This window comes from Noviherbaspirillum sp. (assembly GCF_035627455.1).
Lineage (GTDB): Bacteria > Pseudomonadota > Gammaproteobacteria > Burkholderiales > Burkholderiaceae_D > Noviherbaspirillum.
Window position 1 is genome coordinate 1 of sequence record NZ_DASPLS010000016.1, and the last position, 54,359, is coordinate 54,359.

Sequence of the window (54,359 nt, forward strand, 5' to 3'; positions counted from 1 at the left end):
CCACCAAGCGCCCACACTTATCGGCTGTTACTTGTTAAAGAACCTTTCTGCTAAGCATTCTTTTGAACGCTTCGCCGCGAATCGTTTTGTTCGTCAGCAGCAGAGAAACGAGATTATGAAGCACCTTTCGGTTTGCGTCAAGCGTATTTCACATCAACTTGTTCGCTTAACTGCTTCTTTTTGCTCAGCTTTTCAGCTTTGCAAGGCTGCCGTCGAATCGTTTTGTTCGTCAGCAGCAAAGAGATGGGATTATGGAGCGCTTTCCAGATATCGTCAACCACTTCGACTCAAAAATCTGAAAAGCTTTTTACCGCAAAACCACATCACTACCTCCCCGGCGCGCCACGTTTTACAGAGCGGAAACCGCTTTTTTCTGCACCGTTTTGCGACGGGAGGCGAACTATATCAAAGGTTTCGGAAGCTTGGCAAGCGCTTTTCCAAAAAGGCTTTCATGCCCTCTTTTTGATCCTCGGTGGCAAAGGTGCTGTGGAACAACCTGCGCTCATATTGCACGCCTTCGCTCAATGTCGTTTCGTAAGCGCGGTTAATCGATTCCTTAACCATCATCACGATCGGCAAGGACATTCCGGCAATTGTTGCTGCTGCTGAAAGCGCTTCATCGAGCAGTTTGTCGGCAGGCACAATACGGGACACCAATCCTGCCCGCTCGGCTTCCGCCGCATCCATCATGCGCCCCGTCAGGCACATGTCCATAGCCTTGGCCTTGGATACCGCCCTCGGCAGCCGCTGCGTGCCGCCTGCCCCCGGAATCGTGCCCAGCTTGATTTCCGGCTGCCCAAACTTCGCGGTATCGGCGGCAATAATGAAATCGCACATCATAGCCAGTTCGCAACCTCCCCCCAATGCGTAGCCTGCAACAGCAGCGATCACGGGTTTGCGGACGCGCCGGATCTGCTCCCAGTTGCGCGTGATGTACTCGCCTTTGAAAACATCCATGTAGGTATAGCTGGCCATCGCGCCAATATCCGCTCCTGCAGCGAAGGCCTTCTCGCTGCCGGTAATAACAACGCAGCCGATGTTGTCGTCAGAATCGAACGCCAATAATGCTGCCCCGAGTTCATCCATCAGCTTGTCATTAAGCGCGTTGAGCGCCTTCGGGCGGTTCAATTGAATCAGGCCGACCTTTTCGCGGGTTTCAACCACGATGTTTTCATAGTTCATTTATGGGCTCCAGAAGAAAAGGGACCACGCCATTGTACCCCTAGACGGCAGCCTTACCCTCCCTCCCCCGGTACGGCCCACAGGTTCCCGCGGTTTGAGAAACCTCAAGCTTGGGACAAGCCGAAGACGTAGGATGAAAAGCCGCAACATCAAATCGGCGGCCAGGTACACCGGTTGCCTCCCCGCTCAACACCCCGCCACAGAACGACGAAAGGCATTCAATGAAGCAATGGAATCCGGCCACGTCTGGCGCCAGGCGTGACGCTGTGAGCGAACAGTGCGAAGCCAACGGGTTCCCCGTCGCGGCGGACACACGGACGACGCCAGACCAAAGCACCGCAGCCCCTCGCCCGGCAGGGCAGTACGAAACACGCTGTGGCGTTCCCGCCCTCAATCAGCTGCACGACGAGCTGCTTGCGGCTTTAGACGAAACAGCGTCCAGCAACGACCGTGAATTCCCCGCCCACTATGAAGCTCTCGTCGCAAAGGTCGAGCTCGCCTTCCGGGAGGAGGAGCAATGGATGGAAGACGCCGGCCTCGTTGATATGCACACTCATCAGGCGGAACATGCGAGGGTACTGGGCGCGCTGCATCATGTACACGCTCACGTGATGGCAGGCGAGTTCGACGAAGGGCGGCGCGTGGCACGAGAATTGATGCCGCAGTGGCTCTCGCTCCATATCGACACCATGGATGCGAATCTTGCGCGGGCTATCCAACGGAGCACTACACACAAACCGTCGGGAAGCGTTTAGCCCCTGACAGTCCTGGCCGCGTTTATCGTGCGGCGGTCGAAGCGGCGCCGGGCCTCGGCAGGAGCACCCACATCTGCCCGCGCTGCTTCATCTTCCCGGCCTTGTCACCGGCGTCCGCACCAAAGCCCCAGAAAAAATCTGCCCTCACCGGATTCCGGATGGCGCCGCCCGTGTCCTGAGCCATCACCAGCCGCTGCAATGGCGTATCCCTTCCCGGCTGCGTCGTTGCAAGGAAAACCGGGGTACCCAAAGGAATGAACTGCGGATCGACCGCAATCGACCGCTGCGGCGTCAACGGCACGCCAAGCGCTCCCTTAGGCCCTTTTCCAGGGTCGGTCAGCTTTTCCTCTTTAAAGAAAACATAACTGGGATTCGCATTCAGCAGTTCCTGCTGACGCGCCGGGTTGGCCTGGTACCAGGCCTTGATGCTCTGCGCCGACGCCTGGTCGAGCGTCATTTCCCCCTTGTCCACGAGATAGCGTCCGATGGACTTGTAGGGGTGCCCGTTCTGATCAGCATATGCGACCCGGATGGTTTCCCTGGTGTCGGTCAGCTGCACTCTTCCGGAGCCCTGCACTTGCAGGAAAAATGCTTCAACAGGATCGTCTACCCACACCAGCTCCTTGCCCGCGAGCGCGTTCGAATGGCTCATTTCCGCACGAGTCGGATAGGGAACGATCCGGTTTCCAACGAGCTTGCCACGCAGACGCAAACTCTTCAGTTCGGGATAGACAGTCCCGAGATCAACTGTCACCAGATCGTCGGGAGCACGATGAAGCGGCGTCTGGAAAGGCCCGCCCCGCTTGCGGGCGCCGCGCAGCAGAGGCTCGTAGTAACCGGTAACCAGGCCGGTGTCCGAGCCATCCTGATTAAATACCTGGTGCGGAACGAAGAATGCCTCGAAGAAGCCGCGTATCGCTTTGTCACTACCGGGCTCGACACCGCGTGCAATAGTGCACGGCTCCTTCCAGTCGGCTTTCTTCATCAGCGTGTCGCAGGACGCGATGAAGGCGGGCCAGGCTTCGCGCAGGCTGTCTTTCTCCCAGCCGGGGATCGCGCCGAATGTCGTCGCCCGCAATAACTCTTTCGGCGCCTCCGGTTTTGCCGGAGGTATGCTCACCTGGGGCTTTGGCGGCTGGTCCGGTGGAACGGTTGTACAGGCGGCGACGGATACGGCAATTGCGGATGCGAGTAGACTTGAGCGTAGGACTGACATGAAGGATGAAGATTATGTGGCTGTTAATGCTTGAGGCCGGTGTTGCACTTTTCCTGCTGGTGTTTATCGTATGGTGGACCATGCCATCGAACAAGAAGCCGAAGACGCCGCCGCAAGCAAAACCGTTGCCGAAAGACGATGCGAAACCTTAATTCAATGCAAGGTCCGTGGCAATGACAAGATGAATTCCGGAATCGGCGCCACAAATTGCTCACCGTCCTCGGCCACGCAGAAATATGAACCTTTCATCGATCCCTGCGGTGTCGCCAGCGCCGTACCGCTGGTGTATTCGAACTGCTCGCCCGGCTGCAGCAACGGCTGATGGCCGACCACACCGAGGCCGCGGACTTCTTCCACGCGGTTGTTCGCATCGACGATAACCCAGTGGCGTGATATCAACTGCGCGGCAACCTGTCCGGTGTTCCTGATCGTGATCGTGTACGCGAACACATAATTTCCGCGCTCTGGCTCCGACTGTTCGGCCAGGTACTGCGTCTTTACTGACACGCTGAATTCATAGGCAGCCATCGGGTTTCCTTGTGGTTCTTGTCACAGCATTGGGGCGACTCGGCGACTGCACATGAAAATTTGCAAAATTGCAATAGTTGAGCAGTGCACCGAACGGGTAAAATAGCGCTTCCTTTTCATTATTGCCTGTCATGCCTATCTACCGCATCGCTCCCAGCATCCTGTCCGCCGATTTTGCCCGCCTGGGTGAGGAAGTCCGCAATGTCGTGGCCGCCGGCGCCGATATTATCCATTTCGATGTAATGGACAACCATTATGTCCCGAATCTGACCATCGGCCCACTGGTTTGCGAAGCGATCCGCCCGCATGTACAGGTCCCGATCGATGTACACCTGATGGTCAAGCCGGTCGACCGCATCATTCCGGACTTTGCCAAGGCCGGCGCCAACATCATTACCTTCCATCCCGAAGCGTCGGAGCATATCGACCGTTCACTGCAGCTCATCCGCGACAATGGCTGCAAGGCCGGACTGGTGTTCAATCCGGCAACGCCGCTGCATTACCTCGATCATGTGATGGACAAGCTCGACATCATCCTCATCATGTCGGTCAACCCGGGATTCGGCGGCCAGTCGTTCATCCCCGAAGCACTGAAGAAGATCGCAGCGGTGCGCCAGCGCATCGATGCCTCCGGCCGCGACATCATGCTGGAGGTCGATGGCGGCATCAAGATCGAGAATATCGCAGAGGCGGCACGTGCCGGCGCCGACACTTTCGTGGCCGGGTCGGCGATCTTCGGCAAGCCGGATTACAAGGCGGTTATCGATGCGATGCGCGGCCAGCTGGCGCAGGCATGAACGCACCGGAATGCTCGCTGCTGACTGACATCCAGGCAGCGATTGTCGATCTCGACGGCACGATGGTGCATACCGCACCCGATTTCCACGTCGCGATCAATCGCATGCGCGCTGACCTCGGACTTGCGCCGCTGGCTATCGACACCATCACGCACTTCGTCGGCAAGGGCACGGAAAACCTGATGCGGCGGGTGCTCGGCGTCGATTACGGCCCAGCCGACGTGGAGCGTCATTTCCAGGCGGCGCTCGCGTCCTACATGGCGCATTACACCGCGATCAACGGCGACTATTCCAGCGTCTATCCGGGCGTGCGCGAGGGATTGGACGCGCTGCGGTCCAAACGGCTGCGTCTGGCGTGCGTGACCAACAAGCCCATAGCGTTCGCACTGCCGCTGCTGGAGAAAACCGGGCTGCGCACCTACTTCGAAACCGTCTACGGCGGCGACTCCCTGCCGCGCAAGAAACCCGACCCCTATCCGCTGCTGAAGGTGTGCGAGGACTTCGGCCTGCTGCCGCACCAGGTGGTTGCGATCGGGGATTCCTCGAATGATGCGCAGGCGGCGCGGGCGGCCGGATGCCGGGTGCTCAACGTCCCTTACGGCTACAATCATGGGGAATCTATACACGACGTCGATTCCGATGGTATAGTTTCAACGCTGCTTGAAGCAGCGCATCTTGTTTCCACATAATCCATCGACATGTTTCTCGCCAAAAAACGTGACGTGACTGCAGTGGGCCGCTATGAGGCCTGGCTGTGGCGACGCTGGCAATCCTGGGCTGCATGACCCATTGCCGCTGACCGCCTGTATGGTCGGCAACGTTTTTTGACAATCCCCCCGCTATTGGCGTCTCGTTCTACAATAGCGCCCGGAGAGACACATGACCGAACTCGAATTCAAATCGCTGGCCGCGCAAGGCTACAACCGCATTCCGCTGATTGCCGAAGCATTCGCAGACCTCGAAACTCCGCTCACGCTCTATCTGAAACTGGCGCAGACGCAGAACACGGGCAGAAATACCTTCCTGCTCGAATCCGTCGTCGGCGGCGAACGTTTCGGCCGCTACTCGTTTATCGGCTTGCCGGCATCCACGCTCATGCGCAGCTACGGCACGCGGACCGAAGTCGTGAAGAACGGCGACATCGTCGAAACGCACGAAGGCAATCCTCTCGAATTCATCACCCAATTCCAGGCCCGTTTCAAGGCGGCGGTACGTCCCGGCATGCCGCGCTTTTGCGGCGGCCTTGCCGGCTACTTCGGCTACGACACGGTGCGCCATATAGAAAAACGGTTGGCCCACAAGGCGCCCAAGGATGATCTCGGCCTGCCCGAGATCCAGTTGCTGGTGACGGAAGAACTGGCAGTCATCGACAACCTGTCGGGCAAGCTTTACCTGATTGTGTATGCCGACCCGACGCAGCCCGAAGCCTATTCAAGGGCGCGCCAGCGGCTGAAGGATCTTCGCGCAATGCTGCGCCGCGCAGTGGACGTGCCGGTGACCTCGGCGTCGGTGCGTACCGATACCATCCGCGAATTCGACAAGGCGGATTATCTGAAGGCGGTCGACCTGGCGAAGGAATACATCATGGCGGGCGACCTGATGCAGGTGCAGGTCGGCCAGCGCCTCAAGAAGCCATATGTCGACGCGCCGCTATCCCTGTACCGCGCGCTGCGTTCGCTCAACCCGTCGCCGTACATGTATTTCTACAACTTCGGCGACATGCAGATCGTCGGCGCTTCGCCGGAAATCCTGGTGCGCAACGAGCAAACCAGCGAAGGCAAGCGCAAGGTCACTATCCGCCCGCTCGCCGGCACCCGGCCGCGCGGCGCAACACCGGAGAAGGACGCACAGCTGGCGACGGAATTGCTGGCCGACCCCAAGGAAATCGCGGAACACGTGATGCTGATCGATCTCGCCCGCAACGATATCGGCCGCATCGCCGAGACCGGCAGCGTGAAGGTCACCGACAAGCTGGTGATCGAAAAATATTCACATGTGCAGCACATCGTGTCGAATGTCGAAGGCACGCTCAAGCCCGAGCTGTCCAATCTCGACGTACTGAAGGCGACCTTCCCCGCCGGCACCCTTTCCGGTGCGCCGAAAGTGCGGGCGATGGAAATCATCGACGAACTCGAACCGGTCAAGCGCGGCATCTACGGCGGCGCCTGCGGCTACCTGTCGTTCGGCGGCGAGATGGACCTCGCAATCGCAATCCGCACCGGTGTGATCAGGGACGGCATGCTGTATGTGCAGGCTGCGGCGGGCGTTGTCGCCGATTCCGTGCCGGAGATGGAATGGCAGGAAACCGAAAATAAAGCCCGCGCGGTATTACGGGCCGCGGAGCAAGTGCAAGACGGACTGGATGGGGAGTTCTGACATGTTGCTGATGATTGATAACTACGACTCCTTCACCTATAACCTGGTGCAGTATTTCGGCGAGCTCGGTGAAGATGTGCGGACCTTCCGCAACGATGAAATCACGCTGGAGCAGATCGCGGCGCTGAAGCCGGACCGCATCTGCATCTCGCCCGGGCCGTGCACGCCGCACGAAGCGGGCGTATCGGTGCCGTTGCTGCAGGAATTTGCCGGCAAGATTCCGATCCTTGGCGTGTGCCTCGGCCACCAAAGCATCGGTGCCGCGTTCGGCGGCAAGGTGATCCGCGCCAAGCAGGTCATGCACGGCAAGACTTCCGTGATCACGCACACCGGGACCGGTGTATTCAAGGACCTGCCCAGCCCCTACACCATCATCCGCTATCACTCGCTGGCAATCGAACGCGAAACGCTGCCGGCATGCCTGGAAGTGACTGCGTGGACGGAAGACGGCGAGATCATGGGCGTGCGCCACAAGGAGTTCAAGGTGGAAGGCGTTCAGTTCCACCCTGAATCCATTCTGTCCGAGCACGGTCATGCATTGCTGAAGAACTTCCTGACTACCTGATTACGGAGACGCCATGCCGATCACGCCGCAAGAAGCACTGCTACGCTGCATCGAACACCGGGAAATCTTCCACGATGAAATGCTGTCGCTGTTCCGCAAGATCATGGGAGGCGAGATGTCGCCGGTGATGGTCGCGGCGCTGACGATGGGGCTGCGCGTGAAGAAGGAAACCATCGGCGAGATCACCGCGGCGGCGCAGGTGATGCGCGAATTCGCAACCAAGGTGCCGCTGGCCGACACCAGCAACCTGCTTGACATCGTCGGCACCGGCGGCGACGGCGCACATACTTTCAATATCTCGACGGCATCGATGTTCGTCGTGGCCGCGGCCGGCGTGCGCGTGGCCAAGCATGGCGGGCGCAGCGTGTCGTCTTCCTCCGGCAGCGCGGACGTGCTGGAAGCGCTCGGCGCGAACATCAACCTGAAGCCGGAACAGGTGGCGCAATCGATCGAGCAGACCGGCATCGGCTTCATGTTCGCGCCGAACCATCATGCCGCAATGAAGCATGCGGCACCGGTGCGCAAGGAACTCGGCGTGCGCACCATCTTCAACATCCTCGGCCCGCTGACCAATCCGGCCGGCGCGCCCAATATCCTGATGGGCGTGTTCCACCCCGACCTGGTCGGCATCCAGGTGCGGGTGCTGCAGCGGCTCGGTGCCAGGCACGCGATGGTGGTCTGGGGCCGCGACAACATGGATGAAGTGTCGCTCGGGGCGGCGACCATGGTGGGTGAACTGGTCGACGGCGAGATCCGGGAATACGAAATCCATCCTGAAGATTTCGGGCTGCAGATGGTGGCAAGCCGCAACCTGAAAGTCACCGGCGCGGAAGAGTCGAAAGCAAAGATCTACGAAGCACTCGACAACAAGCCGGGGCCGGTGCGCGACATCGTCGTCCTGAATGCCGGTACCGCGCTCTACGCCGGCGGTGCCGTCTCCTCCGTGGGGGAGGGCCTGGCGAAGGCGCGCGAGATGCTGGCTTCCGGCGCCGCCCGTGCCAAGCTGGATCAATTTGTGAAAGCGACCCAGCAGCTGGGCGCTGCGAGCTGACCGATATGTCCGATATCCTGAACAAGATCCTCGACGTCAAGGCCGAGGAAGTGGCCGCGGCGAAAAAATACCGCGACCTCGCAAGCCTGCGCCGTGACGTCGAAAGCGATAGCGATGCGCGCCGAGCACTGCGCGGCTTTGAAGCCGGATTGCGGGCGAAGATCGCCGCCGGCGACCCGGGCGTGATCGCCGAAGTGAAGAAGGCGTCGCCCTCAAAAGGCGTGCTGCGCCCCGATTTCCAGCCTGCCGCGATCGCGGAAAGCTATGCGAAGCACGGCGCTGCCTGTCTGTCGGTGCTGACCGACGTGCAGTTCTTCCAGGGATCGCCGGACTACCTGCAGCAGGCGCGCGCCGCCTGCAAGCTCCCGGTGCTGCGCAAGGACTTCATGATCGATCACTACCAGGTTTACGAAGCGCGCGCGTGGGGAGCGGACTGCATCCTGCTGATCGTCGCGGCGCTCGACCAGGGCCTGATGGCGGAACTGGAAGCCTGCGCGCATGAGCTCGGCATGGGTGTGCTGGTCGAAGTGCACGACGGCGACGAACTGGATGCCGCGCTGAAGCTGAAGACTGCGATGCTGGGTATCAACAATCGGAATCTGCGTACCTTCGACACCGCATTGCAGACGACCATCGGCCTGCTGCCACGCATCCCGCCGGATAAGCTCGTTGTCACCGAGTCCGGCATCCTGAAGCCGGAGGATGTGAAGCTGATGCGCGACAACGACGTGCACGCCTTCCTCGTCGGCGAGGCGTTCATGCGGGCGCCAGACCCGGGCGCGGAACTAGGCCGCCTGTTCGGCGGCTGATTACACCGCCTGCGGTTCGAGCAATGCGTTGCGCAGGCGCGCCGCCGCGGCTGGTTTCGCCTGCGGCGTCAGAGTGACTTGCGGTAGGTCGTCAGCTGCAAGCGCCGCGCTGAACGCCATCAGTTCGTCGCGACGGAATACGTGCAGGACAAGTTCGTCGCCGACCCGGTAACGGGACAGCAAGCCATCAAGATTCGCGGCTGTCACGCGCAGGCCGTTCACCGCAACCAGGATATCCCCGGCTGACACACCTGCAAGGTGCGCCGGTCCGCCTTCGTACACGTTCGCAATCTTGCAGTCATTGCCTTCCTTCGCGGTCCTTACGCCGAGCCCCGGCTTCGCATTCTTGCGCTTGTCCTCCCACTCCACCCCGAAGGGTGCCAGCAGCTTCGCAAGCGGCAGGTCTTCCGTGCCGCGCACGTAACGCTCGAAGAAACGCTTGAGCTTGAGCCCCGTGACTTCATCAAACAGGGCTTCGACCTCCGCTTCCGCCACGCCTTTGCCCGCACCGGCGTAGAACTCCCGGCCGTAACGTTGCCATAGCATGCGCATCACGTCGTCCAGGGACTTCCTGCCCCTGGTTTCCGCGCGTATGGTCAGGTCAAGCGCCAGCCCGACCAGTGATCCCTTGGCGTAGTAGCTGACGATCGCGTTCGGCGAGTTCTCGTCCTGGCGGTAGTACTTGGTCCACGCGTCGAAACTGGATTCGGCGACACTTTGCTTGGTCCGCCCGCTGCCGCGCAACACTCCGTTGATGGTCTTGGCGACCAGCTTGAAATAAGCGGCCTCGTCAATCAGGCCGCTGCGCGCCAGCATCAGGTCGTCGTAGTAGCTGGTGAAGCCCTCGAACAGCCACAGCAATGTCGTGTACCCTTCGCTGCGCAGGTCGTAGGGCGCGAAAACGTCGGGTTTGATGCGTTTGACATTCCAGGTGTGGAAGTATTCGTGGCTGCACAGGCCGAGATAGGTGCGATACCCGTCGCTCATCTCCTTCTGTCCCTTGACCGGCAGGTCATTGCGCGAGCAGATCAGCGCAGTGGATGCGCGATGCTCAAGACCGCCATAGCCGTCGCCTACCGCGAGCGTCATGAATACATACCGCCCCATCGGTGCGCGTTTCGACTTCGGCTCGAACAAAGCGATCTGCGCTTCACATACCTTCTTCAGATCAGCCACCAGCCGAGGCATGTCGAGGTTTGGCACGCGGCCGGTGATCACGACATCGTGCGGCACGCCATGCGCCTTGAAGGTCGCGAGCTCGAACATGCCCATCTCGACCGGCGAATCGATCAGCTCGTCGTAATCGGAAGCGATATACGTACCGAAGCCATAGCGCTTCGCCTTCAGCTCGGGCAAGGCCGTCGCCACGCGCCAGGCCTTGAACTGATCGCCATCGGGACGGCGGATATCGACCACATGCGGCAAGTCCTCCTGCCCCTGCACGGCGAGGAACACACTGGTGCCGTTGAAAAATCCGTGCGTCTGGTCGAGATGCGCGGCGCGCACGGACAGGTCCCATGCATAGACTTCGTAACGGAGCACCAGATTTTTTCCACAGGGCGCCGCCTGCCAGGTGTGCTTGTCGAGTTTCTTCAGCGGCACAGCACTGCCCGCGGACTCCGCGCGGATTCGCACGATGTTGCGCGCAAACTCCCGGATCATGTAGCTGCCCGGAATCCAGGCCGGCAGCGTGAAGACCTGGCCCTCGGGGTCAGGTGCCGGCACCGCGAGCGTGACTTCAAAAAGGTGGGCGACGGGGTCTTTCGGGACGATCGTGTACTGAACAGGGTTTTTCATTCGAATTTTATCCTCGGACGTTGGCCGCGATGACGGACAATGCCAATGCTGCGACCACCGCACAGGTCAACCGCAGCCGCAGTTGCAGGAACCAGGACGGCATGCGGTACCAGGCGAACAGGCGCTTGTCGACCTGATAGGCGCCGATGAAGCCGGCCATCAGCATCGCGAAGCCGAATCCGCCCATCAGCGTCGCCGACCAGGCGATCACCGGCGGCAATACGCTCCAGACAAAGGCCTTGCGCGTTTGTTCCTCGGACAACTCGCCCGACAGCAGCGCGGCACTCCAGTGCACGCCGCCCAGGAAGGACAGGATCGCGATGCCATAGGCGAGCTGCCCGCGCAGGAAATAGGCCAGAGAGTCGATCTGCACCAACCAGCAGGCGAGCATCAGGATCAGGAAGGGGAGCGTGCCGGCGACGCCAATGCGGTAGGCGAGCCGCCTGTTGAGAAAGTGATTGTTCATGCGCGCGAGACGAGTAAGCACAGTGGCGGACAGGCGCATAGTGTATCCGCAATTGGCGCCAAAGCCCGCATGCGGCGCGTACCGGCGGCGCCGCGCGAGCCGCATTCATCAGGCGTTGACGTTGACGACCAGCCTGCCGCGCACCTTGCCCTCGAGGATAAGCGGCGCCTTCGCCACCACCTCGCCCAGCGCGATTTCCTGCGTGATCCTCTCCAGCTTGGCCGGGTCAAGATCATGCGCCAGTCTCTGCCATGCTGCCAGTCTGCGCGCCTTCGGCGCCATCACGCTGTCGACGCCGATCAGCCGCACGCCGCGCAGGATGAAGGGCGCGACCGACGTCGGCAAGTCCATGCCCTGCGCCAGGCCGCAAGCCGCGACCACTCCGCCGTAACGCGTCTGTGCCAGCGCATTGGCGAGGGTATGCGAACCCACTGAGTCCACGACACCTGCCCAGCGTTCCTTCTGCATGGGTTTGCCGGGCGCGGCCAACTCGGCGCGGTCGATCACCTCGGCCGCTCCCAGCGCCTTTAGGTAGTCCGCTTCGGCAAGCTTGCCGGTGGAGGCGACAACGCGGCAGCCCCATGCGGACAGGATCGCCGTGGCGATGCTGCCGACACCGCCGGAAGCACCGGTGACAAGGATCTCGGCGCCGTCCCTGGTCGCGCCTTGCTCTTCCAACGCCATCGCGCACAGCATCGCCGTATAGCCTGCGGTGCCGATCGCCATTGCGCTCCTGGCCGGCATCCCGTCCGGCAGCGGAATCAGCCAGTCGCCTTTCAGCCTGGCGCGCTGGGCGAGACAACCCATGTGCACTTCGCCCACGCCCCAGCCATTCAATATAAAGCGATCACCGGCTTTCCACTCCGGATGAGAGGATGCGATCACTTCCCCGGCGCCGTCAATGCCCGGCACCATCGGCCACTTGCGCACCACGGGTGACTTGCCGGTGATTGCCAGGCCATCCTTGAAATTGATGGTCGAGTAGTCGACGCGCACCGTCACTTCACCGTCGGGAAGCTGAGCGTCGTCGAGCTGCGTCAAGCGCGCATCGGTTGTGCCGTCGTCGTTCTTGTTGAGCAGTATTGCGTTGAACATGGGCGCCTCCGTTGTGATATATCCAACGATTATAGTGCGCGGCCGGCGCACGCATCGGGCGCAAAAAATGGCGCGCCCCTTTCGGGTGCGCGCCATTTTGTTACCAAGCGTCCGGTTATTGCTTGATGGATGCGAGTTTGGATTCGAGCGTCTTCATATCCACGGCGCCGGGAATGCGGGTGCCGTCGGTAAAGAAAATGGTCGGCGTGCCGGTAATCTTGAGACGCTGCCCGAGCTCGAAGATCTTGTCGTTGGGCGCGGTGCAGTTGGCCGGCGCGGCTGCCGCTTCCTTGCCCTTCAACATCCAATCATCCCATGCCTTCACACGGTCGGTGGAGCACCAGATGTTGCGCGACTTGATACTGGAATCCTCGGACAGGATGTTGTACATGAAGGTGTAGACGGTGACGTTGTCCATCTCGTTGAGCGTCTGGCGGAAGCGTTTGCAGTAGCCGCAGTTCGGGTCCTCGAATACCGCGATCACGCGCTTGCCGTTGCCCTTGACCATCTTCAGCGCCGAGTCGAACGGCAGGTCGGCGAACTTGATCTTGTTGATTTCGTCCAAGCGCGCCTTGGTCTGGTCCTGCATGGTCTTGGTATCGATGATGCGGCCGACGAACAGATACTCCGCCTTCGCATCGGTATAGAGAATATCGCCGCCGACCCTGACTTCGTACAGGCCGCCGTATGGTGTTTTGGTCACCGAGTCGATCTTGACGCCGTTTCCGAGCCGCGGCTCGATCGCCTTCTTGATAGCGGCTTCCTGCGAAGTCTGTGCAAATGCGGCGCCGGCGGCGAGCGAGAATGCCGCAGCCGCGGCAAATATGGTGAGTTTGGTCATGGTGTCTGTTTATCCAGCCTGTTATTGCCGCTTTCCCATAGCCTGGGAAATCAGCGCCCGTTTTATGACAGGCAATTTATTGACGAGGTTCAATCCAAGGTTGCGGACGATACGAAGTGGTTCGAAATCCGCCGAAAAAAGCCGCTCCAGGCCATCAGTGGCGAGTTGCATCAGAAGGATATCTTCCTTGCGCATGCGCGCATACCTGCCGAGCACGCGCTCGTCGCCGCAGTCACGGTGCGTCTCGCGCTCGACCACCGCCTTCACCAGCGCGGCAACGTCGGCAAACCCTAGATTCATACCGTGTCCCGCCAGCGGATGCACCACATGTGCGGCGTCGCCGACCAGTGCAACACGCGGCGCGACGATCGAGTGCGGACGCATCAGGCGCAACGGAAACGCCTTGACCAGCTCCGGCTGCACCGGTCGCAGTTGTCCGAATTGCGGGGCCGACAATGCCGCCAGTCGTTCAGCAAGCTGCGCCGGCGATTCGCTCATCAATGTCTGCGCCAAGGCTTCCGGCGCCGACCATACGAGGGACAGGCGCTGGCCCGGCAGTGGCAGCAGCGCCACAATGCCCTCTGTCGACGTAAACCACTGGCAGGCGGTGCCGTGGTGCGGCTTTTCGCACTCGAAGTTGGTCACCACCGCCTGCTGTCCGTACGAGCGGTAATCGATACCAATGTCGCATTGCCCGCGGACCCAGGACTGTGCCCCGTCCGCGCCGACGATCAGGGGCGCCGCGATCGAGTCACCGTTATCGAGGCTGACGCCCGCGCCCTGCAGATCGGCATGCATTCCGGTGGCGCGACCGGTGACGATGCGCAGGTTGGGCGCAAACTTGAGTGCCGCATCCAGTGCCGCGCTCAGGTTGCTGTCTTCCACGATCCACGCCAGCGCACCGGTCCGCGCACCATAGGCATCGAAGCACAACTTGCCGGCCTGCTCGCCGTCGCCCTTCACATCCATCGCATCGACCGGCGCCACCCGGGCCGCGTCCAGCGCCTGCCAAACCTTGAGCGAGGACAGCAAGTCATGCGCCACATGGTTCAGCGCATACACCCGCACGTCCCAGCCGCCTGGCAGCAAGGTTTCGCCGCCCCGGCTTTCCGGCGGCACAAGCAAGGTCACGGACAAGCCCGCCTGGGCAAAGCCAAGCGCGGCGGCCTTGCCGACCGCACCGTTGCCGATTACGCAAATATTGCTTTGAAATTGCATGAAACAGGTCCCTGACAGAGACAATTCGCAAGAGGTTCTGGAGCCATTATAGCCGCTGCCGTACATTGCGATTACAGAAACGCTTGCATATTCCAATAACTTTGCTATACTTGCCCGCCTTGGCCTGGTAGCTCAGTTGGTAGAGCAGAGGATTGAAAATCCTTGTGTCGGTGGTTCGATTCCGCCCCGGGCCACCAAGAAAAAAATCAAGGGCTTAGCTTCGGCTAAGCCCTTTTCATTTCCGCATCTCACGCATCTCCATTCTTGCCTATTTCCCCGAGGAACTTAGTTCCCGACGACACGTCATACCATGACCACGTCAAAAGTATCGAACGGGAATACAAGATGGATTGTCAATATTGCCGCGCGCCACGCCAGAACGCGGCGGCCAAGTGCACCCGTTGCGGCAAACAGGTTTTGCCCGCGTCGGGCCAATCCGGAAGGAAGGCAAGGCGGCACCGGCAAGACAGTCAAGCGAAGTCGGCAAATTCCGGAAGCGCAACGGCAACCGGGACGTTGACTTCGGGTGATGCGGATAGCGCCCGGCAGGAACGGCACCTTCCGGTTCCCGTTCTCCATGACGGACCCGCAGCCGATCGGCGGGACGCGCAACGCGAGAGCACGACGGCAATCGCGCTTATCCCGCAAACCCTGCCGGCACACTGGGTTCCGCCCCCTTCCTCTTGCAACTCCCTGGAAAACGAACAGATTGCCGCCACTCCGAAGCGCACTCCTGGTTGGCGTCATTGGCTCGCAGGCAGCACGGTCGCTGCAATCCTGGCACTTGGCATCACCGGTCTCTGGCGCGGCGGCGATGACAACACCTCTTCCGCAAAGGTGACAGCGCCGCCTGGGCAGGAACTGACCGTGGGCAGCCTCGCGACCAATGCCCAGACCAAGGCACCCGAAGCCGGCGTAGATGCTGGCACCGCGCCCCCGGCGACACCTCGAAAACAGACAACATCCGCCGGCTCGAAGCCGCAGAAGGCCGCGCAGCCGCGCCGCGATGTACCGGCAAGCAAAGCCAGCGCGCAGGCGACCAAGAGAAAGCCGGCTGAAACGGTCGCAAAGGCGCAGGCAAAACCGGCGCAGCCAGTGCAGACCGCGGCGCCCTCAACGGAGGGCATGACCCTTGCCGCCAACACCGTCGCACCACAGACCCGCTATGGCCAGTGCCTGGAGCTGAGTTCCTTCCTCAGTCGGGAACGCTGCAAGTGGCAGGTCTGCAACGGCAAGTGGGGGCAGGAAGGCTGCCCCTCCTACGAGACGAAAGAATATATCAACTAGCGCGGCGCCAGCCTCATGCCACACCAGGCCTGACTTCAGTCAGGCCTTTTTCATTTGCGGTTGACCTGCGCCAAACAGGGTAATATCGCGCGCATGCGAATTGCCATCCTGGACAACGACAAGGACCAAGCAGCCGCGATACGCGGTGCGCTGGCTGCGGCCGGCTATCGCTGCGAGCTCGCGCGAAACCGGGAGGCGCTGCTGCACCAGCTCCAACACGGCGAGGCCGACCTGGTGGTGCTGGATTGCGCGTCGACCGACGGGCAGCTCGCGCAGCTGGTCGAGGCCTGCACCGCTGCCGCGGCGCCTGTGCTGCTGGTCGCTGCGCGTGCCGAGGAGGACGATATCGTGGCCGGCATGATCGCCGGTGCGAGCGACTGTGTTGTCAAGCCCGTGCGGCGCGGCGAACTGGCGACCCGGGTACGCGCACTGCAAAGACGTTTCCTGCCCGCGCCGCCTGCCGATGCAGGACTCCATGTCGGGCCTTACAGGTTCGACATCGGGACGGCGCGCGTCAGCAAGTCCGGCAAAACCATGGATCTCACGCGCAAGGAATTCGAGCTCGCCTTGCTGTTCTTCCGGCATCTCGGCCGCCCGCTTTCGCGCGCCTACATCCGCGAATCGGTATGGCCGAACGAATCCGAGTTCCCGTCCCGCACGATGGACACGCATGTTTCCCGCGTACGCAGCAAACTTGGCCTGCGTGCGGAGAACGGTTTTCGCCTGACACCGGTCTATAGCTTCGGATATCAGCTGGAGCAGCTCCGCTGATTCCGTCCTGCTGCGCAAATTGCAATGCAAAGCAGGAGTTGCCTTTCCGCCAACAACCACTCCGGCTCTTTGTGCTAAGGCGCAACAGGCTATAATACTGAGTCAGGATATCCGTAAAGCTTAATCCGAATGCAGCTTCTCGCCGTCGGTCTCAACCACACCACCGCGCCGGTCTCCCTGCGGGAAAAGGTGGCCTTCCCCGCTGATACGATCGGCCAGGCAGTCGCGTCCGCGCGCGCCTGGTTTGGCCGCGCCACCGCCTCCGGGTCGTCCGACGAAGCCGCCATTCTTTCCACCTGCAACCGTACCGAACTGTACGCCGCCAGCGCCATTCCAGGCGGCGTCGATGCGGCGATCGATACCACCGCGCGCTTCCTGGCCGAATATCACAAGCTGCCCTATTCCGAACTGCGCCCCTACCTGTACACGCTGCCGCAGGATAACGCGGTGCGCCATGCGTTCCGCGTCGCCTCCGGACTGGACTCGATGGTGCTGGGCGAAGCGCAGATCCTCGGACAGATGAAGGATGCGGTACGTCGCGCGGAAGCTGCGGGCGGACTGGGCACCTACCTGCACCAGATGTTCCAGCGCACCTTCGCGGTTGCGAAGGAAGTGCGAACCACGACCGAGATCGGCGCGCACAGCGTGTCGATGGCGGCTGCCGCGGTGCGGCTGTCGCAGCGGATTTTCGACCGCATCTCAGAGCAGAATGTGCTGTTCATCGGCGCGGGTGAAATGATCGAACTCTGCGCCACGCACTTTGCCGCACAAAGTCCGAAGTCGCTCACCGTCGCCAACCGCACCATGGAACGCGGCGAGGCGCTGGCGCACAAGTTCAACGGCAAGGCGATCCGCCTGGCCGACCTGCCGGACCAGCTTGCGCAGTACGACATCGTGGTGTCGAGCACCGCCTCCTCGCTGCCGATCATCGGCCTGGGGATGGTCGAACGCGCGATCAAGGCGCGCCGCCACAAGCCGATGTTCATGGTCGATCTGGCGGTGCCGCGCGATATTGAATCCGAAGTCGGCCGTCTTGACGATGTCTTCCTGTATACCGTCGACGACCTTGGAACCGCAGTCCAGACCGGCATCGAAAACCGCCAGGCTGCGGTGGCGCAGGCCGAGGCGATCATCGAAACGCGTGTGCAATCCTTCATGCACTGGATCGAGAGCCGTGCGGTGGTGCCGCTGATCCGCGACCTGCACGAAACCAGCGAACAGGTGCGCCTGGCCGAGCTCGAACGCGCCCGGAAGCTGCTTGCCAAGGGCGAGGATATCGACACCGTGCTGGAAGCGCTGTCGAAGGGTCTCACCGCGAAATTCCTGCACGGCCCGCAGCAAGCACTGCACAATGCGCAGGGCGACGAGCGCGCCCGCCTGGCGGCGCTCCTGCCGCAGCTCTTCCGCACCAAGCGCTAGCGGCGCTTGCCGTCGCGCGGGGCCGTTTCCGGTCCCGCATGTCGCGCCGTTCTATCCATGGCGGCGCCGCCCACGAATCCTCACCGAACACTTTCCATGAAACCTTCAATGCTTGCCAAGCTCGACCAGCTTTCCGAACGCCTGGAAGAGTTGAACTCCCTGCTGATGCAGGAAGGCGCTGCTTCCAATATGGATCAGTACCGCAAGTTGACCCGAGAGCATGCGGAGCTCGACCCGCTGGTGGCGCTGTACAGGGAATACAAGCAGGCCGGCGATGACATCGCGACCGCGCAGGAGATGCTTGCGGATCCAGACATGAAGGAACTGGCGCAGGAGGAAATTGCCGCGGCGAAGGCGCGGATCGAGCAGCTGGAGGCCGACTTGCAGAAGATGCTGCTGCCGAAGGACCCCAACGACGAGCGCAATATCTATCTTGAAATCCGTGCCGGCACCGGCGGCGACGAGGCGGCGCTGTTCGCCGGCGACCTGCTGCGCATGTACACCCGTTATGCGGAGCGCAACCGCTGGCAGGTCGAGATGGTGTCGGAGTCGCCCTCGGAGATCGGCGGCTACAAGGAAGTCATTGCGCGCATTGTCGGCTTCGGCGCGTACTCGCGGCTCAAGTTCGAATCCGGGGGGCACCGCGTGCAGCGGGTGCCGGCGACCGAGACCCAGGGCCGGATCCATACCTCGGCCTGCACGGTGGCGGTGATGCCGGAAGCGGATGAAGTCGAGGACGTCGACATCAATCCGGCCGATATCCGGATCGACACCTTTCGCGCCTCCGGCGCCGGCGGCCAGCACATCAACAAGACCGACTCGGCGGTGCGCATCACGCATATCCCGACAGGCATCGTAGTCGAATGCCAGGACGACCGCAGTCAGCACAAGAACAAGGCGTCGGCGCTGAAGGTACTTGCCGCGCGCATCAAGGACATGCAACTGCGCGAGCAGCAGGCGAAGGAGGCGGCGACGCGCAAGTCCCTGATCGGCTCGGGCGACCGCAGCGAACGCATCCGCACCTACAACTTCCCGCAGGGGCGGATGACCGACCACCGGATCAACCTCACGCTGTACAAGCTGGATGCGATCATGGACGGCGACCTCGAGGAGCTGACCAATGCGCTGCTGGCGGAGCACCAGGCGGAACTGCTGGCGGCGCTGGGCGACGAGGCATAATGTACGGTCCGGCCCGCAAATCTTGCCTTTCAAGAACTTTTGGGGCCGGCATTACTCTTACGGCATTACCCACTAACAACACGCAATCATGAAAACATCCAAACCGGTGTTGGTCGCTGTCGGTGTCATCGCCCTCGGGCTGGTCGGCTTTGCGCTGTTCCTGCAGCATGTGAAGGGGCAGATGCCGTGCCCGCTGTGCGTCATCCAGCGGTATGCATTCGTGATCCTGGCCCTGGTCTGCTTTCTCTTTGCCGCATTGCCGCGCGCGGCAACGCGCTTCGGCAGCCTGCTCGGCGTGCTGGTTGCGCTGGGCGGCGCCGGCGTGGCGGGGTGGCATGTATGGGTGAAGGCGCATCCCACCGTGTCCTGCGGCGTCGATCCGCTCGAGACCGCCCTGAACCGGTATCCGACCGCCGAACTGCTGCCATTCGTGTTCAAGGCGGACGGCTTTTGCTCTGCCGAATATCCGCCCATCCTGGGGCTGTCGAATCCGCAGTGGTCGCTGATCTGGTTCTCAGGGCTGGCACTGGTACTGGTCTGGGCGGCGCTGCGCCGCGGGCAATGACAATGCCGGCGCCGGACGGGCAAGCGTTTGCAATCCCCCCGGGCGCGACTATTGGCTCGCTGCTCCGACACCCGCCGCTCGATGCGCTGGAAGCGCGCATCCTGCTGTCGCATGCGCTGCAGCTCTCGCGTGCGCAGCTCGTCACGCAGTCCGAACGGGTGCTTGCGTCCGGCGAGATCGAGCATATCCAATCCCTGTTCCGGCGCCGCATCGCGGGCGAGCCGGTAGCTTATATCCTTGGCGAGCGCGAATTCTTCGGCCTGTTGCTGCAGACGACGCCGGACGTGCTGATTCCCCGGCCGGAAACCGAACTGCTGGTCGAGCTCGCGCTCGACCTCCTGCCGCACGGAGGTAGCGTGCTCGACATGGGCACGGGATCCGGCGCGATCGCCATTGCGATCGGAAACGCCCGTCGCGAGGCGACGGTGACCGCGCTCGATGCGAGCGAGGCGGCGCTTGCGGTGGCGCGCCGCAACGCGCTGCGCCATGCGGTCGCTGTGCGCTTCCTGCACAGCGACTGGTACGCCGCACTCGGTGAAGAGAGATTCGATCTCATCGTGTCCAACCCTCCGTATATCGTCGCCGGCGACCCGCATCTGTCGCAAGGCGACCTGCGCTTCGAGCCTGCGGATGCGCTGACCGACCATGCCGATGGCCTCAACGCGATCCGCACTATCGTCGCCGGCGCGGCGCGACATCTCGAGGCTGGCGGCTGGCTGCTGATGGAGCATGGCTACGACCAGGCGGATGCTGTGCGGGAATTGCTTGTCCGGCAAGGCTTCCACGATGTGCAAAGCTGGAAGGACCTCGCGGGTATCGAGCGCGCCACCGGGGGGCGGAAATAGCGCCGCGTCCAGCGTTTTTCGCACTGTCAAGACTGGCAGATTCATACAGATTGCGTATCATCACCCGCTTGTTTTCAACACTCTGATTACCCATGCTTCCATCCATCGAACAACGTCTAGCCCTTGAACTCGCCGCCAAGCCGGTGCAAGTCGCTGCCGCCATCGCCCTGCTCGACGAAGGCGCGACCGTTCCCTTCATCGCGCGCTACCGCAAGGAAGCCACGGGCGGCCTGGACGACACGCAGCTGCGCCTGCTGGAGGAAAGGTTGCGCTACCTGCGCGAACTTGAAGACCGCCGCGCCGCGATCATCGCGTCGATCCAGGAGCAGGGAAAGATGACGCCGGAACTGCTCGATGCGATCACCCATGCGGAAGACAAGACCCGCCTGGAAGACCTCTATCTGCCGTACAAGCCGAAGCGCCGCACCAAGGCACAGATCGCCGCAGAAGCCGGCTTGACCGAACTGGCGGATGCGCTGCTCGGCAATCCAGCGCTGAATCCGGAAGAAGAAGCGGCGAAATACCTCAAGCCGGCCTTCACCACGGACAATGGCGACAACCCGGGCGTGCCGGACGCGAAGGCGGCGCTCGACGGCGCGCGCCAGATCCTGATGGAGCGCTTTGCGGAAGACGCGACGCTGCTGCAGACGCTGCGCGAATACCTGACCGAACACGGCGTGGTCGAATCCAAGGTCATCGAAGGCAAGGAAGACGCCGGGGCGAAGTTCGCCGACTATTTCGACTACTCGGAAACGATTTCCACCATCCCGTCGCACCGCGCGCTCGCGCTGTTCCGCGGCCGCCGGGAGGAAATCCTCAACGTGTCGCTGCGCCTGGACAGCGAGGAAGAGAAGCCGAAATGGGACGCGCCGCTCAATCCCTGCGAGTCCCGTATCGCCGCGCGCTTCGGCGTCTCCAGTCAGGGCCGCCCGGCCGACAAGTGGCTGGCCGACACGGTGCGCTGGGCGTGGCGGGTGAAGGTGTTCATGCACCTGGAAACCGAGCTGATGACCAGCCTGCGCGAACGCGCGGAAATCGAAGCAATCAACGTGTTTGCGCGCAATCTGAAGGACCTGCTGCTGGCTGCGCCCGCCGGCCCGCGCGCGACGATGGGCCTGGACCCGGGGCTGCGCACCGGCGTGAAGGTCGCCGTGGTCGATGCAACCGGCAAGGTGGTCGACACCACCACCATTTACCCGCACCAGCCGCGCAACGACTGGGAGGGCTCGCTCCACACCCTGGCCCAGCTGGCGCGCAAGCACAATGTGGCGCTGATCTCGATCGGCAACGGCACGGCCTCGCGCGAAACCGACAAGCTGGCGCAGGACCTGATCAAGCAGCATCCCGAGCTCAAGCTCACCAAGATCGTCGTGTCGGAAGCAGGTGCGTCGGTGTACTCCGCATCCGAATACGCATCGCGCGAACTGCCGGAGCTCGACGTATCGCTGCGCGGTGCGGTCTCGATCGCGCGCCGACTGCAGGATCCGCTGGCCGAACTGGTCAAGATTGATCCGAAATCGATCGGCGTCGGACAGTACCAGCATGATGTCAGCCAGTCGCAGCTGGCGCGCTCGCTCGATGCAGTGGTGGAAGACTGCGTGAATGCAGTCGGCGTGGACGTCAATACCGCATCCGCGCCGCTGCTGGCGCGCGTGTCCGGCCTGAACGCAAGCGTGGCGCAGAGCATCGTCAATTACCGCGACATGAAGGGGATGTTCAACTCCCGCGCGGCGTTGCTGGCGGTACCGCGCCTGGGCGAGAAGACCTTCGAGCAGGCGGCCGGCTTCCTGCGCATCATGAACGGCGACAATCCGCTCGACGCATCCGCGGTGCACCCGGAATCCTACCCGGTGGTCGAGAAGATCCTGGCCGACATCAAGAAGGATGTGAAAGGCGTGATCGGCGACAGCAAAGTGCTGAAATCCATCAATCCCGCAAAGTACGCGGACGAGAAATTCGGCGTGCCGACTGTCACCGACATCCTGAAGGAACTCGAAAAACCGGGCCGCGATCCTCGCCCCGAGTTCACCACTGCCACCTTCAAGGAAGGCGTGGAAGACATCAAGGACCTGCGTCCGGACATGATTCTCGAAGGCGTGGTCACCAACGTGGCAGCCTTCGGCGCCTTCGTCGACATCGGCGTGCACCAGGATGGCCTCGTGCATATCTCGGCGCTGTCGAACACCTTCGTGCGTGACCCGCATACCGTCGTCAAGGCGGGCCAGGTGGTGAAGGTGAAGGTGCTGGAAGTCGATGAAAAACGTCGACGGATCGCATTGACGATGCGCCTGAACGACGCGCCCGCACCTGCCGGAGCGCGCCCCGAGCAGCGCGGCGACCGCAATGACGCACGCCGCCTGTCGCAGCATCAGCAGCGCGCGCAGCCGACGATGAACAGTGCGATGGCGGCCGCGTTCGCGAAGCTGAAGGCGTAAGCCTGTTTTGCCGCGCCGAACGGGAACCCTCAGGTTTCCGTTCGGTATTACGGCAGGTTTTCGGGGCTCCCGTAATCTTTCCCTTGCTGCTTGTCAGGACTTGACGGCAGCCCTCCACCCTTTTTCATATAATGGTGGATATTTCCATCTATAGAGGTCAACCATGAGCGATGTACAATCCTGGATCAAGGAAACCGTTACCAGCCACCCGGTGGTGCTGTTCATGAAGGGTACCGCGCAGTTTCCGCAATGCGGCTTTTCCGGCCGTGCCGTGCAGATCCTGAATGCCTGCGGCATCGAGAACATCGTCACCGTAAACGTTCTGGAAGATGCGGAAGTGCGCCAGGGCATCAAGGAATATTCCAACTGGCCGACCATTCCGCAACTCTTTGTCAAGGGCGAGTTCATTGGCGGCTCCGACATCATGACCGAGATGTACGAGTCGGGCGAACTCCAGACCCTGCTGAAATCCTGATGCCGCGGCGCCTGCAAGGGTGCTTCATCACCGCATGCCCGGCCAACGACTGATCGTCGCGATAACCGGCGCCACCGGCGCCGTGTACGGCGTACGCCTGCTGCAGGTGCTGCGCGACACGCAAGACATCGAAGCGCATCTTTTGGTGTCCGACGCCGGCGTGCTCAGCCTGCACCAGGAACTCGATCTCGGCCGCAAGGAAGTGGAAGCGCTCGCGCATGTCGTCTACAACGTGCGTGATATCGGTGCCGCGATTGCCAGCGGCTCGTTCCAGTCCGACGGCATGGTCGTGGCGCCTTGTTCGATGAAGACGCTGGCGGCGATCGCACATGGCTTGTCGGACAACCTGATCGCGCGTGCTGCTGACGTTGTTCTAAAGGAACGGCGGCGCCTGGTGCTGTTGGCCAGGGAAACGCCGCTCAATCTCGCGCACCTGCGCAATATGACCGCTGTCACCGAGATGGGAGGCATCATCTTCCCGCCGCTGCCCGCCTTTTACCAGCGGCCGAAGACGATCGAGGATATGGTCGACCACACCGTGGGCCGGGTCCTCGACCTGTTCGCTATTCCACACGCGATGACGCCGCGCTGGAAAGGGCTCAAGGGCGAAACCTAAGAAGAATTTCAGCGCAACGAAAAGCCCATGACCTTGCGGTCATGGGCTTTTTTACTGGTGCGGCTGCAGGACGCGACACCTGGGGACAGGTGCGGGGATCTGGGACTCGGCTTGGGAAAGAAATTAACCAGAACCGAGCCAAGGCTGCCAAACCACGTACTATCGGCGTCCGTGTCTGCATTGATTGCACACCGGGCGCCGGGCCTGCTGCTGCCCTTTTCAGAACTGGTTGTCATAAAAGACGTGGCAACACCGGCAAGGCTGGCGGAATTCGCACCAGGCTTTTCCTGTATTTGCATCTGCGATTTCTTATCCTGCATCAAAAACGACACTTTGCCTTCATTATGTTAATGCCCCGCATCATATTCGGGCAAAGTTTGATCCGGATCAAAAGTCCCTATTCTAAAAATGGTTTCTGGGAGGAACAATAGACCCGGTTTTTACCCACACGGAGAAAGTAATGAAACGCACCATACTCGCCATGTCGCTCTTCATGATTGCTGCCGCTGCCGGTGCAGCCCCGAGCACGGCGAGCAAAGAGCCGATCCAACCGATCGCCGCTCCGAAAATCAAGGATGCAGGCCTGGTTGAACTCGGCAAGAAACTGTATTTTGATACCCGCCTGTCGAAGTCCGGGTTTATTTCCTGCAATTCCTGCCACAACCTGTCGATGGGGGGCACGGACAACCTGAAGACGTCGATCGGCCACAACTGGCAACAGGGCCCGATCAATGCACCGACCGTGCTCAATTCCAGCATGAACCTTGCGCAGTTCTGGGACGGTCGCGCCAAGGACCTCAAGGCACAGGCCGGCGGCCCGATCGCGAACCCCGGCGAAATGGCCTTCACGCACGAACTCGCGGTCGACCTGCTGCAGTCGATTCCCGGCTACGTGAGCGAATTCAAGAAGGTCTTCGGCAGTGAAAAGGTCGATATCGACAAGGTAACCAAGGCGATTGCTGCATTCGAAGAAACCCTGGTGACCCCCAACTCGCGCTTCGACAAGTGGCTCAAGGGTGACAAGAAGGCGCTGACCAAGGATGAACTGGCCGGCTACAAGCTCTTCAAGGACAGCGGTTGCGCGGCCTGCCACAATGGCCCGGCAGTGGGCGGCAACTCTTTCCAGAAGATGGGTGTCGTCGAGCCGTACAAGGCATCGAGCCCGGCTGAAGGACGCGTGGCGGTGACCGGCAAGGATGCGGATCGCTTCAACTTCAAGGTGCCTACCCTTCGCAATGTCGAAATGACCTATCCCTACTTCCACGATGGCGCTGCGAATACGCTGCCGGAAGCGGTTGATACGATGGCGCGCATCCAGCTCGGCAAGAAATTCACTGCCGAAGAGAACGCAAAGGTGGTCGCCTTCCTGAAGACGCTGACCGGAGACCAGCCGAACTTCAAGCTGCCGATCCTGCCGCCGTCTTCCGACGCGACGGTCCGCCCGACGCCGTTCGACAAGTAAGGCAGAAGTAGAAAGCAGGCGTACCGCGAAATGCCGCCGCGATGCATACCAGGCCGTATGCATTGCGGCGGCATTTTTCCATTCCCGCGTTCTCTCCCCACCCTTGCCCTCGGGTCCTGGGATGGACAGATTTTTCGGCGACCAAAGGTGCCACGGCACGCTGCCATCTGGCTGAAACAACGATGCCTTGAACCATCGCAACAAGAGCGCCGCAACGGGGACGGTGGAGTTCTTGCCTGCTGCGCAGCTTCGCTCGTAGCAAGACAAGATATTTCCGTCGACAACCAGCTACTTATGCGTATCGTGGCCAGTTAACTCACTTCCCACACGTGGCTGTTGCCCTCGTTACACGGTGCTTATACTGTGTCGAAAAGCAAAAAGCCCAGCCTTTCGGGCTGGGCTTTTTTATTGGTGCCGGCTGCAGGACTCGAACCCGCCACCTGATGATTACAAATCAACTGCTCTACCAGATGAGCTAAGCCGGCGAAACTGGAAAGACTGGTATTGTACTTTATTTGATTCGGGTGAGCGTCGGGCGCCCTCCCTTTTTAGGCGGGTTGCCGTTTCCGTCCGGGTCGCCTGCGTCCTCCCCGGCCGGATCAGCTTCATCCGTCGGAACCGCTGCAAGGGACAAGCCTGGCTTGCCTTCCTCGGCATGCTCCTCGTCCCGCTGCGGCACTATCTCAAACGCCATCCCCTGCCCGTTTTCCCGCGCATAGATGGCGACCACGTTGTCCACGGGAATTGAAATTTCACGTGAGACACCGCCGAAGCGGGCATGGAAGTTAACGAAATCGTTCTCCATCTTCAAGCCGCTGGTGGCGGTGAAGCTGATGTTCAACACGATTTCGCCGTTCTTCACGAACTCGCGCGGCACCATGGTGCGGGCATCGACTGCGGCCGCAAGATAAGGTGTGTAGCCGTTATCGGTACACCACTCGTAGATTGCGCGCAGCAGGTAGGGCTTGGTCGAAATTTCAGACATGTTTTCCGGTCTTAAACAGCGTCGGCCGCAAGGCATCCTGCCGGATGCACGTCGGCGCAACGCCTGTTTCAGCGGCGCATGACCTTTTCGGACGGCGTCAGCGCTTCGATATACGCAGGGCGCGAGAAAATGCGCTCTGCATACTTCATCAGAGGCGCCGCGGTCTTCGATAGTTCGATGCCGTAATGGTCGAGGCGCCACAGCAAAGGGGCGATCGCGACATCGAGCATCGAGAACTCATCACCCAGCATGTACTTGTTCTTGATGAACAGCGGCGCCAGCGTGGTCAGGCGGTCGCGGATTTCCGCTCGTGCCTTTTCGTGCACCTTCTCCGAGCCCTTGGACTTGTCGTTTTCCAGCGTATGGACGTGGACGAACAATTCCTTTTCAAAGTTGAACAGCATCAAGCGGGCGCGTGCGCGCATCAGCGGGTCGGCTGGCATCAGTTGCGGATGCGGGAAGCGCTCATCGATGTATTCATTGATGATGTTCGACTCGTACAGAATCAGGTCGCGCTCGACGAGAATAGGTACCTGCCCGTAGGGATTCATCACCGAAATGTCTTCCGGCTTGTTGAACAGGTCGACATCGCGAATCTCGAAGTCCATGCCCTTCTCGAACAACACGAGACGGCAGCGTTGCGAAAATGGGCAGGTTGTGCCCGAGTAGAGAACCATCATGTTGTAGTTCCTTAGAAACAAAAGGGTGAGACGCGTGCGGCTCACCCTGAATCAAATGCCCGCGCCGGGGAGCGCGGGCCTGAACCTTACTTAACGTCCTTCCAGAACGACTTGTTCAAGAACCAAGCCAGGACCATAAAGCCGCCGAGGAACAGCAGCACGATCACGCCAAGGCGTTTGCGCTGGTTCTGCACCGGCTCCCCCATCCATTCCAGATAGGCGACCAGGTCTGCCACCGCACTGTCAAATTCCGTCGCCGTCATCGTACCCGGCTTGATCTGCTCGTAGCCGGCGAACTTGTGCACGACCTTGCTGGCATCGTGCGGGTCCTTTTCTTCCGCGAACTTCGCAGCGCGCACGCCCTGCAGTTCCCACATCACGTGCGGCATGCCGACGTTCGGGAATACCAGGTTGTTCCAGCCGGTCGGGCGGGTGTCATCCTGGTAGAAGGTGCGCAGGTAGGTGTACAGCCAGTCAGCGCCGGAACCTTCTCCGGACGCCTTTGCGCGCGCGATCACCGACAGGTCCGGCGGCACTGCGCCGAACCAGTCCTTCGCATCCTTCGGCGCCATCGACACCTTCATCAAGTCGCCAACCTTTTCGCCGGTGAACAGCAGGTTGTTCTTGATCTGGTCGTCGGACAGGCCGATATCCTTCATGCGGTTGTAACGCATGGCGGAGGCGGCATGGCAGTTCAGGCAGTAGTTGACGAACAGCTTGGCGCCGTTCTGCAGCGCGGCCAGATCCTTCGTACGGTTCGGCGCCTGGTCCAGCGGGAAGGTTGCCTCGCTGGCGAAGGTCACCGCCGGCACGAATGCCAGGACCGCAATCAGTTTTTTCAGCAATTTCATGGTTCTTGTATCCCTTTTGCGGCTTAGTGCGGATGGAACGTCACACGGTCAGGCACGGGCTTGAACTGGCCCATCTTGCTCCACCAAGGCATCAGCAGGAAGAAGCCGAAGTAGATGAAGGTGCAGATCTGCGCCACGAGGGTGCCCACCGTGGTCGGCGCCTGCACGCCGAGGTAGCCGAGGATCACGAAGGCGATGCCGAACACCAGGTAGATGTAGCCGTGGAAAGCCGGGCGGTAGCGGATCGACTTGACCGGGGAATGATCGAGCCAGGGCAGGCCGCCGAGGATCAACACGGATACGCCCATCAGCACGACGCCCCAGAACTTCGCGTCGAAGATGAACATGCCGATCAGAGCCGCGGCACCGATGATGATGAAGCCGGCCTTCACGCTGCCGCTCAGCTTCGACTTGACCAGTACCAGCGCGATGTAGGCGATCAGGCCGACTTCCAGTGCATACATGAACTGCGAAGTGGTTGCGCGCAGGATCGAGTAGAACGGCGTGAAGTACCAGACCGGCGCGATATGCGGGGGGGTCTTCAGCGGGTCAGCCGGAATGAAGTTGTTGTACTCGAGGAAGTAGCCGCCCATTTCCGGCGCAAAGAACACGATCGCGGAGAAGACAATCAGGAACACCACTGCGACGAACACGTCATGCACCGTGTAGTACGGATGGAACGGGATACCGTCCAGCGGCACGCCGTTGGCGTCGGTCTTTTCCTTGATCTCGACGCCGTCCGGGTTGTTCGAGCCGACTTCGTGCAGTGCGATGATGTGCGCCACGACCAGGCCCAGCAGCACCAGCGGGATCGCGATGACGTGGAACGAGAAGAAGCGGTTCAGCGTTGCGTCGGACACCACGTAATCGCCGCGGATCCACAGCGACAGGTCCGGGCCGATGAACGGGATCGCGCCGAACAGGTTCACGATCACCTGCGCACCCCAGTAGGACATCTGGCCCCACGGAAGCAGGTAGCCGAAGAAGGCTTCGGCCATCAGCATGAGGAAGATGGCGACGCCGAACAGCCAGACCAGCTCGCGCGGCTTTCGGTAGGAACCGTAGAGCAGGCCGCGCAGCATGTGCAGGTAGACAACGATGAAGAAAGCGGACGCGCCGGTGGAGTGCATGTAGCGGACCAGCCAGCCCCAGGGCACGTCGCGCATGATGTACTCGACCGAGGCGAACGCGAGATTGGCGTCCGGCTTGTAGTGCATCACGAGGAAAATGCCGGTGACGATCTGGATCACCAGCACCAGCAGCGCCAGCGAACCGAAGGCGTACCAGTAGTTGAAGTTCTTCGGCGCGTAGTATTCCGACAGGTGGGCCTTCCAGGTCGAGGTGACCGGGAAGCGGGCGTCGAACCAGTTCAGCGCCTTGGCGGTGACCGGCGCGTCAGCGGGAAGCTTTTTTTCCTGAAATGCCATGATTATGCTTCGCCTTTCTCGTCTTTACCGATGATCAGCTTGGTATCGCTGAGGTACATGTGCGGCGGAATCTCGAGGTTGTCCGGAGCCGGCTTGTTCTTGAACACGCGGCCTGCCAGGTCGAAGGTGGAACCATGGCACGGGCACAGGAAGCCGCCCTGCCAGTCGTCCGGCAGCGAGGGCTGAGCGCCCGGCTGCAGCTTGGTGGTCGGGGAGCAGCCGAGGTGCGAGCAGATGCCGACGGCGACCAGGATCTCGGGCTTGCGCGAGCGGTATTCGTTGCGCGCGTATTCCGGAGTCAGCTCGTTCGGATTGCGCTCGGACTTGGGATCGGCGACCTGGTCGCCGGTCTTCTTCAGCGACTCGACCATTTCCGGCGAACGCTTCAGGATCCAGACCGGCTTGCCGCGCCATTCGACGGTCTTCATTTCTCCCGGCGCCAGGCCGGCGATATCTACCTCAACCGGAGCGCCGGCAGCCTTGGCCCGCTCGGACGGCTGGAAGGTCGACACAAGGGCCCCCGCCGTGGCCAGACCGGCCACACCACCCGCCGCACACGTCGCGACGAGCAAGCCACGTCGACCGGAATCGACCTGCTTTTCGTTACTCATACCAACCCCAATCAGTGAAAAAGCGAAATCTGTAGGAAAGTTCAGCAACCTTAGATTATAACGGACGGTGCATTCGATTTAAAGCGAATATATGATGTGGCGCAGGGATTCCGGGAACTTTTTCGGCGAAGCGGATACACTGCGTCGCGCCGGGGCATGGCGTCATCCATTCTCGGTAGAAGCCAACGGACAAACGTCCTGTCGGCTGCGAGCGCCGCTTATGTTTATGGCAACAATGGGGAGACGAGCAATGCGCATAATGAAAGAATTCAAAGCCTTTGCGATCAAGGGCAATGTGATCGACCTCGCTGTGGGGGTGATCATCGGCGGCGCCTTCGCGAAGATTGTGGATTCGCTGGTGCAGGACGTGATCATGCCGGTGGCCGGCAAGCTGGTCGGCGGGTTGGACTTTTCGAACTACTATCTTCCGCTGAATGACCAGGGCACGCATCTCACCCTCGCCGAAGCGAAAAAAGCGGGCGCCGTGCTCGCCTATGGCAGTTTCGTGACGATACTGCTGAACTTCCTCATCCTGGCCTTCATCATCTTCCAGATGGTGCGCGCGATAAACCGGGCGAAAAAGACGGAACCGGAAGCAGCGCCGGCACCGGCTGCGGCGCCCACGCCCGAGGAAGTCGTGCTGCTGCGCGAAATCCGCGATGCATTGAAAAAATGAATCAGGAATGGCTTCCCGGCGGACGCCCCAGTTGCAGCAGGCCGCGCCGGTGCGCCTCGAATACCGCCTCGCCGCGTGAATGCACGGCGAGTTTGCCGTAGATGTTCTTGATGTGGGTCTGCACCGTGCCTACCGAAACCGACAACAGCTTGGCGACTTCGCCATAGCTCTCGCCCTGGGCGATCAGATCGAGAATGGCTGCCTCGCGCTTGGTCAGCGCGCCCGCGGCGGCGTCCGCTTCCGATGGCGCCGATGGTTTTTTCTTATCTCTCACCTTTGCCAGGACCATGCGCGCGATCGCCGGACTCATCGGCGCCCCGCCCGCCCGCAAGTCGTGAACCGCGCGGGCGATGTCCATCCTGCCGGCGTCCTTTAGCACATAGCCGGAGGCGCCGGCTTCAATGCAGGCGAGGACATTGGCCTCGTCGCTGGACATGGTGACAACCATGATATCGGCATGCGGGTGCCGCTGAGCACATGCCTGGATGATTTCGAGGCCGGACCCGTCCGGCAGACCGAGGTCGGTCAACAGCACATCGGGTGCGGCAGTTTCCAGCCATGCTAGCGCTGGCTTGACGCTGTCGAATGCGCAAAGCAGCTTCAGCCCGGGGGCCGCTTCAACGGCCAGGCATAGTGATTTCCGCGTCACGGCGTCGTCTTCGACGATCAACACCCCGACGGGGTCATGCGGTGATTCTCGATGCATAATCGTTCCCCCACAGATGGCAATGATAACCCGTCTGCACCACGTTGCGGGAGAGCAACTAACTCTTGGTAGAAAATACCTAGTAACAATCAAGATAGCAGCACCGGCTGTTGCAGGCGAGTCAGACCGGATTGGCAATGTCGACGAACTCGTGCCCGATACCGAACTGCGCCGCAAGATGCGCCCCCAGCGCCTGCACGCCGTAACGTTCGGTCGCATGGTGGCCGCAGGCGAGGTAAGCGACGTTTGCCTCGCGCGCAAGATGAACGACCGGCTCGGATATTTCGCCGCTGAGATAGGCGGAAGCACCGGCTGCAATCGCATCGCCGAGCATGGTGTGCGCCGCTCCTGTGCACCATCCTATCCGCCCCAGCGGCTGCGCAGGGTCGCCGATCACCAGCGGCGCGCGCCCCAGGCGCACCTCCACCAGGCAGGCGAGATCGCCCACGGTCTTCGTCGCCGGGTCGGCCGACACGCCCAGCCAGCCGATGTCGTTCTCGCCGAAGCGGCCGTCCGCCTCGAGCCCGAGCTGCGCGGCGAGCCGCGCGTTGTTACCGAGTGTGGGATGCATGTCCAGCGGCAGATGATAGGCAAACAGGCTGATGTCGTGCGCGAGCAGCAGCTTGAGCCGCTTGTGCTTCGGCCCGACGACCCGCGCATCCTCGCCGCGCCAGAAATAGCCGTGATGCACGAGGATCGCGTCCGCCCCCGCCTCCACCGCCGCCTCGATCAGCGCTAGACTGGCGGTAACGCCGGTAACGAGCTTTTTGATCTGCAGCCGCCCCTCGACCTGCATTCCGTTTGGGCAATAGTCGCGAAAGCGGGTAATATCCAGCGTTTGCTCCAGGTATTTGGCAAATTCATCCCTGTTTACTGATCCTCGTTCCATTTTCTTACCCTATATGCGACGTCTCTGGCTATTGTTTGCGCAAACCGTCACCGTCGGCCTGGCGATCTGGTTCATTGTAGCGAGCCTGAAGCCGGAGTGGGCAGGCGTACGGGGCGCGCGCGTGGCAATGTCCTCGGTGGCGCTGATGGAAGCGCCGGCTGCCGCCAGCCCTGCGCAGGGATCGTATCGCGAGGCCGCCAATCGGGCAATGCCGGCCGTGGTGAACATCTTCACGACCAAGGGCGCACGCCAGCCGAAGACGCCATTCATGGACGACCCGCTGTTCCGCCGCTTTTTCGGCGAGCAGGAAGACCGCCAGTTCAGCCTCGGCTCGGGCGTGGTGGTCAGCCCCGAAGGCTACGTCCTGACCAATAATCATGTGATCGAGACCGCCGACGAGATCGAGATTGCGCTGGCCGACGGCCGCAAGGCGGTTGCCAAGGTAGTCGGCACCGACCCCGAGACCGACCTCGCGGTGGTCAAGATCAACCTGCAGAACCTGCCCGCGATCACTCTCGGCCATGCAGACCAGGCCCGCGTCGGCGATGTGGTGCTGGCAATCGGCAACCCCTTCGGGGTCGGCCAGACAGTCACGATGGGAATCGTGTCCGCATTGGGCCGCAACCATCTCGGCATCAACACCTTCGAAAATTTCATCCAGACGGATGCGGCGATCAACCCGGGCAATTCCGGCGGCGCGCTGATCGACGTGAACGGCAACCTGCTCGGCATCAATACCGCGATCTATTCGCGCAGCGGCGGCTCGCTCGGCATCGGCTTTGCCATCCCCGTAACAACGGTAAAGACCGTCATGGAATCCATCATCAGTACCGGCCAGGTCGTGCGCGGATGGATCGGCGTGGAGCCGCAGGACATCACGCCGGAACTGGCGGAAAGCTTCGGCCTGGCGAAAAAGTCCGGCGCGATCATTGCCGGCGTGCTCAAGGGCGGGCCGGCGGACAGGGCCGGCATGCGCCCCGGCGACATCCTGGTCGCCGTTGAAGGCAAACCGGTCAGCGACACGACTGACATGCTGAACCTGATCGCGCAGCTCACGCCCGGCGGCAAGGCAAAGATCACGGTGCTGCGCAAGGGTCAGGAATCGACCATCGACGTCCTCGTGGGCAAGCGGCCGCGTCCGCGCCGCGAAGATCAGGAGTGAACTTCCCCTTCCAGCGGAGCCACGCATGCACACGCGCGACTTGATCCAGTTTCTGAGCGAGCTGTCGGAGAACAACAATCGTGCGTGGTTCGTGATGAACAAGCCACGCTACGACATCCTGCGCGCGGAATTCCTCGATCTGGTGACCGGCCTGATTGCCGACATCAGCAGATTCGACCCCCTGGTTGCCGGCTGCAATCCCAAAAAGGCGCTGTTCCGGATCAACCGCGACATGCGCTTTTCACGCGACAAGAGTCCGTACAAGACCACCTTTTCGGCAGCGATCACGGCGAGCGGACTGAAAAAGCCGAGCCAGGGCGGCGGGCCCGCGTACTATTTTCATATCGACGCCAACGGCGTGCTGCTGGTTGCCGGCGGCGAATACATGCCGCCGCCGTCACGCCTGAAGACCATCCGCGAGCACGTCGTCGCCGACGCCGCAGGCTTCACAAGGATGCTCAAAAACAAGAAGCTCAAGGAACGCTACGGCGACCTGCAGGACGAGGGCAAGCTGACGCGCCCGCCGAAGGGATACGACGCAGACGCGCCGCACATTGAATATCTCAAGAGGAAGAGCTTCATCGTCTGGACCGAGACCAGCATCAAGAAAAAGGTCCCGGCCGATCTCGGCAAGGAAGTGCTCGCCGGCTTCAAGGATGCCTACCCACTGGTTGCCTGGCTGCGCGAAGCGAAGTAATCAGGCGGTTTCTTCCGGCGCGCGGGTGGCACGCGCGAACAGCGGCGCCAGCAGCAGGCCGAGCTCGAACAACAGGCAGAGCGGTATCGCCAGCAGCAGCTGGCTCATGACGTCCGGCGGCGTTACGACCGCGGCGACGATGAATGCGCCGACAATCACATAGGGCCGGAATTCCCTCAGCCTTTCCACCGTCACCACGCCCATGCGCACCAGCACGATGACCACGATCGGCACCTCGAAGGTGAGGCCGAATGCGATAAACATCGTCATCACAAAGCTGAAATAGCTTTCGATATCCGGCGCCACCGCGACCGACTGCGGTGCGAACTCGTTGACGAACTTAAACACCGTGCCGAACACGAAGAAATAGCAGAACGCGACGCCGACCAGGAACAGCAGCGAGGACGAGATCACCAGCGGCGCGACGAGCTTCTTCTCGTGCTCGTACAGGCCCGGCGCAATGAAGGCCCATGCCTGGTACAGCACGATCGGCAATGCGATCAGGAACGCCACCAGCAGCGTGACCTTCACCGGGATCAGGAAAGGCGTGATCACGCCTGTGGCAATCATCTTGGACCCGGCCGGCAGCGCCAGCATCATCGGGCTGGCCAGCAGGTCGTAGATGCGGCCGGCGAACGGCATCAGTGCGAGGAACACCACGATGACGGCAATCAGCGCCTTCATGACGCGATTGCGCAGTTCCACCAGGTGCGAGATGAATGTTTCCGCGCCTGCGTTGTTGTCGTCTTCAGTCATCAGTGGAAGGAACCGGTGGATGATTTGCGGCCTGCTCCCGCAGGCCTGTATTTGGCGACGCGCGCGGCGCCGGAAATGACGCGGGTCCTGTGTCCGCTCTGCTTCTTGTACCAGGCGGGAATCGCGGAATTGCGCGCCAGCTTCTTGCGGCGGAAGTCCTTCGCCTTGACCGCGTGCTGGTCAGGCGTGGCCGGCTCGAGCAGCGGATTGACCAGCGCCTCGCGCACATCGCCTTCCAGCTCGGACAGGTTCTGCGAGATGGATTGCTCGACGTCGGAGGCCGCCTCCTGCACATCCTTGTGCATCTTGCGCAGCTCTTCCAGTTCGATTTCGCGGCTGACCTCGGACTTGACGTCGTTGATGTAGCGCTGCGCGCGGCCAAACAGCGTGCCGGCCATGCGCGCGACCTTCGGCAGCCGCTCGGGGCCGACGACGACCAGCGCGACGACGCCGATCAGCGCGAGTTTGGAAAGACCAAGATCAATCATGACGACAAGACAATGCGAAGGCCACGTGGCACGGCTGCGATGCAGTCACGGACATCGCCTTGCGGGAAGCACATCAGCTCTTCTTTTCTTTGGTGTCGACATCGATGGTGGCCTTGTCGGCCTGCACCGGCTTGTCTTCCTCGCCCTTGATGCCATCCTTGAAACCCTTGACGGCCTTGCCCAGGTCGGAACCGACATTGCCGAGTTTCTTCGTGCCAAAAATCAACATGATCACGACCAGAACAATCAACCAGTGCCAAATGCTAAACGAACCCATTACTTTCTCCTCTGCGGACGCATGCGTCCGGAATTTCAATCAAGCTGTACGATCACCGCTGCCCGCGCCACGGGCGCGGACCGCCGATTACGTGCAAATGGAGATGGTACACCTCTTGGCCGCCGTCCGGTCCGGTATTGAACAGCGTCTTGAAGCCGCCGTTGCCAACCTCGCCATCCGCTGCGGCCTCGTAACCGCATCCCTGCTCCTGCGCCAGCTTCGGTGCAAGCAGCATCATCTTGCCAAGCAGCGCCGCATGGCTCTCATTGCAGTCCGACAGCGTCGGGACGTGCAGTTTCGGCACAATCAGCAAATGCACCGGCGCCGCGGGATTGATGTCATGAAAGGCGATGACATCGTCGTCTTCATACACCGTCTTGGACGGGATCTGCTTGGATGCGATTTTGCAGAAAATGCAGTTTGTCATGACTTCCCCGAGTGTGGATCAAAGAATTTTCATCAATCGCGGGATCAGGATTGACGGCCGGCCTTTTCCTCGATGCCGGAAATCCCCTCGCGCCGCGCCAGTTCCTGCAGGACATCCTGTGGCGTCAGGTCGAATTGCGCGAGCATGATCATCGAATGGAACCACAGGTCCGCGCATTCGTAGAGCACCTTGGATTTGTCGCCGCCGGCGCGCACATCCTTGGCCGCCATCACCGCTTCAGTGGCTTCCTCGCCGATCTTCTTCAGGATGGCGTCGTCGCCCTTGGAAAACAGGCGGGCGACATACGACTTGTCGGGGTCGCCGCCGTTGGCGGGCTTGCGCGACTCGATGACGTCGGCAACGCGTTTCAGGATTTCACTCATGTTCCGGCTCGGGACTGCCCGCCTCGCTTTACTTGTAAATACTTTCCGGGTCCTTCAGGACCGGCTCGGTCGACTGCCAGTCGCCTTTCTTTGCGCTGCCTTCGAACTTCTGGAAGAAGCAGGAATGCCGCCCGGTATGGCAGGCGATGCCGCCGGTCTGCTCGACCTTCAGCAGCACCACGTCTTCATCGCAGTCGAGCCGGATCTCGTGCACCTTCTGCGTATGGCCTGACTCCTCGCCCTTGTGCCACAGCTTCTTGCGCGAGCGGCTCCAGTACACGGCTTCGCCGAGTTCCACCGTCTTTGCCAGCGCTTCGCGGTTCATCCACGCGAACATCAGCACGTCGTTGCTGCCGACTTCCTGGGCGATCACCGGTACGAGCCCGTTCTCGTCCCACTTCACCTTGTTGAGCCACTTCGCGCTGATGCTCATGCAAGCCTCATAGGGATACCCTGCCCGTCCATGAAGCGCTTCGCCTCCTGCACCGTATGCTGGCCATAATGAAAGATGCTCGCAGCGAGCACCGCGTCAGCGCGGCCGACCTTGATGCCGTCCGCCAGGTCCTGCAGACCGCCGACACCGCCGGAGGCGATCACCGGGATCGATACTGCATCCGACACGGCGCGGGTCAGCTCGAGGTCGAAACCGCTCTTGGTGCCGTCGCGGTCCATGCTGGTCAGCAGAACTTCGCCCACGCCCAGGCTTTCCATCTTCTTCGCCCACTCGACCACGTCGAGTCCGGTCGGCTTGCGTCCGCCGTGGGTGAAGACTTCCCATTTTCCTTCGCCGCTCTTCTTCGCGTCGATCGCGACCACGATGCATTGCGAGCCGAACTTGTGCGCCGCTTCCTGCACCATCTGCGGATTCGCAACCGCGGTGCTGTTGACGCTGATCTTGTCGGCACCCGCATTGAGCAGCCGGCGCACGTCGTCGACGGTGCGCACCCCGCCGCCTACGGTCAGCGGAATGAAGACCTGCGATGCGACATCCTCGATGATGTGCAGGATCAGGTCGCGCCCGTCGGAAGTCGCGGTGATGTCGAGAAACGTGAGTTCGTCCGCGCCTTGCTCGTCATAGCGGCGCGCAATCTCGACCGGATCGCCTGCATCTCGCAGCTCGACGAAGTTGACGCCCTTGACCACGCGGCCGTTGGTCACGTCCAGGCAAGGGATGATGCGTTTTGCTAAGCTCATTACTCTTCTTCCGCCTCTTCCAGGCCGCTCAGCTCGTCGGCGCGCTGCTGCGCGCTGCGCAGGTCGAGCGTGCCTTCATAGATCGAGCGGCCGCAGATCACGGCTTCGATGCCCTCGTCCTGCACCGCGCACAAGGCTTCGACGTCCTTGATGTCGTGCACGCCGCCGGAGGCGATGATGGGAATGGACACGGCCTGCGCGAGCTTGACCGTGGCTTCGATGTTGACGCCGGCCATCATGCCGTCGCGTCCGATGTCGGTATAGACAATCGCTTCACAGCCGTAGTCTTCGAATTTCTTCGCGAGGTCGATCACTTCATGGCCGGACAGCTTGCTCCAGCCGTCGGTCGCAACCTTGCCGTCCTTTGCATCGAGGCCGACGATGATCTGGCCCGGGAAGGCGCTGCACGCGTCGTGCAGGAAGCCCGGATTCTTCACTGCGGCGGTGCCGATGATGATGTAGGACAGGCCGTCGTCGAGGAAGCGTTCGATGGTGTCGAGATCGCGAATGCCGCCGCCCAGCTGCACCGGGATCTCGTCGGTGTCGTTCTCGGCGGCGAAATCGCGCACGGCCTGGATGATTGCCTTGACCGCCGGCTCGTTCTTCGGCTTGCCGGCGAAGGCGCCGTTCAGGTCCACCAGATGCAATCGTCGCGCGCCGTGTGCCAGCCAATGGCGCACCATTTGTGCGGGATCATCGGAAAATACGGTGGCTTGGTCCATATCGCCCTGTTTCAGGCGCACGCAATGACCGTCCTTGAGGTCGATGGCAGGTATGAGCAGCATGGCTACATTAGGTGGATGGTGGTTGGGTCAAGGGGTTGAACAATAACGACTACGGGTTCCAGTCAACGAAATTCTTGTACAGCCGCAAACCGGCGGATGCGCTCTTCTCGGGGTGAAACTGGGTCGCGAATATGTTGTCTCTTGCGACGGCGCATGCGAAGGATGCGCCGTATTCCGTCTCGCCGGCGACATGCTGCGCTTCGGCGGGTACTGCGTAATAGCTGTGTACGAAGTAGAAGTAGCTATTGTCGGCAATGCCTTTCCACAACGGATGGGACAATGTCTGTTTCACCCGGTTCCAGCCCATCTGCGGCACCTTGAAGCGCGATCCGTCCTGCTGCACCAGCCCGTCGAGGCGGAAGCGCACGACCTTACCGGGCAGCAAACCAATGCCCGGCGTGTCGCCTTCCTCGCTCCAGTCGAACAGCAGCTGCTCGCCGACGCACACGCCCAGCATCGGCTTGCTGCGCGTCGCTTCGACCATGGCGTCCTGCAAGCCGGATTCGCGCAGGCAGCGCATGCAGTCTGGCATCGCGCCCTGCCCCGGCAGCACCAGCCGGTCGGCCGAGCGGATGTCGGCCAGTTCGCCGGAGATGCGCACGTCGGCTTCGGGCGCGACGTGCCGCAGGGCCTGCGCCACCGAGCGCAGATTGCCCATGCCGTAATCCACTACAACAATCTTTTTCATGTCAGAAATCGGTATGCAGGTCCGCGAGGGAACTGCGGTTACAGACTGCCTTTCGTCGAAGGAATCGTCCCCGCCGCGCGCGGGTCCAGCTCGGCGGCCATGCGCAACGCGCGGCCGAATGCCTTGAACACGGTTTCGCACTGGTGGTGCGCGTTCTCGCCGCGCAGGTTATCGACATGCAGCGTCACCAGCGCATGGTTGACGAATCCCTGGAAGAATTCATGCGTCAGGTCGACATCAAAGGCGCCGATCATCGAGCGCTTGAACGGCACGTGGAATTCGAGGCCGGGACGCCCGGAGAAATCGACGACGACGCGCGACAGTGCCTCGTCCAGCGGCACATACGCGTGACCGTAACGGCGCACGCCCTTCTTGTCGCCGATTGCTTTCGCAAAAGCCTGGCCGAGCGTGATGCCCACGTCTTCGACGGTATGGTGCGCGTCGATGTGCAGGTCGCCCTTGGCTTCGATCTCGAGGTCGATCAGGCCGTGACGGGCGATCTGGTCGAGCATGTGGTCGAGAAAGGGCACACCGGTGTCCAGCTTCTGCCGGCCGGTGCCGTCGAGGTTGATCGCAACGCGGATTTGCGTTTCATTGGTATTGCGAGTGACCTCGGCAATGCGTGACGTGGACATGTTCAAAGAGTGAAACCAAAGTTAGGAAGCGAGCGATGCCTGCATCGCATCGAGGAACAGCCGGTTCTCTTCCGGCGTGCTGACGGTGATCCGCAAGCAGTTTTCCAGCAATGGGTGCATTCTACCGACATTTTTGATCAAAACCTTACGATCCAACAATGCGGCAAAGACGGCATCTGCCTGAATTTTTGGATTTTTCACGCGTACCAACAGGAAATTTGCTGCCGAGGGGAAAACCTCGACGCCCGACAGGGCCGCAAGCGCAGCCGCAAGCTTGGTCCGCTCCCAGCGCAGCGACGCGGCCTGCGCATCCAGCACCTCGGCATGGTCGAGCACGAATTCCGCGGCCGCCTGCGTCAGCACATTCACATTGTACGGCGGACGCACCTTGTCGAACTCGGCGAGCAAGGCGTCGGACGCCGACATGTAACCGAGGCGGATGCCGGCCAGTCCAAGCTTGGAAACAGTGCGCATGACGACCAGGTTCGCAAACTCCGGAAGGCGCGGCATGAAACTGGCCTGTGCGAAGGGCTGGTAAGCCTCGTCGACCACCACCACGCCGGTGTCGCCGACCGCGCGGATGATCTCCGCCATGTCGTCGGCATCGAACAGGTTGCCTGTCGGGTTGTTTGGATATGCGAGGTAAGTGATCGCTGGCTTATGCTGGTCGATCGCCGCCAGCATCGCTGCCTTGTCGAGCGTGAAGTCTGGCCGCAGCGGCACGCCGACGAATTCCAGGCCGGCGAACTTCGCCGACATTGCATACATGACAAAACCCGGGGTCGGCGCCAGCACCTTCGCGCCCGGCTTGGCGCAAGCGACCGACAGCATGCTGATCAATTCGTCGGAGCCGTTGCCGAGGATGACGTCCTGGCCGGCGGGAACACCCAGTTTGCTGCAGATCTTCGCCTTCAGAGCGGCATACGAGGGCACCGGATAACGGTTCAGCGCGACTTCGGACAGACGCCGGCCGAGTTCCTCGCGCAGCGTCTGCGGCAGCAGGTAGGGATTTTCCATCGCGTCGAGCTTGATGTAGCCGGCGGCGTCGGGAACATGATAAGCCGCGAGCGCGCGGACTTCGGGACGGATGATGTTTTCGATCAGCGACATGGTGTGCTTTCAGGCAGCAGCTGGCTTGTCGAGCTCGGCCAGACGGTTTTCAATCAACAGGCAATAGTCCGGATTCAGTTCGAAGCCGGTGAAGTTCCTTCCGCAGCGCTTGGCCGCCACCGCGGTGGTGCCGCTGCCCATGAACGGGTCGAGCACTACGCCGCCCGGCGGGCAGGATGCCTTGACCATGCGCTCGACGATTTCGAGCGGCTTCTGGGTCGGATGGTCGGCCCGCTCGCGGTGTTCGCGGTGCAGGCGCGACACGCTCCAGACGTCCTTCGGGTTATAGCCGATCTCCAGCCACTTCGCGCCGACGAAGATCGAGCGGGAGCGCGCCTTCTTGGTCTCGGCATCATACGGGATGCGTACCGCATCCAGGTCGAAATAGTAATCCTTCGCCTTGACGAAAAAGCCGATGGTGTCATGCACCGACGAGAACTTGCGGGTGCTGCCGCCCATCGACGGCACCCGGCGGTCCCAGATGATCTCGTTGACCATCGTCATGCGCTTTTTCAGCATGACGAAGATTTCCGGTGAATAACGCCAGGTCAGGAAAATGTACAGGCTGCCGTTCGGCTTGAGCTTGGGCAGCGCCGCGTCCACCCATTCCTCGGTCCAGCGCAGGTAGGCCTCGGCATCCAGCTTGTCAGAGTCGTTGCCGTAATCCTTGCCGAGCCCGTACGGCGGATCGGCAATCAGCAGATCGATGCTGCCGTCGGGAATGCGGGCAAAGCCGTGCAGCGCATCCTCGCAATGGATGCGGTTGAGCCAGGCATTCACCGCGCCACCCGGGTGACGTCGCCCGTCATTTGAGCCGGTACTCCGCCGAACCGGCATGCGCCTGCAGGCCTTCGCCGTACGCGAGTTCAGCCGCCACCTTGCCGAGGGTGCGGGCACCCGCTTCGCTCACATGGATGATGGAAGTCCGCTTCTGGAAATCGTAGACGCCGAGCGGCGACGAGAAGCGCGCGGTGCGCGAGGTCGGCAGCACATGATTCGGGCCGGCGCAGTAATCGCCCAGCGATTCCGATGAAAAACGACCGAGGAACATCGCGCCCGCATGGCGGATCCGGTCCGCCCACTGCTGCGGGTTTTCCGCGGAGATTTCCAGGTGTTCGGCCGCGATCATGTTCGCGATTTCGCAGGCTTCGTCCATGTCGCGCACTTTCACCAGCGCGCCGCGGTTGGTGAGCGAGGTACGGATCACGTCCTTGCGCGGCATCGCGTCGAGCTGGCGGTTGATGCTGGCCTCGACCTGCGCGATGTAGCCTGCATCCGGACATACCAGGATGGATTGCGCCAGTTCGTCATGCTCGGCTTGCGAGAACAGATCCATCGCCACCCAGTCCGGGTCGGTGCTGCCATCGCAGACAACCAGGATCTCCGACGGGCCGGCGATCATGTCGATGCCGACGATGCCGAACACGCGCCGCTTGGCGGCGGCCACGTACGCGTTGCCCGGGCCGACGATCTTGTCGACCTGCGGGATCGTGGCGGTGCCGAACGCCAGCGCGCCGACCGCTTGCGCGCCGCCGATGGTGAATACGCGGTCGACGCCGGCGATCGCGGCCGCGGCCAGCACCAGTTCGTTCTTCACGCCGGAAGGCGTGGGCACGACCATGATCACTTCCTGCACGCCGGCGACCTTGGCCGGGATCGCGTTCATCAATACCGACGAAGGATAGGCGGCCTTGCCGCCCGGTACGTAGATGCCGACGCGGTCGAGCGGCGTGACCTTCTGGCCGAGCACCGTGCCGTCGTCTTCGGTATAGGTGAAGCCGTCGCCGCCGGTTTCCGCCTTCTGCCGCTCGTGGTACACGCGCACCCGGTCGGCCGCGGTTTGCAGCGCGGCGCGGCGCGGCGCCGGCAGTCCGTCGAGCGCGGCCCGCAACTCCTGCTGGCCGATCTCCAGGCTGGCGACATCGCTCGTGCTCAGCTTGTCGAAGCGGTTGGTGTATTCGATGACGGCGGCGTCGCCGCGCGCCTTCACATCGGCGAGGATCTGCGCGGCGGCGCGGTCGATCGCCTCGTCTTCGCTTGCCTCGAACGCGAGCACGGCGGACAGCTGCGCCTTGAAATCGGGATGGGTGGAATCGAGTGTGCGGATCCGGATGGCCATGGTCTTATTTCGATTGAGAGGCTTTTTCGAACGCTTCCAGGATAGGTTGCAACCGCTCGCGCTTGAGCTTCAGCGCGGCCTGGTTCACCACGATACGCGACGAGATCTCCATGATGTGCTCGACCTCGACCAAGTTGTTGGCGCGCAGCGTGCTGCCGGTGCTGACCAGGTCGACGATCGCATCCGACAGGCCGACCAGGGGGCCGAGCTCCATCGAGCCGTACAGCTTGATCAGGTCGACGTGCACGCCCTTCGCGGCGAAGTGCTCGCGCGCGCATTTGACGTACTTCGTGACCACGCGCAGGCGCGCGCCCTGGCGCACCGCGCTCGCATAGTCGAACCCGGAAGGCACCGCCACCGACAGGCGGCACTTCGCGATGTTCAGGTCGATCGGCTGGTACAGGCCCTCGCCGCCGTGCTCCAGCAGCACATCCTTGCCGGCGACGCCGAAGTCGGCCGCCCCGTATTGCACATACGTCGGCACGTCGGAGGCGCGCACGATGATCACGCGCACAGCCGGGTCATTGGTCGGCAGGATCAGCTTGCGCGACTTTTCCGGGTCCTCGCTGACGGTGATGCCGGCGGCTTGCAGCAGCGGCATGGTTTCTTCGAAGATGCGCCCCTTGGACAGCGCCAGGGTCAGTTGCTGGCTCATCATTTCACCCGCTGGATGTTGGCGCCGACGGCGGAAAGCTTGACTTCCATGCGGTCGTAGCCGCGGTCCAGGTGATAGATGCGGTCAACCAGCGTTTCGCCCTGCGCCGCCAGCCCGGCGATCACCAGCGAGGCGGATGCCCGCAGGTCGGTCGCCATCACCGGCGCGCCGACCAGCTTCTCGACGCCGGTCACCACCGCGGTATGACCGTCGATGTCGATCGCCGCGCCCAGGCGGTTCAGTTCCTGCACGTGCATGAAGCGGTTTTCAAAGATGGTTTCGGTCACGCGGCTGCTGCCGTCGGCGATGCAATTGAGCGCCATGAACTGCGCCTGCATGTCGGTCGGGAAGCCGGGATACTCGGTGGTGCGGAAGCTGACCGCCTTCGGGCGCGCAGCCATCTGCACCCGGATCCAGTCGGGGCCGGAGGTCAGGATTGCGCCCGCTTCGCGCAGCTTGTCGAGCGCCACATCGAGGATGTCGCCGCGGGTGTTCTTCAGCGTGACGTCGCCGCCGGCCGCTGCCACTGCGCACAGGAAGGTGCCGGTTTCGATACGGTCGGGAATCACGGTGTGCGCTGCGCCACCCAGCCTGTTGACGCCCTGGATCACCAGGCGGTCGGTGCCGATGCCGTCGATCTTCGCGCCCATTGCCACCAGCAGGTTCGCGAGATCGGTTACTTCCGGCTCGCGCGCGGCATTTTCCAGGACCGTTTCGCCGTCGGCAAGCACCGCGGCCATCATCAGGTTTTCTGTCCCGGTCACGGTGATCATGTCGGTGACGATGCGCGTGCCCTTCAGCTTCTTCGCCTTCGCATGGATGTAGCCGGCTTCGATCGCGATGTCGGCACCCATTGCCTGCAGGCCCTTGATGTGCTGATCGACCGGACGCGAGCCGATCGCGCAGCCGCCCGGCAGCGACACCTTCGCTTCGCCGAAGCGTGCCAGCAACGGGCCGAGCACGAGGATCGACGCGCGCATGGTCTTGACCAGTTCATACGGCGCTTCTAGCTTTTCGATCGCGCCGCCGTTCAACGCCATGCGGTCGCCATCCTGCTCGACGCGCAGCCCCATCTGCCGCAGCAGCTTGAGCATCGTATTGACGTCCTGCAGGTTCGGCACGTTGGACAGCTGCACCGTATCGGCGGTCAACAGGCCTGCGCACAGGATGGGCAGCGCCGCATTCTTTGCGCCGGAGATCTCGATTTCGCCCGACAGGCGGTTGCCGCCGGCAATAAGCAGTTTGTCCATTATTGTTGCTGGAACTCTTCAGGGGTGAGTGTCTTCATCGACAGTGCGTGGATCTCCTGGCGCATGCGGTCTCCTAGCGCGGCGTAGACCAGCTGGTGGCGCTGGATCGGGCGCTTCCCCGCGAACGCGGATGACACGATGACGGCGCTGAAATGATGGCCGTCGCCTTCGACTTCGAGATGGGTGCAGTCGAGGCCGGCGGCGATGTAGCTTTTGACAAGCTCGGGAGTGGGCAACATGGTTCTTACCTTGAGGATGTTATGAGCTGGATTGGGGGCGTGCAGCCCCGAGAACCGGCCGAATGCCAGGCGCAGCGACGCGACGTGGTGGTTCCACGGCAAGGAGGACTCGGCGTCCCCCCGCAACACCGCAGGCGGCCGGTTCTCGGGGCTGCCCTTCGGGTGCTTGCGAGAAGGGACGCATTGCGTGTTGCGGCGCTTGCACAGGCACCCGGCCTGAGCGGCGCGCCGCGCCTGGCAATGCATCCCTTTTCGCAAGAACGCGACCCCCAATCCAGTTCATATCATCCTCTAGTGGCGCAGTTTGTAGCCGGTCTTCAGCAGTTGAATGGAAAAGCCGGCGAGCAGCAGGAAAAAGATGCTGACGATGGTGAAACTGGTCGACGGACTGACGTCGGACTGGCCGAAAAAGCCGTAACGAAAGCCGTCAATCATATAAAAAAACGGGTTGAAGTGCGACACCGTCTGCCAGAACGGCGGCAGCGAGTGGATTGAATAAAATACCCCGGACAGGAAGGTTGCCGGCATGATCAGGAAGTTCTGGAAGGCCGCGAGCTGGTCGAATTTTTCCGCCCAGATCCCGGCGATCAGGCCCATGGTGCCGAGGATGGCGGCACCCAGCAGGGCAAACACCACAATCCATGCCGGCGCATGGAACGACAGGTCGGCTGCCCAGGAGGTAACGATGAACACCCCGGCACCGACCGCAAGGCCGCGCACCACCGAGGCCAGCACATAGGCGGCGAACAATTCCCAGTGCGACAGCGGCGGCAGCAGCACGAACACCAGGTTGCCGGTGATCTTGGACTGGATCAGCGACGACGAGCTGTTGGCAAAGGCATTCTGCAGCACGCTCATCATCACCAGCCCGGGAATCAGGAAGGCGGTATAGCTGAGCTTGTCATAGACGCGCACATGGTTTTCCAGCACGTGGCCGAAGATCAGCAGATAGAGCATCGCGGTGAGGATGGGCGCGGTGATGGTCTGCATCGCCACCTTCCAGAAGCGCAACACCTCCTTGTAGAGCAGGGTCTGGAAACCGGTCATTTCTCGCCCTCCATGATCTGGATGAACACGTCTTCCAGGTCGGCCTGCTGCAGCTGCATGTCCTCGATCACCGCGCCCGCTTCGCGCAGCTTCGCAAGGATGGGTTCGACTTCGGTGTATTCATTCACGCGCAACGTGTACTTGCCGCCGGCGACAAGTTCGTCCGGATGCGAGACCAGCGGTTTGAGCACGTCCGGCAGACCGCCCCTGGCGAGGCGCACCACCAGCTGCGAACCGGAGATGCGCTTGATCAGCGCCGAGGTGGAATCGAGCGCCACTACCCTGCCCGACTTCAGCATCGCGATGCGGTTGCACAGCGCCTGCGCTTCCTCCAGGTAGTGAGTGGTCAGCACGATGGTGTGGCCTTCGCGGTTCAGGCGCGCGATGAACTTCCACAGCGTCTGGCGCAATTCCACGTCGACGCCCGCGGTCGGCTCATCGAGCACGATCACCGGCGGCTTGTGCACCAGCGCCTGCGCCACCAGCACACGCCGCTTCATGCCGCCGGAAAGCGCACGGGTATTGGTGTCTGCCTTGTTGGTCAGGTCGAGGTTGGCCATCACCTCGTCAATCCACTTGTCGTTGTTCTTCAGCCCGAAGTAGCCGGATTGCATGCGCAGGGTTTCGCGCACGGTGAAGAACGGGTCGAACACCAGTTCCTGGGGCACTACGCCCAGCCGGCGGCGCGCCTCGCGGTAGTCGCGCACCACATCGTAGCCATGGATGGCCACGCTGCCGGCGTCGGCCCGGTTGAGTCCTGCAATGATCGAAATCAGCGTCGTCTTGCCCGCTCCGTTCGGGCCGAGCAAGCCGAAGAACTCGCCCTGTTCGATGGACAGCGACACGCCGCCAAGCGCCTGCAGCGACTTGTAGCGTTTTTCGACGTTGACGATTTGGAGAGCAGCCATGCTGGCTTGGTATTCTTGAACAGATCGGGAGCCGCTCGCGAAAAATCGCGAAAATGCCGGCGGAACCCTTGATTATATGGGATTTCCTGGCTGGAAACCGTACTGGCGGGGCGACGCGGAAGCGTCAATGATGCGGCAGGTCGCTGTGCGCGGCGCCGGATTGGGAGGAAGTGTGAGGCTTTGCCTGTAGCAATCCGGCGACATCGTACAGTTCCACCAGGCTTTGCAGGTTGGCTGGAAGATTGCTGAAGGCAAGCGATTTGCCCTTCGCGCGGGCAGCGCGTTGCCACGCCAGCATGGTGGCGACCGCGGCTGAATCGACCGCGGTGAGGTCGGACAGGTCGATATGGTCCTGCCCTTCCGCGATCGCGCGCAGCCCCGCGTCCAGCACGGCGGCTGCGTTTTGCACGGTGAGCGCCTGTGAGGGGCGATAAACCATGGCGTCAGGATGCCTTCGCCGTGCGGGCGGCGCTGGCGGCGAGCTTCTTGTTCCTGTCTGACAGTGTCTTGATCAGGCCGTCGATCCCGCCCTTGCTGATTTCAGCGGCGAAGTTGCCCTTATAAGTCTCGACGAGCCAGGCGCCCAGCACATTGACGTCATAAATCTTCCAGCCGGTGGGCACCTTCTCGAGGCGGTAGTTCAGCTGGATCGGATCGCCGCCGCGCGGCTGCACAACCTGCGACCGGACTTCGACCTCGGTATCGCTCGGTTCGGCGCGCATCGGCTTGAACTCCAGTTTCTGGTCACGCACCTGGGAGATCGCGCCGGAATAGGTGAAGACCAGCAGCGTGCGGAATTCATTGGTGAGCTGCTTCTGCTGTTCCGGGCTTGCTTCGCGCCAGAAGCGGCCGGCGGCGAGCGCGGTCATGCGCTGGAAGTCCACGTGCGGCAGGATCTTGGCTTCGACCAGCTCGAGCACCTTTTTCTGGTTGCCGCCCTGGATATCCTTGTCGGACTTGGCCGCGTCCAGCACTTCCTGGCTGATGCGCTTGACCAGCGCGTCCGGCGCTTCCTGTGCCAGCGCGGCCGGCGCGAATGCCAACCCGGTGACCGCAAAGCCGGCGATTGCAAACAGTTTCTTGAATACGTTCATGATTCCTTGAGAAAAAAAAGGGGAACAGCAGCGCTGTCCATGTGACTCGATCCGTCTGGGGATCGCATTTTCACAAAGCGTCGCAACCTGACCGGATTATTGTTTTACTTCCTTTGCAACCCCGCCCGCGTCTGCGCCGGAGCCGGCGCCTTGTTCCACTTTGACAACCGGCTTGGGATCGGGTTCCGCTGAAGTTGCTTTTTGTTCACCCTTCACCGGCGACTGTTCCGCCACACCTGATTCGTCCATGCTGCTGGGGCCGATATCAAACTCGTACGACGTTTCCGGCGGATCGCCATCGTACACTTTGCTCTGTCGACGCTGCAAGTAGCCATCGCGCACGAATTGATAGCGATCCAGTGCCGCTTCCTCGACCAGATTAGATGCGTCCAGCACGATGGCCCGCTGGTCAATTACCCGTACTGCGGCACCGAAGTTGCGCACTCGCACCGGATATGCGTTGTACCACAAGTCGCCCTGGGCATCGACCGGAATCGCGACTACGTCGCGCAGCGTGGACGAGCCGAGGATCGGCAGCACGATGTAGGGCCCCGGTTTGACGCCCCATTTCCCGAGCGTCTGGCCGAAATCCTCCCTGTGCTTGGGCAGCCCGGCTTCCGTGCCGATGTCCAGCAGCCCGCCCAGGCCGAAGGTTGAGTTGAAGGTGAAGCGCATCACATCGGACATCCCGTCGGCCAACTTGCCCTGCAAGAGATTGTTCACGGCAGTCCAGCCGTCTTCCAGGTTGCCGAAGAAATTGCCGACGCCGATCTGCACGAAAGTCGGCAGCGTGCTGTACACCTCCGCGGCCGGCTTTACAGCGGCTTGGTCGACCGCGTCGTTAAAGCGGAACATCGCGCGGTTGAATTGCTCGAAGGGATCCCTCGGATTGGTCGATGCGCAACCGGCAAGCGTGACTGCCGCGGCAAGCATCAGGATTCGTAGCGCAGAACCCATTATTTTTCGCTTTCCTTTCCTTCAGCCGCCTTGCTGTATAAGAACTGGCTGATCAGGCTTTCCAGCACCACCGCCGACTGTGTCATTTTGATGCGATCGCCGGCCACCAGGTTATTCGTATCGCCTCCCGCTTCCAGCCCGATGTACTGCTCGCCAAGCAGGCCGGAAGTGAGGATCTTGGCCGAGGTGTCTTTCGGAAACTTGTAGCTGCTTTCGATTTCCAGTGTGACCACTGCCTGATAGCTCTTGTCATCGAATCGGATGTCTCCGACCCTGCCCACCACCACGCCCGCGCTCTTGACCGGCGCGCGCGGTTTCAGTCCGCCGATATTGTCGAACTTGGTGACAACCGGATAGGTTTTCTCGAACGAGAGCGCACTCATGTTCCCTGCCTTCATCGCCAGGAAGAACAGGGCCGCCGCGCCCAGCAGCACGAACAGGCCAACCCACAGATCCAGAGACTTTCTTTGCATGACCATTACCCTAAATATAGGATGCGGTGCCGGCAAATGGCACCGAATATGACAAAAACCTTGTTGCGCGAGTTGCCGCGCCGCGTCAGTCGAACATCAGCGCGGTGAGCAGGAAATCCAGCCACAGTACGGTAAGCGATGCGATCACCACGGTACGCGTGGTCGCCCTTGCAACGCCCTCCGGCGTGGGCTGCGCTTCATAGCCCTGGAACAAGGCGGTGAACGTGACGGCAAACCCGAACACCACGCTCTTGATGACGCCGTTGGCGATATCCTTCCACACATCGACGCCGGCCTGCATCTGCGACCAGAATGCACCCTCGTCCACGCCGATCATCAGCACGCCGACGATGTAGCCGCCGACCACGCCGACGGCGCTGAAGATCGCCGCCAGCAACGGCATTGCGATCACGCCGGCCCAGAAACGGGGCGCAACCACGCGTTGCAGCGGGTTGACCGCCATCATTTCCATTGCCGCCAGTTGCTCGCCTGCTTTCATCAGGCCGATCTCGGCAGTCAGCGAGGTCCCGGCCCGGCCCGCAAACAGCAGGGCCGTCACCACCGGCCCGAGCTCTCGCGTCAGTGACAGCGCCACCAGCAGGCCGAGCGCCTCTTCCGAACCGTAACGGTTGAGCGTGTAGTACCCCTGGAGCCCGAGCACGAAACCGACAAACAGCCCCGACACGCCAATGATCACCAGCGAATAATTGCCGATGAAATGCACCTGGTCGGTCACCAGGCGCGGACGTCGCAGCAGGCCGGGCGTCGTCGCCAGCAAGGCCAGGAAGGTGCGCGTGGCGAACCCGGCATTGGTTACCGACTCGCGTACCCAGCGCCCGAGCGCGGAAATCGGCCCCATCATTGCGGCACTCCGCGCATCAGATCGTCGGCAAGCGCTCTGCCCGGATAATGGAAAGGCACAGGCCCGTCTGCTTCCGCATGGACGAACTGCTTGACGTATGGATCCTCGGACGCCCGCATCTGTTGCGGCGTGCCGTGCGCGACAATCCTTCCTTGCGACAGGAAATACACATAGTCGGCGATCAGGAAGGTCTCGTGCACGTCATGCGACACCACGATCGAGGTCGAGCCGAGCGCATCGTTCAGGCGCCGGATCAGGTTGGCGGCCACGCCCATCGAGATCGGATCCAGCCCGGCGAACGGTTCGTCGTACATGATGAGCTGCGGATCGAGCGCGATGGCCCTTGCCAGAGCGACGCGCCGCGCCATGCCGCCGGAGATTTCCGCCGGTTTCAGGTGCGCGGCATTGCGCAGGCCGACCGCATGCAGCTTCAGCAGGACCAGGTCGCGGATCAGTTCTTCGGGCAGGCGGGTGTGTTCGCGCAGCGGAAACGCCACATTTTCGAACACTGTCAGGTCGGTAAACAACGCGCCATGCTGAAACAGCATGCCCATCTTGCGCCGCATGTCGTACATCAACGCGGAGTCGCGGGCGTTGACGATGCGCCCGTCAAAACGCACCGTGCCCTTTTGTGCGGTGATCTGGCCGCCGATCAACCGCAGGATCGTGGTCTTCCCCGACCCCGATCCGCCCATGACCGCGACGACTTTCCCGCGCGGGAATTCCATCTCGAGTCCTGCCAGGATCGGGCGCGCTCCATAGGAAAAGTGCAGGTCGCTGATGTCGACGAGGTTTGGCACGGGAAAATATATATGACTCAAAGGTCAGATTTTAGCGCAGAAACAGTAACTCTACCGCAGTGCGCAAAAATGTTTGCAAAAAATAAAAAACCCGCCGGACCTTGCGAACCGGCGGGCCTTTCGATAACAGTCTGTCAGCGCGGCAGAACGGTGGATCCCATCAGGTATTCGTCGACGGCGCGCGCGCACTGGCGGCCTTCGCGGATTGCCCATACTACCAGCGACTGGCCGCGGCGCATGTCGCCTGCCGCAAACACCTTGTCGACGGAAGTCTTGTAGCAGCCTTCGCCATCGGTGCTCGCCTTGGCATTGCCGCGCACATCCTTTTCGACGCCGAACGCATCCAGCACCTGCTGCACCGGCGACACGAAGCCCATTGCCAGCAGCACCAGGTCTGCCTTCAGCTCGAATTCGGAATTCGGCACCTCGACCATCTTGCCATCCTTCCATTCGACACGGGCCGCAATCAGCTTCTCGACCTTGCCGTTCTTGCCTTCCAGGCGCTTGGTCGCGACCGCCCAGTCGCGCTCGCAGCCTTCCTCATGGGACGAGGAGGTGCGCAGCTTGGTCGGCCAGTACGGCCACACCAGCGGCTTGTTTTCCTGCTCGGGCGGCATCGGCAGCAGCTCGAACTGGATAACCGATGCGGCACCGTGACGGTTGGAGGTACCGACGCAGTCGGAACCGGTATCGCCGCCGCCGATCACGACCACGTGCTTGCCGGTAGCCATGATCTGGTCCTTTACCTTGTCGCCGGCGTTGACCTTGTTTTGCAGCGGCAGGAATTCCATTGCGAAATGCACGCCCTTCAGTTCCCGGCCCGGGACCGGCAGGTCACGCGGCTGCTCCGCGCCACCAGTGATCACGACCGCATCGAAATCCTTCTTCAGCTGGTCGGGGGAGATGGTTTCCTTGGCCCAGTTGTACACATTCGGGGGGAAGTCCTTGCCAACGAACACGCCGGTGCGGAAGGTGACGCCTTCTGCCTTCATCTGCTCGACGCGGCGGTCGATGTGCGACTTCTCCATCTTGAAGTCCGGGATGCCGTAGCGCAGCAGGCCGCCGACGCGGTCATTCTTCTCGAACACCGTCACGTCGTGACCGGCGCGTGCCAGCTGTTGCGCCGCCGCCATGCCGGCGGGACCGGAGCCGACGACCGCGACCTTCTTGCCGGTCTTGACGGTCTGCACCTGCGGCACGACCCAGCCGTTTTCCCAGCCCTTGTCGATGATGAAGTGCTCGATCGACTTGATGCCGACCGGGTCGCTGTTGATGCCGAGCGTGCATGCGGCCTCGCACGGAGCCGGGCAGATGCGGCCGGTGAATTCCGGGAAGTTGTTGGTGGAGTGGAGGACATCCAGCGCTTCCCTGTAGGCACCGCGATAGACCAGGTCGTTCCAGTCCGGAATGATGTTGTTGACCGGGCAGCCGTTATTGCAGAACGGGATGCCGCAGTCCATGCAGCGCGCGCCCTGGACCTTGGCGTCGGCGTCGGACAGGTGGACGACGAATTCCTTGTAATGCTTCTTGCGCAGCTGGGGTGCTTCGCTCGCCTCCTGCAGGCGCTGATATTCCAGAAAACCGGTTACTTTTCCCATGATGTTCCTTCAGTATTTTTTTCGTCTCCCTCCCCCTGCAGGGGAGGGATTCGGTAGCGAATGATTACGCTGCGACCTTTTCCGTAGACTGCTTCGCCGCATTCAGCTCACCCAGTGCCCGCTTGTACTCGGTCGGGAATACCTTCACGAACTTGCCGCGGGCATTCGCCCAGTCGTCCAGCAGGTTGCGCGCGCGGGTGCTGCCGGTGTACTTGAAGTGCCGCTCGATCAAACCCTTCAGGATCGCTTCGTCAGTCTGCCCTTCGCCGTCCCGGGTGGTGGCATGCCAGATGGCCCGATCGACCTTCGCCTCCTGGTCTGCACTGGACAGCACCGGCTCGAGTGCGACCATCGCCATGTTGCACTTCTTCTCGAAGTCGCCATCCGGGTCGTACACGTAGGCGATGCCGCCCGACATGCCTGCCGCAAAGTTGCGGCCGGTGGCGCCGAGAACGACCACGGTGCCGCCGGTCATGTATTCGCAGCCGTGGTCGCCGGTGCCTTCGACGACCGTGATCGCACCGGAATTGCGCACTGCGAAGCGTTCGCCGGCGACACCATTGAAGAAGGCTTCGCCGGAGATCGCACCGTACAGAACGGTGTTGCCGATGATGATGTTGTCGACTGCCCAGCCGCGGAACTCGGTATTCGGGCGCACGATGATGCGGCCGCCCGACAGGCCCTTGCCGACGTAGTCGTTGCCCTCGCCCACCAGGTCCAGCGTGACGCCATGTGCCAGGAAGGCGCCGGCCGACTGGCCTGCGGTGCCTTGCAGCTGGATGTGAATGGTGTCATCCGGCAGGCCTTCGTGGCCGTATTTCTTCGCGACTTCGCCCGACAGCATGGTGCCGACGGTGCGGTTGAGGTTCTTGACCGGGGAGATGAAGGAAACCTTCTCACCCTTTTCCAATGCTGCCTTCGCCTGCGCGATCAGCTTGTGGTCCAGTGCCTTCTCGAGGCCGTGGTCCTGCTCTTCGACCTGGAAACGCGGCTCGGAAGCCGGGACTTCGGGCTGGTAGAAGATCTTCGTGAAGTCGAGGCCCTTTGCCTTCCAGTGCGTGATCGCCTTGGACTTGTCGAGCAGGTCGGAACGGCCGATCAGTTCGTTGAAGGTGCGGATGCCGAGTTGCGCCATGATCTGACGGACTTCTTCAGCGACGAAGAAGAAGTAGTTTACAAC

At 61.7% G+C, this 54,359-nt stretch carries 64 protein-coding genes and 2 tRNA genes (1 of these 66 running past the window's edge); 24 read left to right on the plus strand and 42 right to left on the minus strand.

All coding sequences use genetic code 11. From position 1 onward, the window contains the following. Positions 1-466: hypothetical protein (locus tag VEC01_RS02610; RefSeq protein WP_324898468.1), on the plus strand; the 466-nt coding region annotated here is incomplete at its 5' end. Here VEC01_RS02610 and VEC01_RS02615 read toward each other — a convergent pair. Next, entirely contained in the window at positions 406-1,182 is a 777-nt protein-coding gene (locus VEC01_RS02615) for an enoyl-CoA hydratase (protein ID WP_324898469.1), read from the minus strand. The two genes, VEC01_RS02610 and VEC01_RS02615, sit on opposite strands and share 61 nt — an antisense overlap. Positions 1,183-1,403: 221 nt before the next feature. Here VEC01_RS02615 and VEC01_RS02620 point away from each other — a divergent pair, with 221 nt between their 5' ends. Then, complete coding sequence (locus VEC01_RS02620) at positions 1,404-1,937, plus strand: hypothetical protein (RefSeq protein WP_324898470.1); 534 nt, start codon at positions 1,404-1,406, stop codon at positions 1,935-1,937. A 22-nt stretch (positions 1,938-1,959) separates the two neighbouring features. Here VEC01_RS02620 and VEC01_RS02625 read toward each other — a convergent pair whose 3' ends face one another. Continuing rightward, the gene (locus VEC01_RS02625) at positions 1,960-3,153 is read right to left on the minus strand and encodes a murein transglycosylase A (protein ID WP_324898472.1); all 1,194 of its coding nucleotides are present in this window, start codon (positions 3,151-3,153) and stop codon (positions 1,960-1,962) included. Positions 3,154-3,167: 14 nt separating this feature from the next. On the opposite strand from VEC01_RS02625, the gene VEC01_RS02630 reads away from it, so the two are divergent. Continuing rightward, a complete protein-coding gene (locus VEC01_RS02630) occupies positions 3,168-3,305 on the plus strand; it encodes a hypothetical protein (protein ID WP_324898474.1) in 138 nt (45 codons plus the stop codon). Between the two features lies 1 nt (position 3,306). Here VEC01_RS02630 and apaG read toward each other — a convergent pair whose 3' ends face one another. Beyond that, positions 3,307-3,681, minus strand: coding sequence for a Co2+/Mg2+ efflux protein ApaG (apaG, locus tag VEC01_RS02635; protein WP_324898476.1), 375 nt, complete (start codon positions 3,679-3,681; stop codon positions 3,307-3,309). Positions 3,682-3,812: 131 nt separating this feature from the next. Here apaG and rpe point away from each other — a divergent pair, with 131 nt between their 5' ends. From rpe to trpC, 6 genes are all read left to right on the plus strand, one after another. After that, complete coding sequence (gene rpe / locus VEC01_RS02640; protein ID WP_324898478.1) at positions 3,813-4,478, plus strand: ribulose-phosphate 3-epimerase; 666 nt, start codon at positions 3,813-3,815, stop codon at positions 4,476-4,478. Beyond that, positions 4,475-5,167: a phosphoglycolate phosphatase gene (locus VEC01_RS02645; protein WP_324898480.1), complete on the plus strand. Its 693-nt coding sequence runs from the start codon at positions 4,475-4,477 to the stop codon at positions 5,165-5,167. Before rpe ends, VEC01_RS02645 begins: the two co-directional genes overlap by 4 nt. A gap of 190 nt (positions 5,168-5,357) precedes the next feature. Then, positions 5,358-6,854: an anthranilate synthase component I gene (gene trpE / locus VEC01_RS02650; protein WP_324898482.1), complete on the plus strand. Its 1,497-nt coding sequence runs from the start codon at positions 5,358-5,360 to the stop codon at positions 6,852-6,854. Position 6,855: 1 nt separating this feature from the next. Further along, positions 6,856-7,419, plus strand: a complete 564-nt coding sequence (locus tag VEC01_RS02655; protein ID WP_324898484.1) for an aminodeoxychorismate/anthranilate synthase component II — start codon at positions 6,856-6,858, stop codon at positions 7,417-7,419. Positions 7,420-7,432: 13 nt separating this feature from the next. Then, on the plus strand, positions 7,433-8,470 hold the full coding sequence (trpD, locus tag VEC01_RS02660) for an anthranilate phosphoribosyltransferase (protein WP_324898486.1): 1,038 nt from the start codon (positions 7,433-7,435) through the stop codon (positions 8,468-8,470). Between the two features lie 5 nt (positions 8,471-8,475). Then, the gene (trpC, locus tag VEC01_RS02665) at positions 8,476-9,279 is read left to right on the plus strand and encodes an indole-3-glycerol phosphate synthase TrpC (RefSeq protein WP_324898488.1); all 804 of its coding nucleotides are present in this window, start codon (positions 8,476-8,478) and stop codon (positions 9,277-9,279) included. On the opposite strand, the gene VEC01_RS02670 is transcribed toward trpC, so the two are convergent. The 5 genes from VEC01_RS02670 to VEC01_RS02690 form a co-directional block, all read right to left on the minus strand. After that, positions 9,280-11,076: a M61 family metallopeptidase gene (locus VEC01_RS02670; protein WP_324898490.1), complete on the minus strand. Its 1,797-nt coding sequence runs from the start codon at positions 11,074-11,076 to the stop codon at positions 9,280-9,282. Between the two features lie 7 nt (positions 11,077-11,083). Then, positions 11,084-11,542 (minus strand): DUF3429 domain-containing protein, encoded by a 459-nt coding sequence (locus tag VEC01_RS02675; RefSeq protein WP_324898492.1) that lies wholly within the window; start codon positions 11,540-11,542, stop codon positions 11,084-11,086. A 108-nt stretch (positions 11,543-11,650) separates the two neighbouring features. After that, positions 11,651-12,637, minus strand: coding sequence for an MDR family oxidoreductase (locus tag VEC01_RS02680; RefSeq protein ID WP_324898494.1), 987 nt, complete (start codon positions 12,635-12,637; stop codon positions 11,651-11,653). 115 nt (positions 12,638-12,752) lie between these two features. Then, positions 12,753-13,478: a DsbC family protein gene (locus VEC01_RS02685; protein WP_324898496.1), complete on the minus strand. Its 726-nt coding sequence runs from the start codon at positions 13,476-13,478 to the stop codon at positions 12,753-12,755. A 21-nt stretch (positions 13,479-13,499) separates the two neighbouring features. Beyond that, positions 13,500-14,696, minus strand: a complete 1,197-nt coding sequence (locus VEC01_RS02690) for a UbiH/UbiF family hydroxylase (RefSeq protein WP_324898498.1) — start codon at positions 14,694-14,696, stop codon at positions 13,500-13,502. Positions 14,697-14,817: 121 nt separating this feature from the next. Here VEC01_RS02690 and VEC01_RS02695 point away from each other — a divergent pair. The 12 genes from VEC01_RS02695 to VEC01_RS02750 all read left to right on the plus strand — a co-directional run bounded on the left by VEC01_RS02695 (position 14,818) and on the right by VEC01_RS02750 (position 25,750). Further along, positions 14,818-14,893: transfer RNA gene (locus VEC01_RS02695), tRNA-Phe, on the plus strand. 148 nt (positions 14,894-15,041) lie between these two features. Beyond that, a complete protein-coding gene (locus tag VEC01_RS02700; RefSeq protein ID WP_324898500.1) occupies positions 15,042-15,983 on the plus strand; it encodes a hypothetical protein in 942 nt (313 codons plus the stop codon). A 93-nt stretch (positions 15,984-16,076) separates the two neighbouring features. Next, a complete protein-coding gene (locus VEC01_RS02705; protein WP_324898502.1) occupies positions 16,077-16,754 on the plus strand; it encodes a response regulator transcription factor in 678 nt (225 codons plus the stop codon). A 129-nt stretch (positions 16,755-16,883) separates the two neighbouring features. Further along, positions 16,884-18,173, plus strand: a complete 1,290-nt coding sequence (hemA, locus tag VEC01_RS02710) for a glutamyl-tRNA reductase (protein ID WP_324898504.1) — start codon at positions 16,884-16,886, stop codon at positions 18,171-18,173. Between the two features lie 96 nt (positions 18,174-18,269). Next, entirely contained in the window at positions 18,270-19,352 is a 1,083-nt protein-coding gene (gene prfA, locus VEC01_RS02715) for a peptide chain release factor 1 (RefSeq protein ID WP_324898506.1), read from the plus strand. Positions 19,353-19,440: 88 nt separating this feature from the next. Continuing rightward, on the plus strand, positions 19,441-19,917 hold the full coding sequence (locus tag VEC01_RS02720; RefSeq protein ID WP_324898508.1) for a disulfide bond formation protein B: 477 nt from the start codon (positions 19,441-19,443) through the stop codon (positions 19,915-19,917). A gap of 2 nt (positions 19,918-19,919) precedes the next feature. Further along, complete coding sequence (gene prmC, locus VEC01_RS02725; RefSeq protein WP_324898510.1) at positions 19,920-20,762, plus strand: peptide chain release factor N(5)-glutamine methyltransferase; 843 nt, start codon at positions 19,920-19,922, stop codon at positions 20,760-20,762. 92 nt (positions 20,763-20,854) lie between these two features. Then, positions 20,855-23,197: a Tex family protein gene (locus VEC01_RS02730; RefSeq protein WP_324898512.1), complete on the plus strand. Its 2,343-nt coding sequence runs from the start codon at positions 20,855-20,857 to the stop codon at positions 23,195-23,197. Positions 23,198-23,360: 163 nt separating this feature from the next. Then, positions 23,361-23,672 carry a Grx4 family monothiol glutaredoxin gene (gene grxD / locus VEC01_RS02735; RefSeq protein ID WP_324898514.1) on the plus strand — a complete coding sequence of 104 codons (312 nt, stop codon included), beginning with the start codon at positions 23,361-23,363 and terminating at the stop codon, positions 23,670-23,672. A 34-nt stretch (positions 23,673-23,706) separates the two neighbouring features. After that, a complete protein-coding gene (locus VEC01_RS02740; protein ID WP_324898516.1) occupies positions 23,707-24,288 on the plus strand; it encodes a UbiX family flavin prenyltransferase in 582 nt (193 codons plus the stop codon). A gap of 41 nt (positions 24,289-24,329) precedes the next feature. Next, on the plus strand, positions 24,330-24,719 hold the full coding sequence (locus VEC01_RS02745) for a hypothetical protein (RefSeq protein WP_324898518.1): 390 nt from the start codon (positions 24,330-24,332) through the stop codon (positions 24,717-24,719). 50 nt (positions 24,720-24,769) lie between these two features. Further along, positions 24,770-25,750 (plus strand): cytochrome-c peroxidase, encoded by a 981-nt coding sequence (locus VEC01_RS02750; protein ID WP_414691410.1) that lies wholly within the window; start codon positions 24,770-24,772, stop codon positions 25,748-25,750. Between the two features lie 409 nt (positions 25,751-26,159). Here VEC01_RS02750 and VEC01_RS02755 read toward each other — a convergent pair. The 6 genes from VEC01_RS02755 to petA form a co-directional block, all read right to left on the minus strand. Next, positions 26,160-26,235, minus strand: a tRNA-Thr gene (locus VEC01_RS02755). A gap of 26 nt (positions 26,236-26,261) precedes the next feature. Continuing rightward, entirely contained in the window at positions 26,262-26,735 is a 474-nt protein-coding gene (locus VEC01_RS02760) for a ClpXP protease specificity-enhancing factor (RefSeq protein WP_324898520.1), read from the minus strand. Between the two features lie 68 nt (positions 26,736-26,803). Continuing rightward, positions 26,804-27,415, minus strand: a complete 612-nt coding sequence (locus VEC01_RS02765; RefSeq protein WP_324898522.1) for a glutathione S-transferase N-terminal domain-containing protein — start codon at positions 27,413-27,415, stop codon at positions 26,804-26,806. Positions 27,416-27,501: 86 nt separating this feature from the next. Then, entirely contained in the window at positions 27,502-28,266 is a 765-nt protein-coding gene (locus VEC01_RS02770; protein WP_324898524.1) for a cytochrome c1, read from the minus strand. A 23-nt stretch (positions 28,267-28,289) separates the two neighbouring features. Then, positions 28,290-29,696 (minus strand): cytochrome bc complex cytochrome b subunit, encoded by a 1,407-nt coding sequence (locus tag VEC01_RS02775; RefSeq protein WP_324898705.1) that lies wholly within the window; start codon positions 29,694-29,696, stop codon positions 28,290-28,292. Beyond that, positions 29,696-30,304 (minus strand): ubiquinol-cytochrome c reductase iron-sulfur subunit, encoded by a 609-nt coding sequence (petA, locus tag VEC01_RS02780; protein WP_324898526.1) that lies wholly within the window; start codon positions 30,302-30,304, stop codon positions 29,696-29,698. Before petA ends, VEC01_RS02775 begins: the two co-directional genes overlap by 1 nt. Positions 30,305-30,554: 250 nt before the next feature. Between petA and mscL the strand changes: the two genes are divergently transcribed. Beyond that, complete coding sequence (mscL, locus tag VEC01_RS02785) at positions 30,555-30,980, plus strand: large conductance mechanosensitive channel protein MscL (RefSeq protein WP_324898707.1); 426 nt, start codon at positions 30,555-30,557, stop codon at positions 30,978-30,980. A gap of 1 nt (position 30,981) precedes the next feature. Here the strand turns inward: mscL and VEC01_RS02790 are convergent, their stop codons facing one another. Both VEC01_RS02790 and VEC01_RS02795 read right to left on the minus strand, forming a co-directional pair. Next, positions 30,982-31,686 carry a response regulator transcription factor gene (locus tag VEC01_RS02790; protein ID WP_324898528.1) on the minus strand — a complete coding sequence of 235 codons (705 nt, stop codon included), beginning with the start codon at positions 31,684-31,686 and terminating at the stop codon, positions 30,982-30,984. A gap of 121 nt (positions 31,687-31,807) precedes the next feature. Then, positions 31,808-32,575 (minus strand): Nif3-like dinuclear metal center hexameric protein, encoded by a 768-nt coding sequence (locus VEC01_RS02795; protein WP_324898530.1) that lies wholly within the window; start codon positions 32,573-32,575, stop codon positions 31,808-31,810. A gap of 13 nt (positions 32,576-32,588) precedes the next feature. Between VEC01_RS02795 and VEC01_RS02800 the strand changes: the two genes are divergently transcribed. Together VEC01_RS02800 and VEC01_RS02805 are read left to right on the plus strand one after the other, a co-directional pair. Beyond that, positions 32,589-33,737 carry a Do family serine endopeptidase gene (locus tag VEC01_RS02800; protein WP_324898532.1) on the plus strand — a complete coding sequence of 383 codons (1,149 nt, stop codon included), beginning with the start codon at positions 32,589-32,591 and terminating at the stop codon, positions 33,735-33,737. Between the two features lie 25 nt (positions 33,738-33,762). Continuing rightward, entirely contained in the window at positions 33,763-34,434 is a 672-nt protein-coding gene (locus VEC01_RS02805; protein WP_324898533.1) for a DUF2461 domain-containing protein, read from the plus strand. Here the strand turns inward: VEC01_RS02805 and tatC are convergent, their stop codons facing one another. The 26 genes from tatC to VEC01_RS02935 all read right to left on the minus strand — a co-directional run. After that, positions 34,435-35,190: a twin-arginine translocase subunit TatC gene (tatC, locus tag VEC01_RS02810; protein WP_324898534.1), complete on the minus strand. Its 756-nt coding sequence runs from the start codon at positions 35,188-35,190 to the stop codon at positions 34,435-34,437. Next, on the minus strand, positions 35,190-35,678 hold the full coding sequence (gene tatB, locus VEC01_RS02815) for a Sec-independent protein translocase protein TatB (RefSeq protein WP_324898535.1): 489 nt from the start codon (positions 35,676-35,678) through the stop codon (positions 35,190-35,192). Before tatB ends, tatC begins: the two co-directional genes overlap by 1 nt. Positions 35,679-35,751: 73 nt before the next feature. Then, entirely contained in the window at positions 35,752-35,955 is a 204-nt protein-coding gene (gene tatA / locus VEC01_RS02820) for a Sec-independent protein translocase subunit TatA (RefSeq protein ID WP_324898536.1), read from the minus strand. 52 nt (positions 35,956-36,007) lie between these two features. After that, on the minus strand, positions 36,008-36,382 hold the full coding sequence (locus VEC01_RS02825; RefSeq protein ID WP_324898537.1) for a histidine triad nucleotide-binding protein: 375 nt from the start codon (positions 36,380-36,382) through the stop codon (positions 36,008-36,010). A gap of 44 nt (positions 36,383-36,426) precedes the next feature. Beyond that, positions 36,427-36,765, minus strand: a complete 339-nt coding sequence (locus tag VEC01_RS02830; protein WP_324898539.1) for a phosphoribosyl-ATP diphosphatase — start codon at positions 36,763-36,765, stop codon at positions 36,427-36,429. A 28-nt stretch (positions 36,766-36,793) separates the two neighbouring features. Then, on the minus strand, positions 36,794-37,198 hold the full coding sequence (gene hisI / locus VEC01_RS02835) for a phosphoribosyl-AMP cyclohydrolase (RefSeq protein ID WP_324898541.1): 405 nt from the start codon (positions 37,196-37,198) through the stop codon (positions 36,794-36,796). Then, positions 37,195-37,959: an imidazole glycerol phosphate synthase subunit HisF gene (hisF, locus tag VEC01_RS02840; protein WP_324898543.1), complete on the minus strand. Its 765-nt coding sequence runs from the start codon at positions 37,957-37,959 to the stop codon at positions 37,195-37,197. The genes hisI and hisF overlap by 4 nt, the downstream gene beginning before the upstream one ends. Continuing rightward, complete coding sequence (gene hisA, locus VEC01_RS02845) at positions 37,959-38,744, minus strand: 1-(5-phosphoribosyl)-5-[(5-phosphoribosylamino)methylideneamino]imidazole-4-carboxamide isomerase (RefSeq protein WP_324898545.1); 786 nt, start codon at positions 38,742-38,744, stop codon at positions 37,959-37,961. Before hisA ends, hisF begins: the two co-directional genes overlap by 1 nt. A 49-nt stretch (positions 38,745-38,793) precedes the next feature. Next, on the minus strand, positions 38,794-39,432 hold the full coding sequence (gene hisH, locus VEC01_RS02850) for an imidazole glycerol phosphate synthase subunit HisH (RefSeq protein WP_324898547.1): 639 nt from the start codon (positions 39,430-39,432) through the stop codon (positions 38,794-38,796). Between the two features lie 38 nt (positions 39,433-39,470). Then, positions 39,471-40,067, minus strand: coding sequence for an imidazoleglycerol-phosphate dehydratase HisB (gene hisB, locus VEC01_RS02855; RefSeq protein WP_324898549.1), 597 nt, complete (start codon positions 40,065-40,067; stop codon positions 39,471-39,473). Positions 40,068-40,088: 21 nt separating this feature from the next. Continuing rightward, positions 40,089-41,177 (minus strand): histidinol-phosphate transaminase, encoded by a 1,089-nt coding sequence (hisC, locus tag VEC01_RS02860; protein WP_324898551.1) that lies wholly within the window; start codon positions 41,175-41,177, stop codon positions 40,089-40,091. 9 nt (positions 41,178-41,186) lie between these two features. Next, positions 41,187-41,957 (minus strand): site-specific DNA-methyltransferase, encoded by a 771-nt coding sequence (locus VEC01_RS02865; RefSeq protein ID WP_324898553.1) that lies wholly within the window; start codon positions 41,955-41,957, stop codon positions 41,187-41,189. 25 nt (positions 41,958-41,982) lie between these two features. Beyond that, the gene (gene hisD, locus VEC01_RS02870) at positions 41,983-43,296 is read right to left on the minus strand and encodes a histidinol dehydrogenase (RefSeq protein ID WP_324898554.1); all 1,314 of its coding nucleotides are present in this window, start codon (positions 43,294-43,296) and stop codon (positions 41,983-41,985) included. 4 nt (positions 43,297-43,300) lie between these two features. Beyond that, positions 43,301-43,951, minus strand: a complete 651-nt coding sequence (gene hisG / locus VEC01_RS02875; RefSeq protein WP_324898709.1) for an ATP phosphoribosyltransferase — start codon at positions 43,949-43,951, stop codon at positions 43,301-43,303. Further along, positions 43,951-45,201 (minus strand): UDP-N-acetylglucosamine 1-carboxyvinyltransferase, encoded by a 1,251-nt coding sequence (gene murA / locus VEC01_RS02880; protein WP_324898556.1) that lies wholly within the window; start codon positions 45,199-45,201, stop codon positions 43,951-43,953. Before murA ends, hisG begins: the two co-directional genes overlap by 1 nt. Then, positions 45,201-45,440 (minus strand): BolA family protein, encoded by a 240-nt coding sequence (locus VEC01_RS02885; RefSeq protein WP_324898558.1) that lies wholly within the window; start codon positions 45,438-45,440, stop codon positions 45,201-45,203. Before VEC01_RS02885 ends, murA begins: the two co-directional genes overlap by 1 nt. Before the next feature lie 291 nt (positions 45,441-45,731). Continuing rightward, the gene (locus tag VEC01_RS02890) at positions 45,732-46,487 is read right to left on the minus strand and encodes an ABC transporter permease (protein WP_324898560.1); all 756 of its coding nucleotides are present in this window, start codon (positions 46,485-46,487) and stop codon (positions 45,732-45,734) included. Beyond that, the gene (locus VEC01_RS02895; protein ID WP_324898562.1) at positions 46,484-47,395 is read right to left on the minus strand and encodes an ABC transporter ATP-binding protein; all 912 of its coding nucleotides are present in this window, start codon (positions 47,393-47,395) and stop codon (positions 46,484-46,486) included. The genes VEC01_RS02890 and VEC01_RS02895 overlap by 4 nt, the downstream gene beginning before the upstream one ends. A gap of 124 nt (positions 47,396-47,519) precedes the next feature. Further along, entirely contained in the window at positions 47,520-47,834 is a 315-nt protein-coding gene (locus VEC01_RS02900) for an STAS domain-containing protein (protein WP_324898564.1), read from the minus strand. Positions 47,835-47,838: 4 nt separating this feature from the next. Further along, positions 47,839-48,489: an ABC transporter substrate-binding protein gene (locus tag VEC01_RS02905; RefSeq protein ID WP_324898566.1), complete on the minus strand. Its 651-nt coding sequence runs from the start codon at positions 48,487-48,489 to the stop codon at positions 47,839-47,841. A 96-nt stretch (positions 48,490-48,585) separates the two neighbouring features. Then, the gene (locus VEC01_RS02910; protein WP_324898568.1) at positions 48,586-49,422 is read right to left on the minus strand and encodes a VacJ family lipoprotein; all 837 of its coding nucleotides are present in this window, start codon (positions 49,420-49,422) and stop codon (positions 48,586-48,588) included. A 23-nt stretch (positions 49,423-49,445) separates the two neighbouring features. Then, complete coding sequence (gene mlaD / locus VEC01_RS02915; RefSeq protein WP_324898570.1) at positions 49,446-49,919, minus strand: outer membrane lipid asymmetry maintenance protein MlaD; 474 nt, start codon at positions 49,917-49,919, stop codon at positions 49,446-49,448. Between the two features lie 85 nt (positions 49,920-50,004). Then, positions 50,005-50,781: a lipid asymmetry maintenance ABC transporter permease subunit MlaE gene (mlaE, locus tag VEC01_RS02920; RefSeq protein WP_324898572.1), complete on the minus strand. Its 777-nt coding sequence runs from the start codon at positions 50,779-50,781 to the stop codon at positions 50,005-50,007. After that, positions 50,778-51,581 (minus strand): ABC transporter ATP-binding protein, encoded by an 804-nt coding sequence (locus tag VEC01_RS02925; protein WP_324898574.1) that lies wholly within the window; start codon positions 51,579-51,581, stop codon positions 50,778-50,780. Before VEC01_RS02925 ends, mlaE begins: the two co-directional genes overlap by 4 nt. Before the next feature lie 134 nt (positions 51,582-51,715). Then, complete coding sequence (locus VEC01_RS02930) at positions 51,716-53,179, minus strand: glutamate synthase subunit beta (RefSeq protein WP_324898576.1); 1,464 nt, start codon at positions 53,177-53,179, stop codon at positions 51,716-51,718. A gap of 64 nt (positions 53,180-53,243) precedes the next feature. Beyond that, positions 53,244-54,359: the 3' portion of a glutamate synthase-related protein gene (locus tag VEC01_RS02935; RefSeq protein ID WP_324898578.1), read on the minus strand. 3,564 nt of this gene lie beyond the right edge of the window; 1,116 of the gene's 4,680 nt are visible here — the last part of the coding sequence; its start codon lies beyond the right edge, outside the window; its stop codon occupies positions 53,244-53,246.

Bases quoted from the DNA above. Each gene is read 5' to 3' on its own strand.
- VEC01_RS02930 (WP_324898576.1), bottom strand. From the start codon at position 53,179: ATGGGAAAAGTAACCGGTTTTCTGGAATATCAGCGCCTGCAGGAGGCG.
- mscL (WP_324898707.1), top strand. From the start codon at position 30,555: ATGCGCATAATGAAAGAATTCAAAGCCTTTGCGATCAAGGGCAATGTG.
- VEC01_RS02805 (WP_324898533.1), top strand. From the start codon at position 33,763: ATGCACACGCGCGACTTGATCCAGTTTCTGAGCGAGCTGTCGGAGAAC.
- tatC (WP_324898534.1), bottom strand. From the start codon at position 35,190: ATGACTGAAGACGACAACAACGCAGGCGCGGAAACATTCATCTCGCAC.
- VEC01_RS02800 (WP_324898532.1), top strand. From the start codon at position 32,589: ATGCGACGTCTCTGGCTATTGTTTGCGCAAACCGTCACCGTCGGCCTG.
- mlaE (WP_324898572.1), bottom strand. From the start codon at position 50,781: ATGATGGGGCCGATTTCCGCGCTCGGGCGCTGGGTACGCGAGTCGGTA.
- VEC01_RS02885 (WP_324898558.1), bottom strand. From the start codon at position 45,440: ATGTTGCCCACTCCCGAGCTTGTCAAAAGCTACATCGCCGCCGGCCTC.
- hisH (WP_324898547.1), bottom strand. From the start codon at position 39,432: ATGAAAAAGATTGTTGTAGTGGATTACGGCATGGGCAATCTGCGCTCG.
- VEC01_RS02700 (WP_324898500.1), top strand. From the start codon at position 15,042: ATGGATTGTCAATATTGCCGCGCGCCACGCCAGAACGCGGCGGCCAAG.
- hisA (WP_324898545.1), bottom strand. From the start codon at position 38,744: ATGCTGCTCATACCTGCCATCGACCTCAAGGACGGTCATTGCGTGCGC.
- VEC01_RS02685 (WP_324898496.1), bottom strand. From the start codon at position 13,478: ATGACCAAACTCACCATATTTGCCGCGGCTGCGGCATTCTCGCTCGCC.
- VEC01_RS02825 (WP_324898537.1), bottom strand. From the start codon at position 36,382: ATGACAAACTGCATTTTCTGCAAAATCGCATCCAAGCAGATCCCGTCC.
- VEC01_RS02750 (WP_414691410.1), top strand. From the start codon at position 24,770: ATGTCGCTCTTCATGATTGCTGCCGCTGCCGGTGCAGCCCCGAGCACG.
- VEC01_RS02770 (WP_324898524.1), bottom strand. From the start codon at position 28,266: ATGAAATTGCTGAAAAAACTGATTGCGGTCCTGGCATTCGTGCCGGCG.
- VEC01_RS02765 (WP_324898522.1), bottom strand. From the start codon at position 27,415: ATGATGGTTCTCTACTCGGGCACAACCTGCCCATTTTCGCAACGCTGC.
- grxD (WP_324898514.1), top strand. From the start codon at position 23,361: ATGAGCGATGTACAATCCTGGATCAAGGAAACCGTTACCAGCCACCCG.
- VEC01_RS02795 (WP_324898530.1), bottom strand. From the start codon at position 32,575: ATGGAACGAGGATCAGTAAACAGGGATGAATTTGCCAAATACCTGGAG.
- hisB (WP_324898549.1), bottom strand. From the start codon at position 40,067: ATGTCCACGTCACGCATTGCCGAGGTCACTCGCAATACCAATGAAACG.
- VEC01_RS02615 (WP_324898469.1), bottom strand. From the start codon at position 1,182: ATGAACTATGAAAACATCGTGGTTGAAACCCGCGAAAAGGTCGGCCTG.
- apaG (WP_324898476.1), bottom strand. From the start codon at position 3,681: ATGGCTGCCTATGAATTCAGCGTGTCAGTAAAGACGCAGTACCTGGCC.
- petA (WP_324898526.1), bottom strand. From the start codon at position 30,304: ATGAGTAACGAAAAGCAGGTCGATTCCGGTCGACGTGGCTTGCTCGTC.
- VEC01_RS02790 (WP_324898528.1), bottom strand. From the start codon at position 31,686: ATGCATCGAGAATCACCGCATGACCCCGTCGGGGTGTTGATCGTCGAA.
- VEC01_RS02630 (WP_324898474.1), top strand. From the start codon at position 3,168: ATGTGGCTGTTAATGCTTGAGGCCGGTGTTGCACTTTTCCTGCTGGTG.
- hisF (WP_324898543.1), bottom strand. From the start codon at position 37,959: ATGAGCTTAGCAAAACGCATCATCCCTTGCCTGGACGTGACCAACGGC.
- VEC01_RS02745 (WP_324898518.1), top strand. From the start codon at position 24,330: ATGGGCTTTTTTACTGGTGCGGCTGCAGGACGCGACACCTGGGGACAG.
- murA (WP_324898556.1), bottom strand. From the start codon at position 45,201: ATGGACAAACTGCTTATTGCCGGCGGCAACCGCCTGTCGGGCGAAATC.
- hemA (WP_324898504.1), top strand. From the start codon at position 16,884: ATGCAGCTTCTCGCCGTCGGTCTCAACCACACCACCGCGCCGGTCTCC.
- tatA (WP_324898536.1), bottom strand. From the start codon at position 35,955: ATGGGTTCGTTTAGCATTTGGCACTGGTTGATTGTTCTGGTCGTGATC.
- VEC01_RS02900 (WP_324898564.1), bottom strand. From the start codon at position 47,834: ATGGTTTATCGCCCCTCACAGGCGCTCACCGTGCAAAACGCAGCCGCC.
- VEC01_RS02705 (WP_324898502.1), top strand. From the start codon at position 16,077: ATGCGAATTGCCATCCTGGACAACGACAAGGACCAAGCAGCCGCGATA.
- VEC01_RS02655 (WP_324898484.1), top strand. From the start codon at position 6,856: ATGTTGCTGATGATTGATAACTACGACTCCTTCACCTATAACCTGGTG.
- prmC (WP_324898510.1), top strand. From the start codon at position 19,920: ATGCCGGCGCCGGACGGGCAAGCGTTTGCAATCCCCCCGGGCGCGACT.
- hisI (WP_324898541.1), bottom strand. From the start codon at position 37,198: ATGAGCATCAGCGCGAAGTGGCTCAACAAGGTGAAGTGGGACGAGAAC.
- hisG (WP_324898709.1), bottom strand. From the start codon at position 43,951: ATGAGCCAGCAACTGACCCTGGCGCTGTCCAAGGGGCGCATCTTCGAA.
- VEC01_RS02740 (WP_324898516.1), top strand. From the start codon at position 23,707: ATGCCCGGCCAACGACTGATCGTCGCGATAACCGGCGCCACCGGCGCC.
- VEC01_RS02895 (WP_324898562.1), bottom strand. From the start codon at position 47,395: ATGGCTGCTCTCCAAATCGTCAACGTCGAAAAACGCTACAAGTCGCTG.
- hisC (WP_324898551.1), bottom strand. From the start codon at position 41,177: ATGTCGCTGATCGAAAACATCATCCGTCCCGAAGTCCGCGCGCTCGCG.
- VEC01_RS02730 (WP_324898512.1), top strand. From the start codon at position 20,855: ATGCTTCCATCCATCGAACAACGTCTAGCCCTTGAACTCGCCGCCAAG.
- mlaD (WP_324898570.1), bottom strand. From the start codon at position 49,919: ATGCAAAGAAAGTCTCTGGATCTGTGGGTTGGCCTGTTCGTGCTGCTG.
- VEC01_RS02830 (WP_324898539.1), bottom strand. From the start codon at position 36,765: ATGAGTGAAATCCTGAAACGCGTTGCCGACGTCATCGAGTCGCGCAAG.
- VEC01_RS02910 (WP_324898568.1), bottom strand. From the start codon at position 49,422: ATGCTTGCCGCGGCAGTCACGCTTGCCGGTTGCGCATCGACCAATCCG.
- prfA (WP_324898506.1), top strand. From the start codon at position 18,270: ATGAAACCTTCAATGCTTGCCAAGCTCGACCAGCTTTCCGAACGCCTG.
- VEC01_RS02620 (WP_324898470.1), top strand. From the start codon at position 1,404: ATGAAGCAATGGAATCCGGCCACGTCTGGCGCCAGGCGTGACGCTGTG.
- VEC01_RS02720 (WP_324898508.1), top strand. From the start codon at position 19,441: ATGAAAACATCCAAACCGGTGTTGGTCGCTGTCGGTGTCATCGCCCTC.
- trpD (WP_324898486.1), top strand. From the start codon at position 7,433: ATGCCGATCACGCCGCAAGAAGCACTGCTACGCTGCATCGAACACCGG.
- VEC01_RS02670 (WP_324898490.1), bottom strand. From the start codon at position 11,076: ATGAAAAACCCTGTTCAGTACACGATCGTCCCGAAAGACCCCGTCGCC.
- trpC (WP_324898488.1), top strand. From the start codon at position 8,476: ATGTCCGATATCCTGAACAAGATCCTCGACGTCAAGGCCGAGGAAGTG.
- VEC01_RS02690 (WP_324898498.1), bottom strand. From the start codon at position 14,696: ATGCAATTTCAAAGCAATATTTGCGTAATCGGCAACGGTGCGGTCGGC.
- VEC01_RS02680 (WP_324898494.1), bottom strand. From the start codon at position 12,637: ATGTTCAACGCAATACTGCTCAACAAGAACGACGACGGCACAACCGAT.
- rpe (WP_324898478.1), top strand. From the start codon at position 3,813: ATGCCTATCTACCGCATCGCTCCCAGCATCCTGTCCGCCGATTTTGCC.
- VEC01_RS02645 (WP_324898480.1), top strand. From the start codon at position 4,475: ATGAACGCACCGGAATGCTCGCTGCTGACTGACATCCAGGCAGCGATT.
- hisD (WP_324898554.1), bottom strand. From the start codon at position 43,296: ATGGCCATCCGGATCCGCACACTCGATTCCACCCATCCCGATTTCAAG.
- VEC01_RS02905 (WP_324898566.1), bottom strand. From the start codon at position 48,489: ATGAACGTATTCAAGAAACTGTTTGCAATCGCCGGCTTTGCGGTCACC.
- trpE (WP_324898482.1), top strand. From the start codon at position 5,358: ATGACCGAACTCGAATTCAAATCGCTGGCCGCGCAAGGCTACAACCGC.
- VEC01_RS02625 (WP_324898472.1), bottom strand. From the start codon at position 3,153: ATGTCAGTCCTACGCTCAAGTCTACTCGCATCCGCAATTGCCGTATCC.
- VEC01_RS02760 (WP_324898520.1), bottom strand. From the start codon at position 26,735: ATGTCTGAAATTTCGACCAAGCCCTACCTGCTGCGCGCAATCTACGAG.
- VEC01_RS02890 (WP_324898560.1), bottom strand. From the start codon at position 46,487: ATGACCGGTTTCCAGACCCTGCTCTACAAGGAGGTGTTGCGCTTCTGG.
- VEC01_RS02675 (WP_324898492.1), bottom strand. From the start codon at position 11,542: ATGAACAATCACTTTCTCAACAGGCGGCTCGCCTACCGCATTGGCGTC.
- tatB (WP_324898535.1), bottom strand. From the start codon at position 35,678: ATGATTGATCTTGGTCTTTCCAAACTCGCGCTGATCGGCGTCGTCGCG.